This window comes from Pseudomonas sp. SC11 (assembly GCF_047039205.1).
In the GTDB taxonomy this organism is placed as follows: Bacteria; Pseudomonadota; Gammaproteobacteria; order Pseudomonadales; family Pseudomonadaceae; genus Aquipseudomonas; species Aquipseudomonas boreofloridensis.
The window spans coordinates 3,988,031-4,044,767 of record NZ_CP178183.1; the positions used below are offsets into that span (position 1 = coordinate 3,988,031).

Consider the following 56,737-nt stretch of genomic DNA (forward strand, 5'->3'; position numbering starts at 1 on the left):
GGTCGGTGATGGCCTTGAGCAAGACATTGAGTTGACTGACGCCCAGGCACTGACCAATGAAGGGCTTGGTCAGACGCTCGCGGTCGGCGGCGCTGAGGCTGTCGGCCCCCTTGATTTCGAGGGTGCGGATGGTGAAGCAGCGGGTGTCTTCGGGCAGCGGCTGGCTGCTGGGCGTCGCCGTGTTACCAGGCAGGTCGCGCAGCTCATCGAGGCGCCGCTGCTGTTCTTGCAGCAGGCGGTCCTGACGATCGCGGATGAGGTCTTGCTCCAGCGGCGTGGCGGCCAGGGCGTCGGCGCCGGAGAAACCAACAGTCAGCAGCAGGAGCGCGTGAGCGGCGCGCGTGCGAAACCATGTCGCCATGTTCCAGTCCCTGGACGGTAAAAAACGGGGGCGAAGCATAACCTCATGGCTTTTTGACGTCAATTTGCCATCATCTGTACAACCAAGCCCTCTGGGTCATTGACCTGAACCTTTGCCGCCGGGCGCTACTCCACCCTGTGACTGCACAAGGAGGAAACGACGATGAACGTTCTGTGCCGCATGACCCTGTTCGCCAGCCTGTCCTGCGCCCTGCCCGCCTGGGCCTGCACGCCCGACGAGGCGACGCAAAAACGAGAGGAACTGGCAGGGCTGGTGACGCACTTGACCGAGCAGAACCCGCAGAAGGCCAAGGAAATCAACGAAGAACTCCAAGGCATGGAGCTGGGCACGGCGAGCAAGGACCTGCCGGATAAATGCCAACTGATCGACAAGCGGATTCAGGAGTTGAAGGAAGCGGAGCGCAAGGCAGGATAATCACTGGCCATGCCTGTGCAGGAGCGACCTCGCGCCGCTCCTGCACCGTTATGCAATTACTCGGCCTTCGGCGCGCGCTTTTTCAGCGGTGCCAGGCCATCAGCGCTGGTCAGCGGGGCATTCGGACGCGGCTTGGCGCTCGGCTTGCGCTTGGCCACTGCCTTCTTGTCAGCGGCCTTCTTGTCGGTCTTTTTCTTCTTCACGCCCGCCGCCTTGCCCGACGCCTTGACCTTCTTAGGCCCACTGTAGGTGCCCTTGACTTCCTTGATCACCCGGCGCTCGAACTGCTGCTTGAGGTAGCGTTCGATACTCGACATCAGGTTCCAGTCGTTGTGGGTGATCAGCGAGATCGCCAGACCTTCGCCACCGGCACGCCCGGTGCGGCCGACGCGGTGCACGTACTCGTCGCCGCTGCGCGGCATGTCGAAGTTGATCACCAGGTCCAGGCCATCGATGTCCAGGCCGCGCGCGGCCACGTCGGTGGCCACCAGCACCTTGGAGCTGCCCTGCTTGAAGCGCTCGATGGCCAGCTTGCGGTCCTTCTGGTCCTTCTCGCCATGCAGCACGAAGGCCTTGACGTCCTTGGCCACCAGGTGACCGTAGATGCGGTCGGCCAGGGCCCGGGTGTTGGTGAAGATGATCGCCTTGTCGAAGGTCTCGTTGGCCAGCAGCCACTGCACGATCTGCTCTTTGTGCTGGTCGTGGTCGGCGGTGATGATCTGCTGGCGGGTGCCTTCGGCCAGTTGGGAGACGCTGTTGAGCATCAGGTGCTCAGGGTCCTTCAGCACCTTGCCGATGATGTCGCGCAGCGCCGCGCCGCCAGTGGTGGCGGAGAACAGCAGGGTCTGCTCGCGCTGCTCGCACTCCTTGCACAGGCGCTCCATGTCGTCGGCGAAGCCCATGTCGAGCATGCGGTCGGCTTCGTCGAGGATCAGCACCTGCACGTGGGACAGGTCGAGGTTGCCGGCGTTGAGGTGCTCGAGCAGGCGGCCCGGCGTGCCGATCAGCACGTCCGGCACCTTGCGCAGCATCGCCGCTTGTTCCTTGAAGTCTTCACCGCCAGTGATCAGGCCAGACTTGATGTAGGTGAACTGCGAGAACAGTTGCACCTGCTTGAGGGTCTGCTGGGCCAGCTCACGGGTCGGCAGCAGGATCAAGGCACGGATTTCCACGCGCGGACCGCTGAGGTCGACCAGACGGTTGAGCAGCGGCAGCACGAAGGCGGCGGTCTTGCCGCTGCCAGTCTGCGCCGTCACGCGCAGGTCGCGCCCTTGCAGGGCCAGGGGGATGGCCGCCGCCTGCACCGGGGTCGGCTCGACAAATTTCAGCTCGGCCACGGCTTTGAGCAGGCGTTCGTGCAGGGCGAATTGGGAAAACACGGGTGTACCTCAGGTAGATGCGGACAATTCGGCTGCATAGGTTAACGTTTTCCGCTGCCGACGCCGAATTTCTTTTGGCACCCGGCCCCGCTTCCGCGCTCTAATGGCGCCTCGTCAGGTAACTGCAGACCGCTTTTCGCTATGGATATCCAACGACTCTGGGTCGACGCCCTGGACCTCTGGGGCACCCTCGACCAGCACCCTTTGTTGCACGCGGCCCTGGGCCTGGGCGTGCTGCTGCTGATCTCGCTGGTGCTGGGACGCATCGCGCGCTTTCTGGTGCTGCACGCCAGCCGCCTGCTGGCGCGGCAACCGGCGCTGCGCTGGATCGAAGACCTGCGCCATAACAAGGTGCTGCAGCGCCTGGCACAAACCACCCCGTCGCTGGTGATGCAATTCGGTCTGCGTCTGGTGCCGGAACTGTCCGACACGGCGCAGCATTTCCTCGGCAACCTGGCCCTGGCCTTCACCCTACTGTTCCTGAGCATGGCCCTGTCGTGCCTGCTCGACGCACTGCTGGACATCTACGCCCGCACCGAGCACGCCCGCACCCGCTCGATCAAGGGCTACGTGCAGTTGGCGAAGATGGTGCTGTGGGTGTTCAGCGCCATCGTCATCGTCGCCACCCTCATCGACCGCTCGCCGCTGCTGCTGCTCTCGGGCCTGGGTGCGATGTCGGCGGTGCTGCTGTTGGTGTACAAGGACACTCTGCTGTCGTTCGTGGCCAGCGTGCAGCTCACCAGCAACGACATGCTGCACGTCGGCGACTGGATCGAGATGCCCCAGGTGGGCGCTGATGGCGATGTGATCGATATCACCCTGCACACGGTGAAGGTGCAGAACTTCGACAAGACCATCGTCTCCATCCCCACCTGGCGCCTGATGAGCGAGTCGTTCCGCAACTACCGCGGCATGCAGCAGTCGGGCGGGCGCCGCATCAAGCGCAGCCTGTTCATCGACGCCACCGGCGTGCGCTTTCTCACCGTGCAGGAAGAACAGCGCCTGTCCGGCGTGCGCCTGCTGGGCGACTACCTCGCCACCAAGCGCAAGGAGTTGCACGACTGGAACGAGGCCCAGGGCCTGGTCGAAGAGCTGGCCGCCAACCGCCGCAAGCTCACCAACATCGGCACCTTCCGCGCCTTCGCCCTCGCCTACCTGAAGAATCACCCCGACGTGCACCCGAACATGACCTGCATGGTCCGCCAGATGCAGACCAGCGCCGAAGGTGTGCCGCTGGAGGTGTACTGCTTTACCCGCACCACCGCCTGGGCCGACTACGAACGGATTCAGGGGGATATCTTCGATTACCTGCTGGCGGTGTTGCCGGAGTTTGGGTTGAGCGTGTATCAGCAGCCGAGTGGGAGTGATATGCGCATGGGGCTGGCCGCGCGGATCGAGCGGATGAGCGAGGCCTGAAAGTGGCGCTGCGGGTCGGCGTCCCGACTTATGCCGCGCAAGGGCCGCAGAGCGGCCCCTGCAATGAAAAGCCAAGCATCACTCGCCAGGATGCCCCGCCAATTCAATTGCCCTCCCACACTCCTCCGCCGTCAACCGACTGATGATGCGGATCGCCTGATGAATCCCCGCTGCACCTCGAACTCCCATGTGCGGGTTGTGCTCGCATTCCAGCAGCGCATCCTGCTGAGCCAGGGCCTCGCCCAGTAACTCCAGGGTCCACGCGTAAGATTGGATTGAGGAAAGCCGTTCATGGTCAGTCATGGGACACCTGCTTCGGTTTGCGGGTGAACGGGCTGTGAGGGCGGTAGAAACGCTGGGCTCGCGGTACCGGAACCGGGAAACGGGGGCGGAGCGCGAATGCGAGGATCCTCGACGGATGTGCAGTGGTCATGCATGAGTTCCTTTCGTTGTGGAACTGCCACCGCTTGCGGCCAAGCAAGTTGAGGTGGCAGCAGTACGCGGGTTGGCCGACCGGGACGAAAGGAGCCCGGCACACCCGAAGGTGTCCCGCGCACCACTGCCATGACTCGACATCACGGGCACAAAAAAGCGCCTGCGATGACGATTTGGCGCTGATGCGCCTTTCGATTCCGACCGGCCAAGGTCGTATCGCCGATGCATCGGCGACTGGGAGAATTTAGCTGGGTGCGGGGGATGGCGCAAGTTGGGAAAGGTGAGGGTGAGATGCGTATCGATACGAAAGTGATTGTGTAGTGGTCTACTAACCCCGGACACCTTTGTAGGCGAGAATGCTCGCAATACAGAGGTGTTCGATGTTAGTAGACAACGACGTACCTTCACCCCAACTTTCAAGCGTGAGGCTGCCAGCCTAGGGAAGCGCAGTGTACTGGAGTACATGAGCACTCCGACCGGGCTGGCGCTTCAGGCTGTTTTCAACGCAGCATCAACGAGTCTCAAGGCTCTTCAGGCAGAGCCTAAGGGATAGTGTTCAACACGGCACTCATGGGGATGGCCATCGCCTTTACAGGTCCCATCCAGATATCGATAGTTGATGTGTATCGTCTGGCCTTTTTTGGGCCACTGCCGGCGCGGGAGCGTGCTTTGATAATCAGCGGCTTCCGGTACGAATGTTAGAGTCGCCCCCTTTTCCGGGCATTCTGCCGTGGTCGATGCCGGGCTTACCTTCACGACTTGGGCCTGTAGTGCTGGGTGGGGATGCTTCAACACATCAGTGATATGTAGCTCCATACGGCAAATTTGCCACGTCGATGCTTGTACTGGTTGGCACATTATGAAAACGGAAAAGACAAATAAGGCGTAGCGAGTTGCACGGGAGTCCATGTTTGGCCCTGCCTTGAATAGTGGTATCCGAGGCATTATCAGATGTGGACTCACCGAATCATAGGGCGATCCTGCCTCGCCCACCTTCAGCCAAGTCGATGGGCGCCCAAGCCCTGCAAAGTGACTTCAACGAACGCTTACGGTCATCGTGGAATTCTTGATGAGCGCGTACTAAAGCCGTACACCTTGGCAAGTACGCGGCGGCCTTCTTCAAAATGTCTCGCTCTTGCGTCACCCGCTTGAGTGCTGCTCGCAGTGTATGCCGTTCGGCCCTTATCATCGTCTTGCTAACGCTGCACTTGGGGTTTGCTGTAGACCTTGATCCGGGATACAGGCCGTACTCGGACGTCGCCAGGCACTGGGCGACATCGGCAGCAGGTTTGCTTTTTTGATCACTTGCTTGACCGCTTCGATCTTGAATTCTTCGAGGTGACGCTGACAACTCATGGCCCCTCCTGTTTGGGCCTCGTGAGAGTGTCAGATTTTTTGTGTGCGGGCCGATAACGGCCTGCCCTCAGGCTGGCCATGCTTTTACCAGGTCGGCCTGATAAATCGATCTCCGTACAGAATCGCGAATTGATTCATCGCATTTTTCCAATCATGGGCCGCTGAGCCCCAGTTTGCCGTGATGTTCCGCAGCCCCAGCCAGATCAGCTTGGTGGCGGCCTCATCCGTTGGGAAGTGACCGCGCGTTTTGATGATCTTGCGTAGCCGGGCATTGATGCTTTCGATCGCGTTGGTCGTATAGATCACTTTTCGAATGCCTGACGGGAAGACAAAGAATGGAATTACTCGATCCCAGGCTCTTCTCCATGCCGCAACTACCGTTGGGTACTGTTTGCCCCAAGGGCCGTTTTCAAAGGCATCCAGTGCCTGCTCAGCCGCCTCGGCGTTGATGGCCTGATAGATCGGCTTGAGCGCTTTGGCCAGATCACGACGCTTATCCCACGCCGCATAATCGAGACTGTTGCGGATCAAGTGGACGATGCATGTTTGCAGCGTGGTGGCCGGAAACACGGCGCTTAGCGCCTCTGGCATCCCTTTGAGGCCGTCGGTGACGGCGATCAGCACATCCTCAACGCCGCGCGTCTTGAGGTCATTGAAGACCTTCATCCAGAACTTCGCACCTTCGGTATTTTCGATCCAGATCCCGAGAATATCGCGCGTTCCATCGGGTAGAACGCCCAGCGCCAAGTAAATCGCTTTATTGCGCACAAGGCCTTCTTCGCGAATCTTGACTCGCAGTGCATCAAAGAAAATAACCGGGTACATCGGCTCCAGCGGCCGCTGTTGCCACGCGCCGATTTCCTCCATCACCTCGGCCGTGACCGAACTGATGAAGTCATGCGAAACATCCGTTCCGTATTGCTCGGAGAGGAATGCGCGAATTTCCCGAACGGTCATGCCTCGGGCATACATGGCGATGATCTTGTCATCGAAACCGGTGTAACGGCGCTCATGTTTGGGAATCAGAATGGGCGCAAAACTACCGTCTCGATCACGGGGGATATCCAGCCGCAGCGGCCCCTCTCCAGTCAGAACCGTCTTGCCAGTCCTGCCATTGCGCTGATTGGTTTCATCCTCTGGGCGCTGCGCGCCCGGCAGATACCCCAGATGGTGACTGAGCTCGGCGTTCAAGGCCCGTTCGATCAGCGCCTTCTTGAACGCCGCAGAGGCATCTTCGATAGCCTCCGCAGTCATCAGGCCCTCACCGAACTGCTCAAGCAGCTCCTTGGGGATTTTTGGTAGGTCACGCACGGGTTTTTTCTTGGTTGGCATACATGCACCTCTTGCTCATGTTATGCCCGAACACAAAATTTCTGACATACCCGGCCTCGTTATGAGGCTTGGAGGTGTCCAGGCTCTGTCTGAAAAGCCTTGATACCCTCGCACTGACGCCTCACTCAAGCCCCTCAGCAACCACCCTAACCCGATGACAATCCCCCGGCCCAAGCACCTCTCCGCTCACCGAGCGCACCGCCATCGTCATCACCGGCTCGCCCGATGCGTTATCCAGCAACACCGAGCGTGTCTCATGCGGCTCGAACGCGAACCGCTCGCCCCACTGCCGCAGGGCGACCACAATCGGAAAGATCTCTCGCCCTTTCTCCGTCAGCACGTACTCCTTGTAGGCACTGCCATCCGAGGCTGGACGCACGTCGAACACGCCCACTTCCACCAATGCCTTGAGCCGCGATGCCAGGATGTTCTTGGCAACGCCCAGGCTTTTCTGGAATTCGCTGAACCGACGCACATCGTCGAACGCATCACGAACGATCATCAGCGACCAGCGATCTCCGATCGCCTCGAGCGACCGGGCGACAGGGCATTCCCGAGGATCGGGCGAAGATATCTCAGCCATTTCTCACCTTCTGAAATAGGGGACTTTTCAGGTCAAGTGACTTCGTCCCACAAAAATCTGGTTGCAATTTGAAACAGGAATAAATCATGATTCCAAATGGTTTCAGTTTGCAACCAGACTACCCGGATGGAATGCGTTATGACAGCCGAATTTAAGCCCTCACAGGGTCGCCTACCGCAACCCCAACGATCACGGATGCCATCAAGCACCGATCAACGTCATGACAAGCACCTCCCTGGCCTGCACCCTTCCCTCACGCTGCTGCTATCGGTGACCTGCGGTTTGGCCGTCGCCAACGTCTACTTCGCCCAACCCCTGCTCGCCTCGATGGCTCGAAGCCTGGACGTCGCACCGGGGCTGATCGGTAGCGTGGTCACGATGACGCAAGTCGGCTATGCGCTGGGGCTGCTGCTGCTCGTTCCTTTGGGCGATCGGGTTGATCGCAAGCGGCTCGTACTCACCCAGACAGCACTCTGCGCCCTCGCGCTCGCGGCGGTCGGCGCGTCGCAGGCCTGGCTGATGCTGCTGGGCGCCATGGTGGTCGTCGGTCTGATGGCAGTGGTCGCTCAAGTGCTGGTGGCCTACACCGCGGTGCTGGCGACGCCGTCAGAACGCGGACAGGCGGTCGGCACCGTCACCAGCGGCATCGTGCTGGGGATTCTCCTGGCGCGCTTTACCTCAGGGCTGATCGCTGACCTGGCCGACTGGCGGGCAGTTTACGGCCTCTCCTCGGGGTTGATGCTGATACTCACCCTGGTGCTGTCCAAGTGCTTGCCCGACGCCCCGCCGCAGCGACGCGGGAGCACCTATGGTGCGCTGCTCCGCTCCGTGTTCACGCTGCTACTGACCGAACCGGTATTGCAGATTCGGGGATTGCTGGCGCTGCTCGTCTTCGCCGCCTTCTCCGTGTTGTGGACGGCGATGGTGCTACCGCTGAGCGCCCCGCCGCTGTCGTTGTCCCACACATCCATCGGCCTGTTCGGCTTGGCAGGTGTTGCTGGCGCATTGGCCGCCAGGCGGGCCGGTATCTGGGCAGATCGGGGCCTGGGCCAACGGGTCAGCGCTATCGCCCTGGTCTTGCTGACGCTTTCCTGGCTGCCCATCGGCTTCGCCCAGCATTCGCTGATCGCCCTGGTATGCGGTGTGGTGGTGCTCGACTTCGCCGTCCAGGCCGTCCACGTCACCAACCAGAGCCTGATTTTCGCCGCACGACCGGATGCCCAGAGCCGCATGGTCGGCGCCTACATGCTGTTCTACGCCATCGGCAGCGCACTCGGCGCGGCCGTGGCGACCCAGGTCTACGTGCACTGGGGATGGCCTGCCGTATGCCTGCTGGGCGCCACGATCAGCGCTGCCGCGTTGATCCTGTGGTGCTTGACCGTCCGCAGCTCAACCGCCCGCCCAGGAAGCTCGCAATGAAATTCCGACACCTGCTGCTCGCCATCTCCATCACCGCCATCTGGGGTCTGAATTTCTCGGTGATCAAGCTGGGACTTGCCAGCGTCGATCCCTTCATCCTGGCCGGCCTTCGCTTCACCCTCTGCGCGCTTCCCGCCATCCTGTTCATCCCCAAGCCCGATGTGCCCTGGCGCTACCTGGTGGGGTATGGACTAGCGTTCGGCGTTGGCTTGTGGGGGATGGTCAATCTAAGCATCCAGTCGGGACTGTCGGCGGGCATCGCGTCGCTGGTACTGCAGTTCAGCGCGTTTTTCACCCTTGTGCTGGGCGCCAAGGTCTTCAACGAACAGGTGTCGCGCTACCAGGTGGCCGGAATGATCATCGCCCTGTGCGGGTTGCTCAGCATTGCCTCCATCGTCGACGGCAGCGTGACGATGACGGGCCTGGCGCTGGTGCTGCTGGGCGCATTGGCGTGGAGCGTGGCGAATGTCATCAACAAGAAAGCGCAGACCACCCAAGTGTTTGCGTTTCTGGTGTGGTCCAGCGCGTTCTCTCCCCTTGCGCTGTTCGCGCTCGACTATGCCGTGAACGGCACCCGCGGGTATCGCGCCCTGCTCACCCACCTGGACTCGAGCGCCGTGCTATCCATTCTGTTTCAGGTCTACCCCAATACCCTGTTCGGCTACTGGGTGTGGAATTCGCTCATGAAACGCTACCCCGTCTCGACCATCGCACCGTTATCACTGCTGGTACCGGTGTTCGGTATGGTGGGTTCGGTGATGGTCTTTGGTGAGGCGCTTTCATTCAGCAAGATCGTTGCGGTGGTGCTGATCGTATCGGGGCTGGCGGTTGGGCTTTATGGGAAGCGGATCGTGGGCGGGGTCATCGACCGACTGACACCGCCGCAACGATGAAACGATGAAACGATTAGGTTCGGCAGCTCGGGTCTATCCTCATTCAAGCTCGAAAGCCCACCCAGCCATTCAGGGTTGGACTTGAATGAAATGCGCAAATCACCCCTCACGAAGCGGCTACCTCGCAAGGTGATCCGAGCCATTACGATCGCCGTCTCGACCTCTATACCCCGTCATAATGCTGGATGTTCTGCCGCAACGCCGCGAGGAAAGAAAAGGCATTTTCCACTCGGTCCCCCACGAAACCGACGTAATAGTTGTCTGCCGTGAGCACCGTGCCAGCACCTCGTTTGTTATCGGGGTGAAGACAATAGGGAATCGATAGAAACCCACTGTCGAATGCGCTGAGTATCGCTTCGGACAAGTGGGTGTCGCGCGCCAGCGTGCCTTCGATCAATTGCCTGGATGCGTCCAAGATGCGGACATACTCCTGCGCGTCGAACGGCACTTGCGGCAACACGCCCTCCGTATGCAGGCAATAGCTGGCGTACTCCAAGGCGGCGATGTTCTCTTCGATGCGAGGAATACGCCGAGACTCCACAGGCGTTTTGATAATCACACGCTGCACACCGGTGGATCGAATCATGCCGAGTGCATCACCGGTGATCCGGCAAAACCCGCCCAGCGTCCGTGGGAAAAAGCCCATGAACACGTAGCCGACGACGTGATAGCTGCCGGCTGCGAAATACTCGCTGGCAAGTTGTTGCAATGCAGTTACGGCGGCGCGGTCTTGCACCGGTGAGGTGCCCTGGGCGTAGGAAAACGACAATGTCCTGATGCCATGCGCGCGCAAAAACAGCCCTTCCAGAATGTTGAGCGCCACAAGGATGACCGGGTCGCACATCTGCCCCATCATGCAGCCGGCAAAACTCTCGACGTGGCTATGCTCGCCCCCTGCGCTGAGCACCCGGCAAGCTTTTTCCCAATGGCCGAACGCTTCACGCAGCGGCGTACGGCTGTAAGGCAGGCAATAGGAAATAGGCCCACCTTCGGTGGCGGCCAGGCCGATTTCGACCATGCGCTCGAAGATGTGCAACGGATCGGGCGAGCCATGGCGAATCTGCACCGGCAGGTGATAGCGCGTACTGATCTGGTCGAGCATCGCGCAGGTTTTCGCCGGCGGATGGTTCACGATCGGGTAGCCGTTGAGCATGGATGCACTGTCGATCGCCCGTTGCGCCGCCTCCAGGTTGTTCACGCGGGTGAATGCATCGAGGGTAATGGTGCAGACGGTGTTGGCGCGACTGGCCGCAGTGGCCTCGAGCCCGGCCTGCATCAGGCCGGGGTCGCTGAAGCCCATGCGCGGCTGGAGCACTGGCCCATGTTGGTCGAACTGCTCAAGCACGTGAGCGTTGAAGTCGATCATGCTGGCAAGCCTCTGCCGATCCCTGTGTCAGATGGCGCCGCATACGCGCTCATAGGGCGACCTGCTGTTGCGGGTAGAGCTGTTCGGTGACCAGCGCCTGGAAGGCATCGAAGCTATTCGCCACGCTGTCGTCGAAAACCTCGTCAAACCCTGCAGTACGCAGCGTATCGCTGTGCCGGGCGATCGTGCGGGCGTCGTTTTCAGTGCAGATCTTCCCGCCGATATAGAGTCCATCGCGGTGATGGGTCTCGCTGCGAATGCGTCGTGCGAGTTCGGCGCCTTCCAGGTAGCCGTGGCCATTAACCGTACTGATCACAACGATCGCGCAGCCATTGCGCTTGAGTCGCGCGATGACGTCGTCCATCGGCGTATTGGGACCGAGGTTTTCCACCTTGTAGCCCAAGTCGTTGAGCAAGAACTCCATGAACACCAGATTCCAGCTATGCGAGTCTGAGGGCACGGTGCTGAGCAGTGCAGTTTTTTTGAACGTCATCGTTAAAATCCTTTTTAAGGTGCTGTTCGGCTTGCGTAATACGGAAGTGCATTCTGGAAGTTGCGAAAGTTGACGGTGACAGCGTTCACATAGCCCCAATGGTCGGCGTAGTTGGTCGGAAACGGTTTCGACCCGTCGAGCCGATCGCGCTCACGCGCGGTGATGTAATTAGGCCAATCTTTAGAGCGCGGACGGCGGTGGTGGAAGTCATGGCACGGTGTGTCCCCGACCATCACGAACACGCGGATGAACAAATGAAAACCCAGCATCTTGACCAGCCATAGGCTGATGTAGGCCGTGCGCTGAATAGCGCTCGCCGACTGCGGTATGCGCAACGCTTCACCGATGAATACGCCAGTGGTGCTTTCGCAGATGAAGTCGATACCGCGCCGCTGCAGGACCTCCACACTGGGCCAGGTATGCTCGGCCGCCAGGCGGAAAGTGGTGCTGATGTGGTAGCCGGCGAACACCGGCACCACCCAGGCCATGATGAACAGATCGAAATGACCCAAGGCTGCCGCCAGCACACTGGCCGAGACCCAGAACATCAGTGTCAGGCCCGCGACAACGCGGTTCGACGCGGTCGCGGTGCCCTTCACTCGGCTCCAGAACGAGCGCAGGATCGCCAGCGGTGACAGCGCCGCGCAGACCAGCTTGGTCCACATGGTGGCGACGCTGTCGGACGGTCTTAACCCCACCACTTCCTGCAGGTACGACAGGGGGTCGTCATCGTCGGTCAGCAGGGTTTTTGAACTGTGATGCAGCGCGTGCTCACGTTTATAGGTATCGAAGGGCTTGAGCATCAATACCCCAGAGATGATGCGACCCACGGCCACGTTTGTTTCACGCTCTTCAAACACCATGTCGTGGGCGCAGTTGTGACAGATCATCACCTGCATCTGTTTTATACCGCCGGTGGCCAGTACGAAGCCGAGTGCCCACACGACGACGCTACCGTGCAAGTAGCCAACCCCGGCCAAGACCACGCCCGATGCAATTAAGACTGTTGATACAAGAACATGGTGAATGGGCTTCAGCACACGTACCTGATGAAGATCTTCAGGCAGGGGCTTGGCGGTCAGCCAGCTCAAAAATGGCTGCATGAACCCTGGAGGGGTGCGCATCGAGTTACGTATCATCCTTGTTTCCTCTACGAGTTCGCTCCATCGAAAAAAACTGTACCGTGGCCTCTCGCTATTTCGAATAGAAATACGTGGAGATCGATTTTTCATTTTTGAGTGAGCAGGGACGTGAACTGGGATGACCTGAAAGTTTTTATCTTCGTGGCCAAGTCCAACAATGTGACCGAGGCAGGAAACTCGCTGAAAATGTCGGCGTCGACGGTCTCGCGCAAGATCGCCGCACTTGAGGAATCGCTGGGCACCGTACTGTTTCTGAAAAGGCCCAACGGCTATTTCCTGACCGAAGCCGGCCGAGCGTTGCTTCCGTTGGCGCTGGAAACGCAGGAGCGTTTCAAGCTCATGGAACGTCAGATGTCGCAGCCCAATGACCGCATGGCTGGCCCGGTGCGCATCGATTGCCCGGAACTGATGGGCACGCACCTGATCATTCCCGGGCTGGCGGACTTTCGTGATCGATACCCCGAGATCAGTTTCGACTTCATCAATACGGCGGTGTCGTCAAAACTCACGCAAAGCCACAGCGACATCATCCTCCGACTGCGCAGGCCGGAAAACGGCAACTTCACCATGCGCCGGGTCGGTACGTTGATACAGGGACTGTTTTGTTCCGACCGGTATGCAGCGGCCAATGCCCTGCCCGCAACGCCGGATGACCTGAAAGATCACCGACTGATTGGTTGGACCGAGGAGATGTCGTACATGCCGCTGGCGCAATGGCTCAATGGCTTGAGCGGCGAACAGAAACCGTGGATGCGCGTGTCCAATCTCAACGCGCAGCTCAAGGCGGTCGAAGCTGGTCTGGGCATCGCCGCGCTGCCAACCTACGTGGCACACCAGTCCGGGTTGCGCCAGGTCTTGGCCGACTGCTCACTGCGCAGCTCCGACATATGGCTGCTGCGCAATCAGGCGACCCAAGGCGTGGGTCGCGTCGATCTCGTGGTGGACTACCTCACGCAGCTGTTGCACAACAAAACCACAGAGATGCAGTCGCCGGTGGCCGAAGGTTCACGGCACCAGTATCAGTGAGCCCTGGGTTTGCCGGTCCTGCATGATGCGGTGGGCCTCGGCGGCCCTGGCCAGCGGCAAGCGCGTGATGAGCGGCGTTGCAATCAGATTGTCGGACAGCGCCGCGAGTACCCTCGCGGCACTGCTGGCGAGCTCGGCGTCCTGACCGATGTAGTGCTTCAAGGACGGCCGCGTGACGTGTAGCGAGCCCATGCTGCCCAGCCGCGACAGGTTGAACCCTGTCACGTCGCCCGATGAGTTGCCGAACAGCACCAGATGACCGCGCTGGCGCAGGCTGGCCAACGACAGCTCGAAGGTCGCGCGTCCAACCGAGTCGAATACAGCATGGGCGCCGTTGCCGTCGGTCACGTTGCGAATGAAGGACAACGCGCCGGGCGCCTCGGGATCGAGCGCCGCGTAGCAGCCGGCATCCAGCACCTGGCGGCGCTTGGCTTCGCTGGAGGCGAGTCCGATGACTCGAATGCCCCTGGCCGACAGCCAGCCCGTGGCAATGCTTCCCACGCCACCGGCTGCCGCATGCCAGACCACCCAGTCGCCCGGCGCAAGCGGTATGCAGCGATGGGTCAGGTATTCGGCGGTCAATCCCTTGAACATCACCGCAGCGGCAGTTTCACTCGAAACGTGATCGGGCAGGCGAATGGCTCGTGTGGCCGGCAGCACGGCGTGACTGGCGTAGCTGCCCGTGGAACTGTCAACGAAAGCGACTCGGTCGCCGATACTGACACCGCGCACCTGCGGTCCACAGTCGACCACCCTGCCCGCACCCTCCATGCCCAGGCTCCGTGGAAAAGCGGAGCCGTCCTCAAGCGCCCCGGAGCGCCGGTGCACGTCGATGAAGTTGACCCCGGCTGCCTCGATGGCGACGGTGATCTCCCCAGGCCCGGCAGCCCGCAAGGGGTGTTGTTGGAGTTCGAGGACCTGAGGCTCTCCGGGCATGGCAAACACAACAGCGTGGGCGTGGGTCATGCAGCCTCCTTACAGCGGGCCGGTGCGCAGGAAAATCCAGACCGCCACCGCGATCAGCATCAACCCGAACAACGCGTTCTGGACCACCAGCAGTTTGGGTCGCGCCTGGATGAGCCGTTGCACCGACGAGCCCATCGATACCCAGACCACATGGGAGAAGAAGTTCAGCGAGATCAGTGCAGCGCTCAAGATCAGCACTGCGGTGCTGCTGGTCTCTCCAGAAGGCATGAACGTGGAAAACATCACCAGCAGCATCACGATGCCCTGCACATTGCCCAACTGCACGACGATGCCGTCCCGAAACTGCAGATGCATGGTCTTGTCCCCAGGCGCCTTGAGCGGACGACGCAGCAGGCGCACGCCCAGCCAGAGAATGTAGAAACTGCCGAGCACCTGCAGCACCCACACCAGCCGCGGGCTGTTCATCAGCGTATGGTAAAGCCCCAGCCCCACCAGCACTGCCAACAGGAAATAGGTAATGTCCAGGCCGAAGATGAAACGCACCGAGCGACGCACGCCACTTTGTGCGCCCGATGTTGCGACCATCAAGTTTCCAGGCCCTGCACTCAAGGTGAGCGGCGCCATGGTCGACAGCCAAAGCAGCCAGTTGATGCTGAATATCTCTTGCACATTGTTATCCTCGGTCACGGCATGGACTGCACGTGACCCAGTCTAATCGGCAGTCACTTATAAGGTTATAGCGACGCGTGCAAAGCGATATCCCATAAATGGGGCAAACGAATTCCGGTATCTACGACCGGCACCTGTGCCCTCTTCCACCACTACCACTGGCTGTTCCTTGATACCCGCTGATGCCGCGCTGAAATCCGCAGAACACGCAAGCGCCGCACACTGGACGTGCGCGGCGCTCGATGATGCGCGGCCGCGTGCCTAGTTCGCGGGCAGGAGAATCACGAAGTTCTTTTTCATGTCTTCCAGCACGGTCCACTTACCCTTGGCGCCCGGCTCGATGATGAACGTGTCGCCAGCGGTCAGTGTGACGGGGGCGCCACCCTCGAGTTCGATGACGCAGCGTCCACTCAGGACATGGCAGAACTCCCAGACTTTATAGTCGATGCGCCACGCACCGGTGCTGGCTTCCCACTCCCCGGAAATGCGACCTTGCTGTTCGTCGTGATAGTACTTGGACGTCAGTGTATGAGGATCGCCTTCCACGACTTCTTCAAAAAAAGGAAGGTCGCGCACCGGCTGGATATCGAGTTCGCGGAACACGGTCAGTGTCTTGTTCATGGTTTGTTCTCGATCAGGTTGTGGTTGGGGCGATACATCAAATAGGCCTCACCGGTTACGTCCAGCATCGGGTGCGGCACGATCTGGCAGGTTTTAACGATCTGAAAACCGTGGCGCTCGTAGAAGCGGCGTGCACCGTGGTTTTCTGCATAGTCGATCAGGCACAGCCCCTTCAGGCCAGTGTCCTCGGCACGCTGCTGGGCGTGGCGAAGAAACTCAACGCCCAACCCCTGGCTGCGCCAGGCCTCATCCAAGGCCAAGCTGGATATATACAACGTGTCGGGTATTTCCATGTCGGCATAGGGCGCCAGAACCGGGTCTGTCTCGACAGGCCTGTCAGGAATTTCATGCAGGGCGTAGCTATGCATCATGCCGATGACGCGCCCTTCGGAAGTGGCCATCAAGCAGTTTTTATAGGAGAAGTCGCCTTGCTTCCTGGCATAGCGCGACGCACCCACACTCAGCAGTGTTTCTCCAGGCGCGGCGAGCTTGCTCCAGATGTAGTCGGCCATGCCCTCCGATGTCAGTTGAAAGAAACGCGCGATATCGGGTGCGTCCGAGGCTTGAGCGGGTCTGAATTCGATGGGCATGTGCAGTGCTCGCAGGGATCGGATGGGAGTTTTCGGGAGTTACGCCTGTGATGGGGTGGCAGGATAGGTGGGCTCAACGGCTTGCATCATGCTCGGGGCGAACACTGTCGGTATGGCGTGCGACGTTGGTCGATGGTCGAAGGTAAGTGATCGACTGATGGCTCAGGTTTTGGGGGGTGCGGAAGGTGGTGAGGATAAAAGCCTGCGGACGGAACTTCGATGGCGGCATAGCCGGAATAAGACTGAGGCCTCCGTATGGAGATGAGTATTAAGAGCGGCGGGTAATGACCCCAAGCGGTCATTCAGCGTCTGAAAGACAATGCCTATCTACGTATACCTTAGCGAGGGAGAAACTCTTGGACCTTCATGAACAGTTGGCCGAGGTCATGGACGCGACGACCTTCTTGGCTTTCGTCCACGCCCTAGCGGCTGATAAGCGCGCAAACAACGATTGGGAGAATACCAGCGTTGAAGCCTTCCTGGATGCCGCAATATCTTGGGCAGAAGACAGTGAATTTGGTATTCGCCAAGGGCTTCCACCTTCCAACCTGTGGGCGCAGTTCGCGACATTTCTTTACTGCGGAAAAATTTACGAGTAACTGAAGAGCAATTCGGCTTCTGTTGTGGGTTTGCGAGTGGCCTGGCGCCAGAACGCCTTGAAAGCTCTCACGTAGGCTTCAAAGCTTTGATTAAAGGAGCCATATGCGTATCACCCAAGATTTACGTGCAAACGAAATCCTCAGGCTTGAGCATCTCTTGGAGGGTTTTAACTATTCGGTCTGGATCAACACCTATGGGCCCTTTGACCTGGATAGAACGCTTGAAGAGCAACTCGCTTTTTCCACCGGTAACGAAGTGATCATCGGCGGGCAGTCCTGCGTGACCGCAAGCGGGGCTCGCATTGAGGTTACCGAGCAACTGCTGCACGCGGGGGATGGCGGTTACGGCCCACTGGATCTGGATGCAAAACGCTCCGAAATCCTGAGTCTTCTCGAGGACCTATTCACGCATTTGCGCCTAGACCAGGCCAGCACCCTAACTTCATTTTGGCTAACCAAGGGCCATCCGGCATACCCAGTGTTCTGGGACTTCGCTTTCGATATTCAGCAGGGTGGTAAAAGATGGATTTTGATGGGCAGTAGCAGCGATTAGGCTGGGATGGCTAAGCTTTCTGAAGACTTGGCAAAGCCTGCAGCTATGACCGCTTTGGGTCGAAAGCAGCCGGACGCGAATAAACGCTTCCGCTCCTCAGAGAGTGAGGGTGCCTCTCATGGCACAGATTACGACCGGGATAGCAGTCAATGTCGGGTCAAACACATCTTGCATTCCCACAGGAACCGTCCCACTATCGATAACAATTCCCATTAGCAAAGTATCGCCCGCACGTGACGCCCTCTTCGCCCAGACTGCAATCTCCCGCAGCCAAATCCCCGCAGATACTTCGAACATCTACCATCAGAACCACCAAATGCATCACGCCGTCTGCAGCATTCGGGGACAAATAAAAAGTTAAGGCTAGTAGCGATCGACCAGAAGGTCGCAAAGTCGTCTACGTCGCTCTGGCTTTTCGGCCCGCCCAGGTCCTGGTCGTCCATCACCGCGCCGATGGCGATGCGCTCGATGCGCGAGAAGCGCTGCATCAGCGACAGCGCACCAGCACGCCTGCGATGTTCGTGGCCTATATCAGGCCGGCGGCGCGGGCGCAGCCGCCCACATGCACGGCCAACTTCGACGCCAGCTCGGTGAACTGAGTGGCGATGCTGATGTACGGGATACGGTGGCGCATCGCGTACTTCGCCGGATGTGTCGACAGATCGGTGTGTCAGCACGGCAATCTTGCTGATCTGCTGATCGGGCGGCAGGCTCAGGTCACCCTATATGGCTACAGCACCCCAGCGCGTCTCAATAGTTGTTGAGACTCAGGCCAGCAACCGGTCGATCAACGCCTGCTCGTAATCGTTGAGAGGCTGATCCTCGTAGAGCTTGTCGGAGGCCGCGATCAGCGCCTGGCCCTCGACCTCACGCCCACTGTCGCCATAAACATGCCCAAGATTCTCCAGCGACTGCAGGTTGCCGTGCAGAGAGAAGGAGATCAGGTACCAGCGCTCGGCCTCCTCGAGCTCGCCCAGGCGGTGATAGGCCACAGCCAGGTTGTGCTGGGCGTAGACGTGGTCGGATTGTAGGGCCTGCAATAACGCCTGCTTGGCCTGCTGATAGTCTTCGAGCTGCAAGTAAAGAAGGCCAAGATTGTTGTAGCCATCGACATTGCCCAACTCGGCCGCGCGCCGGTAGGCCTGCTCAGCCTGCGGATAGCGCTCGGCATGCAGATGGACGTCGCCAAGCAGGTTCAGCGCCTCAGGATGATCGTGGCGCACGGCGTTGTTGAGGTGCTCGACGGCGGCATCGTGATCGCCATCCTGGTGGGCCATGCTGCCAAGGTAGAAGTGGCTGCGGGGACAATCGTACTCGGCGGCTTGCTGGAAGTATTGGCGAGCGGTGTCGTGATCACCTTCCTGGAAGGCCATGCTGCCGAGGTTGTAGTGGCTGCCCGGATAATTGTGCTCGGCAGCCCTCTGGAAGTGTCGGCGGGCGACGTCGTGATCACCGTCCTGGTAGGCCATGATGCCGAGGTTGTAGTGGCTGCCGGGATAATCACGATCGGCGGCCATCTGGAAGTGTCGATGGGCATCGGCGCGATCGTCACGTGCCAGGCTCACCGCGCCAACGCCATTCATCCAGCGTGCGTCGGCGGGACACGCCTTGGCAAGGATCTGGAAGCACTCCTGCGCGGTGTCCAGATCCTGCTCGCGAAACGCCGCCCAGGCCTGCTCATGGAGCGCAGTCGCTTGCTCGTCACTGAGCGTTTTTTTACTCATGAACCACATGGTATTTCCTGCCTTGCGAGGGCCGACCATTCTAAAGGCGTGTATGGAAGCCAACAAGGCAATGGCTCTGCTGGGCAGGTTCGAGCCTTACTAGCCGCACCCAGGTAGCAGCGGCATGACGCACTGGCGCGTGCCCTGAGCATCAGCGGTGTGGCTGCGCAGCGGACGCAGCAGCATCGCGGGTGGATGAAAAGAGCGCCAGCCACGCCACCCGCGACACCACCACCCGATACCCATCCCCATCGGCAAAGGTCGCCCCATTCTCCCGCCAATACGGATTGAACGGCGCCACGCGCTCGAACCCACTCCCGGTCAATCGCAGGCAAAACGCTTCGAACGCCTCCAGCCCGTCGACGTAGATCACCAGCAGATCTTCCACCGTGTGCCGGGGCTCGACCTTCTGCCGCCGACAATGGGTGAACTCCAGGTGCCAATGCCGCGCGGGATCGCCCAGCATCACGCCATCGAACCCGGCGTGATCCTCGAAACCGCCCAGCACTTCGAGCCCCAGCCCGTCGCGGTACATCGCGACCGCGCGCTGCAGATCGGACACCGGGCGGGCGATGCGTAGATGGCTGATGGATACCGACATGACTGCCTCCTGATCGCTACGGCGCGAAGCACTCCGACTCGGAGCGCAGCGAACGCCAGTTGATTTTCACATCCTCCCCCACCGCCTCGGCCGTCACCAGGCGCAACCCTGCCGGTGCCGTTAGCGAGCTGGCGAAATCGCCCACCAGCAATGGCCGCGCCCCACTGCCGAGCAGCTTCGGCGCCACGTACAGCACCAGGTCGTCCACCAGGCCTTCCTGGATCAACGCACCGGCCAGCGTGGCGCCCGCCTCCACCAGCACGCTGTGCACGCCGCGGTCGTTCAGGGCGGTGAGGCAATCGAGCAGGTCCAGCCGGCCACCTTGGCTGGCGACCTGGATACCTTCAGCGCCCCGGGGCGCCTGGCCACCGGTCACACCATGAAGAATAAACGTGGGCACGGCGCCATCGACCAGCTGGGCCGTATGCGGCGTGCGCAGGGCACTGTCCAGCACCACGCGCCACGGCGGCACGAAGGCTTGCGGGTCATCGAGCCGTACCGTGAGGGCGGGGTCGTCCGCCAGCACCGTGCCGATGCCGGTCAGGATCGCGCAGTGCTCGCGCCGCAGCCGATGCACATCGGCGCGGGCGGCCGCGCCGGTGATCCATTGCGATTGGCCATCGGCCAGGGCGGTTCGGCCATCCAGGCTCATGCCCAGCTTGAGCGTCACCCATGGCCTGCCGCGCCGTGCACTGCTGATGAAGCCTTTGTTCAGGGCCTGCGCTTGGCTGCGCAGCACACCGACGTGCACGTCGATGCCCGCCTCGCGCAGGCCGGCGATGCCTCGGCCCGCGACCTTGTGGAACGGGTCTTCGCACGCCACCACCACCCGCGCCACGCCGGCGCCGATGAGCGCCTGGTAGCACGGCGGGGTGCGGCCATGGTGGGCGCAGGGTTCCAGGGTCACGTAGGCCGTCGCGCCCTGTGCCTTGGCGCCGGCATGGCGCAGGGCATGGACTTCGGCATGCGCCTGGCCGGCGTGCACATGCCAGCCCTCGCCCACCACCCCGTCGTCCTTGACGATGACGCAGCCGACCATGGGGTTGGGACGGGAGGTGAAGCTGCCGCGCCGCGCCAGGTCCAGCGCCTGCTGCATGTAACGGTGATCCGCGTGTTCGGTCATGAAGCCCCCAGACGGAAAAACCCGCGCCGCCGTGCAGGCCGGCGCGGGTGCGCATCAAGCGCTGACGGAGATGGGGTACAACTGCCCATCGTAGGAACTGGCCAGGAACAGGCCGTCCTGCGGGGAGTAGGTGATGCAGGAAATGCCGCTGGTGGTGGGCTTGACCCGGTGCGTCCAGCGTCGCTGCTGAAGGTCGAACAGCGCCACGGTGCCGCCATAGCTGCCGGTGGCGATCACCTGCTGGTCGGCCGAAGCGGCGATGCACTTGACCGAGTGCACATGCGGTGTCTCGTACACCTGCGAGGCTTCACCGGACCAGATACGCAGCTTGAGGTCGCGACCGATGCTGGCGAAGCCGCCTTGCACCGTGGCGCAGCCGTTGGAAATGCGCTCGTGCGCCTGTTCCACATGCCGGGCCAGGGAGAAGTCGTCTACCCGGTGGAAGGCGGCAGCGGCCGTGGCGCATACGCTGAACAGGTATTCCTCGTCGGCGGAAATGCCTTTGATGGCGTTGTCATGCATCGACACTTCGCAGACGAACTCGGCCTGCCCCTGGGCATCGCGTTTGAAGATCAGCGCCTCGCCGGTGTAGGTTCCCACCGCCGCGTGGGCCACGCCGTGCCGGGTGAACGCCGTGGCGCAATTGAGCGGTGAGCGATGCTGGTGGATCAACCGGCCAGTCACTGCGTCGTAGACCTGCCCCATTTGCCCGCCGGTGAGCATTTCCTCGCCGAAGGGCAGCAGGAAATTGCACAGGCTGCCGATCAAGGTGCTGGGCTGACCATCGATCAGCAGCTTGCCGGCATCGCCGATGGCATAGGTGTGGCCGTTGTGAATGGAGACCGCGTTGAGGCTGATGGCGTGGTCGATGCCCTCCAGGTCCCAGGTGTCGGCCGTATGGTCCCAGACCGCATAGGTGGAGCCGAAGGTGACGAAGGCGATGCGCTCATCGCCCAGGAACGCGCAACTGCGCGGCCAGATGATGCTCGGCAGGGAACTGTGCGCCAGGCGCGTCAGGGTGCCAGCCTCGTAGCGCCACAGTACCACCGAGCGGTCGTAGCTCAGGCTGATCAGCCAACCCTTGCGCTGGTCCCACACCACACGTTTCACCCCGGCGGCATGGGCCTGCAGGCGGGTGGTGCCGCTGGCGTCGATGACAGTCAGGCGGCCTTCGTCGTCGCCGGCGAAGATGGTGCCGTCGCTGGCCAAGGCGACGGTGTCGGTTTCCACGCCGCCCAGGTCGATGCGCTCCACTTGCTCGCCGGTCTGCACGTTCCAGCGGCGAATGGTGCCGTCGTCGCTGCTGGATACCAGTTGCTGGCCGTCGGCACTCCAACTGATGGAAATCACGTCGGCGCTGTGGCCTTCGAGGGTGCGCAGGCAGGCACCGGTTTCAGCCTCGAACAGGCGAATGGTGTGATCCCGCGAGCACGTGGCGATGCGGTCGCCGGCCGGGTTGAAGGCGGCCATCTCGACGTCGTCGCGGTGACCGACGAGCGCCGCCTTCAGGCGCATCGACGGCACTTCCCAGACGCGCGCGGTGTAGTCGCTGCTGGCGGTGACCAGGCGCGTACCGCTGGCGTTGAAGGCACATTGATTGGCCAGGTGATCGTGAAACACCCGGTGCAAGGCTTGTTTACGCTGCGCATCCCAGAGGATGACCTGATTGTCGTAACCGGCAGTGGCAACGTATTGCTCGGCAAAACTGGCGATGCCGCTGATGGGGGCAAAATGTTTCATCGCAACTTTTCCTTAAGCTGAACGATCCAGACCCAAATTGATGTCGTGGTTCTTCTTGGCGATTTTCGCGGCCAGGTAATGGCGGTTGTGCTCGGTCAGGAACACGCCGGTGGAAATCACTTCGTCCACCTGGATGCCGTGCTTTCTGAGGGTGGAGACCTTGTCGGGGTTGTTGGTCATCAGCCGGCAACGGGTGATGCCCAGGCCGCGCAGCATGCCGGCGGCGATGGCGAAGTCGCGGCCATCCTCGGGCAGGTCGAGGCGGCGATTGGCCTCGAAGGTGTCCAGTCCGGTGTCCTGCAGGCGGTACGCATCGAGCTTGGCGTACAAGCCGATGCCGCGTCCTTCCTGGCGCAGGTACAGCAGCACGCCGCCTTCGTCGGCCATGCGCTCGAGCGCTTCGTTCAATTGCGCGCCGCAGTCGCAGCGGTGCGAACCGAAAATATCGCCGGTCAGGCACTCGGAGTGAATCCGCACCAGCGGCGCCTGCTGGGTGACGTCACCGACCACGATGGCGATGTGTTCTTCGCTGGGCGAAAACCCTTCGAAGGACACGAAATTACCGACCTTGCCCCCCTGGAGGATGGGGATGTCCACGGTATTTTTAACTTTATAGATTGGCATACGAGCAACCCTCTTCTGATCACACTGCATGACGGGCCCTTGTCACTACACGCTTTCAGCGAGACGAAAACCCATGACGTAGATATCCCTTGGAAACTTTCCATGGCGCCGGGTGGTGCGGGCCAGATCGCGAAACCGCGAGTAGCTGCCGCCGCGGGCGACTCGATGGGTGCCGACGGCCGTCACCAGGTCGTCTTCGATGGCCGCACCGCCGGGATAGGCGTGGTAGTCATCGGCGACGAACTCTTCGACGTTGCCTGCCATGTCCAGGCAGCCAAATGGCGAAGCGCCATTGGCGAACAGACCCACCGGGGTGGTGGTGAACACGCCGAGTTCAGCGGTGTTGGCGTGATCGGGCAGGAAGTCTTCGCCCCAGGGGTACTGAAGGCCCTGCGGCCCTGCTGCGGCGTACTCCCATTGCGCTTCGCTGGGCAGATGGAACGCGCGCCCGGTCTTGGCCGACAGCCACTCGATGTAGCACTGCGCGTCTTCGACGCTGATGCCGGACACCGGATGGTTGGCGCGTTCGAGCGGGTAGCGCCCGAGGAACCAGTCGGTCGGGATACGCGGCGCTTGGGAATCGAGCAGAAACGCTTTGTATTCCAGGTTGGTGACCGGGTAACGACCGATCTTGTAGGCGGGCAAGTCGACCGCGTGCCGAGGGGTTTCCTTGGCGATCCAGTCCGGGTCCAGGTTCAGGTCGGCCAACGACTGCATCACCGCCGGCAACCGTTCGCAGGCCAGGCCGATCTGCGCCGTGGCTTCAGGCACCAGCACCATGTTCGGGGCCAGCGGATTGAGGCGCGGATCGCCCACACTGGCGAGGATCTGTCCGGCCGTGTAGCGATAGGCGAGCGCGCAGTCCTGGCTTTCCAGCGAATCGACCCAGTGCGCCACCCCACCGGCAACCAGTGCGCCGAAACTGTCCGCCGAAAGGTTCAGCGTGCGGTTGGGGGTGAAGGACGCTGGCAGGCCAAGCAATTCGCGATCCGACAACTGTGGGTTGGCTCGACGCAACGTCTCGGGAGAATGAAAACTCATGAGTCCCATGGAGCTACTCCGTTTTTTGTTATAGGCGCGCGTTACAGCGTGCACACCAGCCCGGTCTGCAAACAGTTGTCTTTGAACACGTCCCAGAAGCCGGGCGTGTACTTTTGCTCGTCCGCCTTGAGCAACAGCGGCTTCTGCCACCGCAAGGAACTGAACCCGGCGTTCTTCGCCGCGCGTTCATAGTCGGCACGTCCCCAGCGATAAAAGGTGAATGGACTCGGCGGCTGGGTAACGAACTCGGCCTGGTGGCGATAACCGGGTCCCCAGGGTTCTTCGGTGCGGACATTCACGCCGTAGGACGTGAAGTTGCCAAGGCCCAGTTCGAAGTCGGGCTCCACGGTATAAGCCACTAAAGTGCCACCGGTCGAAAGATTGGCGGCGACGCACTTGAACATCTTCTCCAAGTCGTCGAGGGACGAGGCGTAGTTGAACAGCCACGCCGCCACCACCATGTCGAAGTTACCGAGCTTTTCCATCTTCGAGGCATCGCGAACATGGAATTCGAGGTCGTCACCAGTGCGCGCGGACTCTTCCCTGGCGAGGTCGATCATCTTTTGCGAGATGTCCACCCCGACCACCTTGCGCGCCCCGCGCTGGCGCAGTTGACGGCCGAAATAGCCGAAGCCGCAGGCCACGTCGAGGATCGACTTGCCGTGCACGTCCCCGACCATATGAAGAATCGTGCGAACTTCCACCTCGCGCTGGGCGGCAGTATCGGTAAAGCTCTCGAACAGCCCGCCAATCACATTGTATTCGGCGCTTTCCAATGTCATTTCACTCTCCTTAGTGGTTGGAAAACAGTGTTCTATGCACCCTGTTAGTTCCAGCACCTGTGCAAGACAATAAAAACCATAAGTGCCGCGAATAGGGTTATCCGCAGGCGGCACGAATGCCAATTCTTTGTTCGCATCCAGACTATTCGCGCGACGAATAACGCACTTGGAAAGTTCCTATACCTTTAGGATTATGAATAAAAAAAGGCGCACTTCGAACGAAGGCGCCAGGCGCATTGACGTGGGCAAAAAGCTGAATTTAGAGCGAGCCTGTCGGATTGGGTTAGTTGTAAAGATAAAAACCGCTGACGCTGAATTGATTCACGCTGAGTTCATTGCTCATTCGCCACACGCATGATCATCTGGCGCAACCACGTATGCGCCGTGTCGGATTCGCGGCGCGGGTGCCAGATCATCTTGAAGTCGAACTGGGGAATGTCGAACGGGGGTTCGAACAGGCGCAGCCGACCGTCGCGCTCGACACTGTCCAGGCTTCGCCGCGCCACGGTCAGAATCAGGTCGGTGCCGGCGATCAGGTCGCTGGCCACGCTCCAGTGCGGCAACGCCACGCTGATCTGGCGTTGCACGCCCAACTTGCTCAGGGCGCGGTCGACCTCGTTGTCGTTGCCGGCGCGCATGGCCACCAGCACATGGGGCCGTTTCAGCCAACCGTCGAGGTCGGCGATGCCCTTCTCGGGGATGCTGGAGGAGTCCGCCACGCAGACGAAGCTTTCGGAAAACAAGGTGTGCTGGCGCAATTCGTCCGACTGTTTGCCAGGGAATACCCCCAGCGCCAGATCCACTTCGCTCTCTCGCACATCGGCCAGCATCGACTCCCGACTGGCCTGACTGACCAGCAATTCCACGCCCGGCGCCATGGCCCTGAACGCCCGGGTCAGCCCCGGCAACAGTACACGCGAGCCGTAATCGGACATGGCCAGGCGGAACACGCGCTTGGCTTTGGTGGGGTCGAATTGCGGCGGCTCGAACAGCGTGCCGATCTGTCCCAGCGCGTCGTTCAGCGGATGCAGCAGTTCGGTCGCCCTGGCCGTCAACTCCAGGTGACCGCCGCGGCGGATCAGCAACGGGTCATCGAACAGTCGGCGCAAGTGCGCCAAGGCATGGCTCACGGCAGGTTGGCTTTTATGCAAACGGGAGGCAGCGCGGGTGATGTGCTTTTCGACCAACAGTGCCTGCAAGGTCACCAGAAGATTGAGGTCGATACTTCGAAGATTATTCATCCGTTGAATACCATCCGTTGGTTATACGAATTTCCATTCCCTCTATTCATATTTCAAAATCAAGTCCAAAACAACCACTGATGAAGCGATAGCCAATGACCACTCCTCTTTCGATGTCTACCGCGATGCTTGTCGGCGCAGCCATAGCCGCAGGCGCAGTCGTGCCGTTCCAGGCCGCAGCCAATGCGGCGTTGGGACGCGCCGTCGGTCATCCCTTATGGGCCACGGTGGTGTCGCTGATCATCAGTTTGATAGCCATTGCGCCGGTACTGCTGGCGCTGCGTGCACCCGCACCTCAACTCGGTGCCGCCACCAGCCTGCCGTTGTGGGCCTGGGTGGGGGGGATTGCCGGGGTGATCTACATCACCGCCGCATTGTTGTTATCCCCGCGCATGGGCACGACCAGTTTCATGGCCTGCGTCATTGGCGGCCAATTGCTCACCTCGCTCATCATCGACCATTTCGGTTTGATGGGGATGCCGACCAAACAGGTCACGCTGTACCGAATACTGGGTGTGGCAATGATTTTCATCGGGGTGTTGTTGATTCAATTGTCCAGCGAAAGTGTGATCAAGGAATGATCTGCCCATGCGCAAGAAACTTGCTCTATTCGTCAGCCTAGTGCTGGTCATCGTTATCGCGGTGTACGCCATGCCAAACACCACGACGGCGCAGCAGGCCAGCGGCGAAGCGCCGGCGCCCACCAAAGTGCAAACCGTCCAGGCAAAGACCCAGTCGCTACCCAGTTATTTCGACAGCATCGGCAGCCTGGAAGCGGGCGAACAAGTGCTGGTCAGCGCGGAAGTGGGCGGCAAAGTCGAGGCGCTGAGTTTCGATTCCGGCCAGAGGGTTCAGAAAGGCCAGCGGCTGGTGACCCTCAACAGCGCGCCGGAGCGGGCCGAAGCCGATCATCAGCGGGCACTGGCGGCCAGGGCGCAAAAGCGTCTGCAACGCATCCGCCAACTGATCCCGGCAGGTGCAGTGGCCAAGGAAGACCTGGACAACGCCCAGGCCGACCTGGACGCGGCCAAGGCCATGCTGGCCAAAGTCGAGGCGGTGATCGCGCAGAAGACCATCACCGCGCCCTTCGCCGGCCAGCTCGGCATTCGCAAAGTGCATGTGGGCCAGTACGTGAACCCGGGAGACACCCTCGCCAGCCTGATCGACCTCAGCGAACTGCGGGTGAATTTCTCCCTCGATGAACACGCCAGCGCCCAGGTCCATCAGGGCCAGGCGGTGCTGCTGAGTTTCAGCGCCCTGCCCGATCAGACCTACTCCGCGCGCATCACCACCCTCGATCCGTTGCTCGACAGCACACGCATGACCCGCGTGCAGGCGATCCTGACCGAGGCGCCCCCCGCGCTCAGGCCCGGCATGTCGGCGGATGTGCGCGTGGTGCGCGCCTCTGCCGCGCCCGCCCTGGTGGTGCCGACCACCGCCATCGTCAGCAGCGCCTACGGCGACGTGGTGTACCGCATTACCCGCCACGAGCAGCGCGCCCAAGTGCATCGGGTCGCCGTGAAGACCGGTGCCCGCAGCGAGGGTTGGCGGGTGATCGCCGAAGGCCTCGAGCCCGGGGACGAAGTGGTGGAGGTCGGGCAGAACCGCCTGAGCGACGGGCAGGAGGTCCAACCTGTGCCCAGCCCTGCCCCGGTTCAAGCAGCCCGGCAAGGAGCGGCCCATGCACTTCACTGATCTGTTTCTGCGCCGGCCGATCCTCGCCCTGGTGGTCAATGCCTTCCTGGTCCTCGCCGGCCTGCTGGCCCTCAACAACCTGCCGGTGCGTCAGTACCCGCTGCTCGACAGCGCCACGGTGACGGTGACCACCGAATACCCCGGCGCCTCCGCCGAGCTGATGCAAGGTTTCGTCACCCAGCCGATCGCCCAGGCCAGCGCCACCATCGAGGGCGCCGACTACATCAGCTCCTCCACCAAGCAGGGCCTGAGCACGGTGCAGGTGCGGCTCAAGCTCGGCGCGGACACCACCAAAGCGCTGTCCGACGTGATCGCCAAGGTCAGCCAGGTCAAGTACAAGCTGCCGGAGAAAGCCTATGACCCGGTCATCGAACAGTCGGCTGGCGACTCCACGGCGGTCGCCTACGTAGGCTTCTCCACCACAACACTGTCGCTGGCGCAGTTGACCGACTACCTGTCCCGGGAAGTGATTCCCAGCCTGTCCGGCATCGACGGCGTGGCCAAGATCCAGACCTTCGGCGGCCAGCAGTTGGCGATGCGCCTGTGGCTGGATCCGTCGCGCCTGGCCGCGCGCAACATCACCGCCGCAGAGGTGGCCCAGGCCCTGCGCGCGGAAAACGTGCAGACCGCCCCCGGCAACCTCAAGGATGACCTGACAGTCACCAACATCCAGGTCGACACCGACCTCAAGAGCATCGCGCAATTCCAGGACATGACCCTGCGCAGCGCCGGCAACGAACTGATCAAGGTCAAGGACATCGGCACCGTCGAGTTGGCCGCCGCCAGCCGCGAAACCAGCGCGCTGATGGACGGCAAACCGGCCGTGCACCTGGGCCTGTTCGCCGCGCCCGCCGGCAACCCGCTGACCATCGTCGAGCAGATCAACAACCTGCTGCCGGCGATCAAGAAGACCCTGCCGCCCGGCGTCGAGGCGGACATCGCCTTCGAGACCGCGTTGTTCATCAAGGCCTCGATCGACGAGGTCACCCGCACCCTGGTGGAAGCCTCGCTGATCGTCGCGGTGGTGATCTTCCTGTGCCTGGGCTCGCTGCGCACGGTGATCATCCCGCTGGTCACCATTCCGCTGTCGCTGCTGGGCGCGGCGGCGCTGATGTTCGCCTTCGGCTTCAGCCTCAACCTGCTGACATTGCTGGCCATGGTCCTGGCCATCGGCCTGGTGGTGGACGACGCCATCGTGGTGGTGGAGAACGTGCACCGGCACATCGACGATGGAGCCTCGCCCTGGCAGGCGGCGCTGCTCGGCGCCCGGGAAATCGCCGTGCCGGTGATCACCATGACCCTGACCCTGGCGGCGGTGTATTCGCCCATCGCCTTCATCGGTGGGCTCACCGGTGCGCTGTTCAAAGAGTTCGCGCTGAGCCTGGCGGGCGCGGTGATCATCTCCGGCGTGGTGGCGTTGACCCTGTCACCGGTGCTGGCCGCGACGCTGATGAAAGCCCATTCGCCCAGCCGCACCGCCGCCTTTTCCGACGCCCTGTTCAGCAAAGCGCAGCAGTACTACGCGCGGGTGCTGGTCCAGGTGCAGCGCCTGCGTTGGGCCGTGGTGCTGGGCAGTGTGCTGATTCTGCTGGCGTTGCCGCTGCTGTACCTGCACGCGCAGCACGAACTGGCGCCGTCCGAAGACCAGGCCTCGATCCTCACGGTGATCAAGGCGCCGCAGTACGCCAACCTGGCGTACAGCGAGCGCTACGCCGCCGAACTGGACGACGCATTCAAGGACATCCCCGAGGTGATCAGCCGCTGGATCATCAACGGCACCGACGGTCCGGCCAACGGCTTCGCCGGTGTCAACCTGAGCCGGTGGGATGAGCGTTCACGCACGGCGGCCACGATCCAGGGCGATCTGCAAGCGCGTGTCGGCGACATCCAGGGCACCAGCCTCTTCGCCTTTCAACTGCCCCCCCTGCCCGGCTCCACCGGCGGCCTGCCGGTGCAGATGATCCTGCGCGCCAGCGCCGATTTCGAGGATGTGTACAGCGCCATGGACAGCCTCAAGCGCAAGGCCCGGGACAGTGGGCTGTTCGCCACCCTGGACAGCGACATCGAGTTCGACAGCCCCAACGTCGATCTGCATGTCGACCGCGACCGGGCCAATGCCCTGGGCATCTCCATGCAGGCCATCGGCGATTCACTGGAAACCTTCCTGGCCGAGGGCTACACCACCCGCTTCGCGTTGCAGGGCCGCTCCTACGACGTGATTGCCCAGAGCACCCAGGGCGCCCGCTCGACGATCGAGGCGCTGGGCCAACAGTACGTGCGCAGCCGCAGTGGCGAGCTGGTGCCGCTGTCGGCCGTGGTGCGCGCCGAGACCACCACCAAACCGAACACCCTCAAGCAGTTCAACCAGCAGAATGCCATCACCCTGCAAGCCGTCCCGGCGGCCGGCGTGAGCCTGGGCGACTGCATCGCCTTCCTGCAACGCGAAGCGGCGAGCCTGCCGGACGGCTACAGCATCGACTGGTCCGGTGAAAGCCGCCAGTACGTGCAGGAAGGCAGTTCGCTGGCGCTGGCCTTCGTCATGGCGATCATCGTGATCTACCTGCTGCTGGCCGCGCAGTTCGAGAGCATGCTCGACCCGCTGATCATCCTGGTCACGGTGCCGCTGTCCTTGCTCGGCGCGCTGATCCCGCTGGCGATGGGCTTCGCCACGGTCAACATCTACACGCAGATCGGGCTGGTGACCTTGATCGGACTGATCAGCAAACACGGCATCCTGATGATCGAATTCGCCAACGAACTGCAGGTACGCGAGCGTCTGGACCGCATCAGCGCCATCGAAACCGCGGCGCAGATCCGCCTGCGGCCGATCATCATGACCACCGCCGCCATGGTCTTCGGTTCGCTGCCGCTGCTGCTGGCCAGCGGTGCCGGTGCCAACAGCCGGCATTCGCTGGGCATGGTGATGGTCTGGGGCATGCTCATCGGCACGCTGTTCACCCTGTTCGTGCTGCCGGCGCTCTATGCCTTGCTGCCAGCGCGCCGGGTGAAGGCTCAGCCCGCGCTCGCCGCGCCTAGCCCTTGCCCTTGCCCGCCAGCGACGGGGCACGGCGCTCGCCCAGGCGACTGAGCCACACCGACGCCAGGATCACCGCGCCGCCGATGAACAAGCGCCCCAGCGGTTCGTGCTGGTTCCAGATCAGCAGGTTCAGCAGCAGCCCCACCGGTACGTGCAGATTGTTCATCACCGCCAGGGTGCCGCCGGAGACCAGGCAGGCGCCCTTGTTCCACCAGTACAGCCCCAGCGCCGTGGGGCACAGGCCGAGGAACAGCAGCACCAGCCATTGCACGTCGGTGCTCGGCAGGCGCTGGGTATTGCCGAACGCCAGGAACGCCGGCAGCACCACCATCAGCGCACCCAGGTAGAAATAGCCGAAGCGCCGGTAGTGCGGCAGATCGCTCGGGTGCCGGGCGATCAGGTGACGGTACAGCACCTGGCCAGCGGCGTAGGTGAAGTTGGCCAGTTGCAGCAGCAGGAAGCCGCCGAAGAACTCGCCGCTGATGCGGTCGAAGCGGATCACCGCCGCACCGGCCACGGCCACCAGCGCCGCGAGCAGTGCCCAGGCATTGAAGCGACGGTTCAAAGCGTCTTCGATCAAGGTCACGTGCAGCGGCGTGAGGATGGTGAACAGCAGCACCTCCGGCACGCTCAGCACGCGGAAACTCAGGTACAGGCAGACGTAGGTGATGCCGTATTGCAGTGCGCCGATCAGCAGCATCGAACGCAGAAAACGCGGCTCGACCTGGCGCCAGCGGGTCAGTGGCAGGAACACAAGACCGGCCAGCAGCACGCGCGCCAGCACGGCGAAGTAGCTGTCGACATGCCCGGCCAGGTACTCGCCGATCAGGCTGAAGGAAAACGCCTGGATCAGCGCGACGATAATCAGGTAGCCCATGGTTGCCTCTCGTGAATCAAGGCGGCGACCTTAGCCGTTAGTGTCGGTACGGGCAACCGTCGCGCAGGGCCGCAGCGCATAGGAATCTAGCGCTTGCGCATAGGCGCCCCGATGCAAATGATTCTCGATAGCAAGCTACAATGCCGTCCGTCGCGCGCCCGTTCGGGGTGCGTCTTGCAGGCACGGGGAGCAGAGATGACGAGGGGATGGCTGGGGGGCGTGTTCGGCGGGCTGGTGGCCGCAGGCGGAGCGATGCCGGCAAGCGCGCTCGAACGGGTGATGCTGGAAGACACCGTGGTGGTCAGCGACAAACTGGAGCAGTCGCGCGAGCGCCTGCCGGCCAGCCTCTCGGTGATCGACGCCACGACGCTGCAGAGCACGCCGGTGCAGTCGCTCGAACAACTGGTGCGGCGCACGCCCGGCTTCACCTTCCAGCCGTTCGGCCAGTCCGGCACGCAGTTGCCGGTGGTGCGCGGCCTCACCTCGAACGCCACGGCCTTTTCCAACTCGCTGCTGATGCTGGTGGACGGCGTACCGGTGTTGCGCGGGCAAGGCTTCGACAACGACCTGGTCGGCGTCGAGCGCGTGGAGATCCTGCGCGGACCGCAGTCGGCGCTGTACGGACGCAACGCCGAAGCCGGGGTGCTCAGCGTGTTCACCCGCCAGCCGGACGCCGCCGACTACGCGCGGCTGGACACCACCCTGGGCAGCCGCGACAAGCGCACCGTCAGCGCCGACCTGAGCACGGCGCTGATCGAGGGCACGCTGTACGGCGGCGTGGCCGGCCAGTGGACGCGCCAGGACGGCTACCTGGACGACGATTTCGCCGGCGGCAAGGCCGACGACCGCGAGCGCCAGAGCGGGCGTCTGACCCTACGCTGGACGCCGGATGAATTCACCGACGCGACCCTGCGCTACAGCGCCCTGAAATACCGTGACGAGGCCTCGCAGTGGGGCAGCCGCCAGGGTCGCGACCGGGCGGTGAATGCCGGGCTGGCCGGACGCAACCACTCCAGCGGCGACACCTGGTCGCTGGACCTGCGCCGCGCCCTGTCCGACACGGTCGAGCTGCGTTCGATCACCGCGCGCAGCGTGTTCGACGACCGCCTGCGCCAGGACACCGACTTCCAGCCCCGCGACCTCATGCACCTGGCCCGCGACTACCACTTCGAGACCCTCAGCCAGGAACTGCGCCTGAGCGGCGAGCAAGGGCACAGCCGCTGGCTGCTGGGGCTGTATGCCGACCGCGAGGATCACAGCCTGGACTACGAGCAGAAACTGCCGATGGCGCTGACCCGCACCCAGGCCGACCTGGGCGGCAACACCGCCGCCGTCTTCGGGCAGTGGCTGCAGCCGCTGTCCGAGGCGTGGACGCTGACCTTGGGTGGGCGCTACGAATACGCCCGCGCCTGGATCGATCCGGCCAGCAACCGCAACCAGTCGGACAGCTGGCAACACTTCACGCCCAAGGTCGCGCTGCAATACGCCCTGAGCGACGACGCCCAGGTGTACCTGAGCTACACCCAGGGCATGCGCGCCGGCGGCTTCAACGCCTTCGCCAGCAACGCCGGCAACCCCGCCTACGACCCGGAGCGGGTGAACAGCTACGAAATCGGCGTCAAAGGCCTGAGCGTCGATCAGCGCCTGCGCTACTCGGCAGCGCTGTACCACATGCAGGTGCGCGACATGCAGGTGCAGCAGTTGGTGCAACAGGGGCTGGTGTACATCACCAACGCGGCGTCGGCCACCTCCACCGGGCTGGACCTGGACCTGGAATACCTGCTTGGCGAGCGCTGGACGCTGACCGCCGCGCTGGGCCTGAACCGCACGCGCTTCGAGCGTTTCAGCGAGGGGCTCAACGACTACAAGGACCACCGCAACCCCTTCGCCCCGGACCTCACCGTCCACTTGGGCCTGCGCTACGACGCCGATGGCGGCTGGTACGTGCAAGGTGGCCTGAGCGCCGTGGGCAAGATCTATCTGGATGCAGCCAATCGCTACCAGCGGCCCGGTTACGGGCTGGTGGACGTGAGCGGTGGGTATCGGTTTGGCCAGTACACGGTCAGCGCCTATGTCGACAACCTGATGGACAAGCGCTATGACGCGCAGGGCCTGCTCAACGGCGCGGTGACCGTCTACAGCCCGCCGCGCGAAGTGGGCGTGAGGCTCAGCTTCGAGTTGTAGAGCCCCGGACTCCCCCCGCACCGCGCCCACAAAAGCCTGAGCTGCGCCCCAAAAGTGGACGGGTGTCCAACATTTGGGGCGCAGCTCAAATCTCGGTGGGAGCAGCGTTGTGTCTCGATTGGACCGCACAGCGCTCCCGGCCAGGGCGGCGGCGAAGCTAAATAGCTCAGGCCGCTGCCCGCCGATCCCTCAGCGCTTCTTGCCGAAAATCGACTTTGGCGAGCGCCCGAAATAGCGGGTGAACGCCACGGTGAAATTGTTCGGGTACTTGTACCCCACCTGCCACGCCGCCTGCGCCACTTGCTGCCCGGCTTCCAGCAGGGTCATGGCCTTGCGCATGCGCAGTTCCAGCAGCATACGCGCCGGGGTGGTATCGAACAGGTAGCGGAAGCCCTCCTTGAGCTTGTGCTCGTTCATGCCAACCGCCGTGGCCAGGTAATCCACGGTCAGCGGCTTGTCCAGTTGCTCGCACAGCAGGTTGCGTGCGCGCTCGATGCGCTGGATGTCACACGTGCTCAGCGCCGACGTGCTGCTCTGCTGCGGCGCCAGCAGGTTGAACTGCTCGGCCAGCAGGCTGAGGGTGTGGATGTGCAGGTCCAGGCGATGGGCCGGGTCCAGCCCGCCCGGTTGCAGGTAGCGCACCAGCGCAGCGGCATGGGCCTGGGCGGCCTGGGAGCTGCGGCGAAAGTCCAGGCGATGCAGGCGACCGCTGCCCAGCACCTCGGTCGCCCGCGCCTCGCCGACGTACTTGCACAACGTGGCATGGTCGATCACCACGCGCAGTTGCGAAGCGGTCTCGTTGGCCTGGTAGCGCCGCTCGCCCGGCGTGGCCCGAAAGGCGGTGATGGTGGTGTGCCCGGCCTCGAAGGCCAGGGTGCTGCCGTCCTGGCCGATGAAGCCGGATTTTCCCTGCAAGCCCACGGTGACCACCATCACATGGCCGTCGTGCGGACCACAGGTCTCTTCTACCAGCGTGCGCGTGGGGTGGTAGTGCAGTCGGCCCAGGGACAGCCCCTGCTCCAGTTGCAGCAGGTCGGTGTGGCACTGCCCGTAGGTCTCGTCCAGTTGCAGGCGCAGACGCCCGTCGCTGCTCACCGAACGGTGGCGGGGTTGATCCAGGCCCAGGCGGGAAACGGCATTGGTCGTGTTCATCAAGACATCCCTGAGGGTCGGCGGCCATCGCGCCGCATAGAAACGGCTCCGGCTCGCATACTTTACGTGAATGATTCTCATTTAATATATATCACCCTTTTCGCCGATTCGGCCATGCCCCGTTTCGTTTCAGACCCGTGACCTGCCCAAAGGCGCGGGTCAGCCCACGACAGGACGTTAACGTGACCCGACACGCCCCCCGCCCTCACCCGGCGCCCCTGGACCTCACCACCGCTCATCCGCTGCAGCCCAGCTGGGACCTGCAACTGGGTGGCCTGGGCGCCGACGCCCTGCACCTGGCCCTGGAACACGGCCTGTTCGACCACCTGCAACAGTTCAAGCCCGCCACCCAGTTGGCGCAGCACCTGGACTGGCACGCCGACAGCACCGGCTACTTCCTCGAACTGCTGTGGAGCCAGGGCCTGCTTGAGCGCGATACCCAGCACCCAGCGCACTACCGCAACCGCCCGCTGGCCGACCGTCACCTGCGCAGCGACGGCGCCAGCTACTGCGGCGATGCGCTGATGTTCCGCCATCGCGTGCTGCGCGAGACCGGCGCGCAACTCGACGACTACCTGCGCAATGGCCTGCCCCGGCGCACGCCGACCAGCGTCCAGCTCGACCAGGCCTGGGCCAATGCCGCCCGCCTGCAGATCGCCCAGGAGCAGCGCGCGGTCACCTGCGACAGCGCCTGCGCGTTGCTGGCCAGCCTGCCGGAATACCCGCGCCTGCGCCGCTTGCTCGACCTCGGCGGCGGTCCCGGCCTGGTGGCCATCGCCCTGGCCCGGCAGTTGCCGGCGCTCAGCGGCACCGTGTTCGAGTACCCGCAAACGGCCGCGGTGGCCGCGCACAACATCGACGCAGCGGGCCTCAGCGCTCGCCTGCATGCGCAGGGCGGCGACCTCGACAGCGACGACATCGGCCGCGGCTACGACCTGATCTGGTGTTCCTCGGTGCTGCACTTCGTCCGCGACCTGCCGGCCACCTTGCAGCGCCTGCACGCCGCCCTGGCCCCCGGCGGGCTGCTGGTGTGCTGCCAGGCCGAAGTGCCCCAGGCCCGCGCGGCCGCCGCGCAGGTGCTGCCGTACTACCTGCACATGCGCCTGCAGGGCCGCCACGTGCTGGCCGAAGGCGAATTGGCGCGCCAGCTTCAGGACAACGGCTGGTGCGGCGTGGAGCAGATCGACGGGGTCCGCTACCCGGTCACGCCGGTCACCGCCGTGATCGCCCGCAAGGCCAAGGAGTGATGCCATGACCCGCGCCCGCCTCACTGCGCTGCAACTGCTGTTCGGCTGGCTCAACCTGGCCCTGGCGGTGCCGAGCATCTACCTGATGTTCGGCCTGCCACTGGTGATGCGCCAATACGGCTGGAGCGGCACCGAGATCGGGCTGTTCCAACTGGCCGGGCTGCCGGCGGTGTTCAAGTTCCTGCTGGCGGTGCCGGTACAGCGCGTGCGCCTGGGCCGTGCCCCCCTGCAACGCTGGCTGCTGGTGCTGAGCGTGGCGCTGATCGGGCTGTACGCGCTGATCGCCCGCGACAACCTCATCGACCAGCGCCTGGCACTGTTCGCCATGACGTTCGCCATCAGCCTCATCGCCACCTGGATGGACATCCCGCTCAATGCCCTGGCCGTGCACTGGCTGCCGCGCCGCGAGCAGGTGCGCGCCGGCAGCATTCGCGCCGCCGCGCTGTTCGTCGGTGCCATCGTCGGCGGCGGCGCGATGCTGCTGGTGCAGGCGCGCCTGGGCTGGCAGGCGCCGTTCGCGATCATGGGCACGGCGCTGGGGCTCGGCGTGCTGGTGCTGCTATGGGTCGGACGACGCTTGCCCAGCGCGCCCGCGCAGCCCTCGGCGGCGCCCGGGGTGATGGCCGACTGGGCGAGTTTCTTCAGCCAACCGGCCGCGCGCCAGTGGACCTGGCTGCTGCTCAGCGCATTTCCGTTCATCGGCGCGGCCTGGCTGTACCTCAAGCCACTGCTGCTCGACCAAGGCCTGGCCCTGGAGCAGGTGGCCTGGGTGGTCGGCATCGCCGGTGGCGCCCTCGGTGCGCTGGCCAGCCTACTCGGCGGTCGGCTGATCGGCGTGCTGGGCACCGCGCGGGCCATCGTCCTGTACCTGTCGAGCGCCCTGCTCGCCCTGCTGGTGCTGGGCCTGGCGGTATGGCTGCGGCTGGGTACGGCGTGGCTGATCGCCGGCGCACTGCTGCTGGCCGTGGGCATGGGCGCCGTGTCGGCCTTGATGTTCGGCCTGACCCTGTTCTTCAGCCGCCAGCAGCGCAGCGCCAGCGACTACGGCCTGCAATCGAGCCTGTTCGTCATCACCCGCCTGGCAGCGCCGGTGCTCGCCGGCCTGCTGCTCGACCGCCTGGGCTACGGCGGCCTGCTCGCCAGCCTGTGCGGCGGATTGCTGCTGGCCCTGCTGCTGGCCTGGCGGGTGCGCCACAGCATCGCCCGCCGCACCGACGCCTTGCTGCACACCCCCGATGACGCCGCCCCCGGTGTCACCGCCATCGCTCTGGAGGGCAAACCATGAAGCCACACCGCTACGGCATCTGCCTGATCAGCCGCGACCCCGCGCTGCGGGCCGATGTCAGCGCCGTGCTCGACCGGCTCAACCACTGGTTGGGCCATGAGACCCCGTTGGCCAGCCAGCATTGGCCGGACGCGCACCTGGACAGCCTGTACCGCCAGGTGGCGGGCCAGGCCGAGGCGTACCTGCGCCAGCAAGCCGGCGAAGGCGCCCTGGCGCTGGAACTGCTGGCCTTCGACGACCTCGCCCAGGCCCACGCCGCGCTGCCCTCGGCCTGCCCATGCGACCACGTGCTGCTCGACACCCGCCATCTGCCCCAGCAACCCGCACACGACCCGCTGCACGCGCTGCTCGACGCTCAACCCCAGGCCCGGCGCTCGCCCAGCAGCGCCGTGCTGTTGTGCGACCCGCAGCACCTGCAGCATTGGCTCGAACGGCTGGGTGGCAACCGCCTGCTGCGCGTGCCCCACCCCGACCCGGCCCTGCGCCGCGCCGACCTGCTGCGCCTGTTCGTCGACCACCTGGAACACGCCTACTGCAACCGCCTGCTGGCCCGTACCACACTGCAGACCAGCGAGCCGGTGGCGCTGGCCCGCGACATCCAGCAGCGCATGACCCAACGCTGGGGCCAGGCCTGGGACTGCCATTTTTTCACCGGCTCCATGGTCGCCGGCTTTCTCGACTCGCTCGGCGAGCTGCTGCGGCCCACCGCCTGCGGTTTCCACAGCGCCTGCAACGAGCACGCCCTGGCGGTCAGCGCCCTGGCCGGCTGGCAGTTGTACCAGCGCGCCTATGTGATCGTGATGACCTCGGGGATGCTCGACGAGATGCGCGGCACCCTGGCCAATCTCAAGCGCGCCGGTGCGCCGGGCCTGGTGATCTGCGCCGACTCGCCCGAATCGGTGTGGTTCGCCTTCCAGGGCAGCCTGGACGCGGACAACGACGGCCACCAGGTGATCGCCGCCCGTGGCCTGTGGCAGCGCTTCATACGCCGTCCCGACGAAGCCCCGGCCTGTGTCGAACAGGCCTTCGAGGCCCTGGCGCAGCGCCCGGCACCGACCTTCCTGTTCGCCACCCAAGCGGTGCTGGAGTCGCGCGCGGCGGTGGATCAGCCCGCGCCACCCGCGCCCACCGAACCCGCCGCCCATGGCCTGAGCGCGCAGCAGCAGGCCAGCCTCGAACAACTGCTGGAGGTGCTCAACCACGCCCCTTCGCGCGTGCTCTGGCAATGTGGCCGGCTCGACGCCCGCGAGCGCCAGCGCGTGGTCGAGCTGGCCCGGCGCAGCGGCATCGCCCTGGCCGACAGCCTCGTCGCCCCCGGCAGCGTGTGCGCCTATCAGGACCAGGAACCGGTGGCCAACTACCTCGGTCCGCTGTCGATGTACGGCTTCAGCCGCCGTGTGCATGCCTTTCTCGAGCAGCCCGAGGACACGCCGGACAAGCCCTGGCTGGTGTTCGTCAAAAGCAAGATCGACCAGTCGGCCACGCCCTACTCCGAAGGCCGTCTGCAACGCCTGTTCCACATCGTGCAGATCAACCGCCAAGCCGAGCACATCGCGCCGTTCTGCGAGTTGCCGGTCACCCTCGGCCTGGACACCGTGCTCGACTACCTCGAACCGCGCCTGGCCGTCCCGCCGACGCTGCTCAAGGCGCGCCGCGAACGCTTGCAGCGCCTGCAACGCACCCGCGAAGTGCTGCCCAGCGATCAGATCGAAACCCTGCCGATGACGCCCAACTTCTTCTTTCACCGCCTCGGCCAACTGCTCGGCGAGATGATCGAGCGCGACGGCTACCGTTATACCGGCGTCTTCGACGTTGGCCGCTGCAGCCTCTCAGCGCTGCGCAACCTGCCGCGCACCGACGCCGGTTTTTCCGGCTGGTACGGCCGGGCACTGATGGGCGATGCGCTGGTGTCGCTGCCGTACATCGCCCGCAACGACGGCCGGCATGTGCTGGCCTTCATCGGCGACGGCGCCCGCGCGCTGGTGCCGGACATCGAGCAGCGCCTGGCCATGAGCTTGGCCAGCGCCGCCGATGGCGCCCAGCGCAACGTCACGGTGATGTACCTGGCCAACGGTGTGCTGTCGATGATCCAGACCTACCTGGACAAGCGCTACGCCTGCCACGGCGCCAGCCAGGTCAACGTGCCCCTGGCCGACGGGCCGCTGTGGCAGGAGCGCGCCTTCGGCCCGATCAGCATCTGCCGCGCACGCCTGCTGCACTTCTGCCCCGACACCCTGCGCCAGGCGCTGAGCGCGCCGGGACGCCTGAACTTCTTCGACGTCTGGCTCGGCCACAACTCCGAGGGCGATGGCTTGAGCCTGGTCTCGGAAACGGCCTGGAGCCGCCTGAACATGGAAAACTGCTGATGAAATTCGGATTCATTGCCCACCCCACCTCCACCGGCCTGCTGCATCAGGTCAAGCTGGTCGACCTGCTCGACCGCACCTTGGAAGAACAGGCCTGGGGCTACCAGCGCGAACGCTGGCAGCGCCGCAACCTGGTGCCGTTCATCGACTTCGGCCGCATCGTCAGCGCCTGTGGCGCCGAGTGCTCGGGGATGCTGCAGTTCATGCCGCTGACCGCCGAGCAGATGCTGCGCCAGCCACGGGCCATCGCCGAGCGCGTGCTCCAGGGCGTGGCCGCGCTCAAGGCCGAAGGCGCCGAGCTGGTGGGCCTGGGCGGCTTCACCGCGATCGTCGGCAACCGTGGCGTGGCCACCCTGGAGCAGGCTGACGTGGCCGTGACCACCGGCAACTCGCTGACCGCCTTCGCCGCCTATGCCAACCTGATGGACAGCCTCAGGTTGCTGGGCATCGCCGCCCAGGACGCTGAAGTGGCCGTGCTCGGCTATCCCGGCTCCATCGCCCTGGCCGTGGCGCGCTTGCTGGTCGAACAGGGCTGCCGCTTGCGCCTGGTGCACCGGGGCAATGCCCAGCAAGCCCAGGCGAATCTCGAATATCTGCCCAGCCAGTACCACGCTCTGGTCAGCCTGCACGACAACCTCGAAGACTGTTACGCCCAGGTGCGCTTCTACGTCGCCGCCACCTCCAGCGGCGGCCTGATCGACCCGCGTCGCTTGCTGCCGGGCTCGGTGGTGCTGGACGCCGCGTTGCCCAAGGACGTGATGGCCGTGGACCACCAGCGCCGCGACATCCTGCTGGTGGACGCCGGCCTGGTCTCGGCCAGCCCCGCCGTGCACCTGGGCCTGCGCAGCCTGGGCCTGGAGCCCAAGCGCAGCCTCAATGGCTGCCTGGCCGAAACCATGATCCTGGCCCTGGAAGGCCGCGCCGAGCCGTTCTCCCTGGGCCGCGAGCTGCCGGTGGACAAGGTGCTGGAGATCGGCCGCATCGCCGAGCGCCATGGTTTCAGCCCCTCGCCGATGACCTGCGAAGGCGAGGTGCTCGGCAGCGAGGCGTTCGACCGCCTGCACCGCCACCACCACCCGCGTCGCACCTTGCAAGCCCGCGATGCGCACGAGGAACCGCTGGCCCTGCGCCGCGAAGTGCTGAACAGCTTCGCCGATCACATCAACCCGGTGCTGCGCGAGTTCTACCAGTTCAACCATATCGAGCGGGTGTTCAGCCATGGCGAGGGCTGCTGGCTCACCGACCTGGACGGGCGACGTTTCCTGGATTTCGTCGCTGGCTACGGCTGCCTCAACACCGGGCACAACCACCCGGTCATCAGCCAGGCCCTGCAAGGCTACCTGCAGGCGCAGTTCCCCACCTTCATCCAGTACCTGTCGGCGCCGCTGCACGCCAGCCTGTTGGCCAAGCGCCTCGCGGCCCTGGCGCCGGGCGAGCTGAACCGGGTGTTCTTCAGCAACTCCGGCACCGAAGCGGTAGAGGCCGCGCTCAAGCTGGCGCTGGCGGCCAGCGACAAACGCTGCGTGCTGTACTGCGACAACGGCTACCACGGCAAGACCCTCGGCGCGCTGTCGGTGACCGGCCGGGCCAAGCACCGTACGCCGTTCGAGCCGCTGCTGCCACGCTGTGAAAGCCTGCCATTCGGCGACCTCCAGGCGCTGCGCACACGCCTGGAACGCGGCGATGTGGCCGCCTTCATCGTCGAGCCAATCCAGGGCGAAGGCGGTGTGATCCTGCCCCCGCCGGGCTACCTGGCCGGGGTCCGCGCGCTGTGCGACGAATTCGACTGCCTGTGGATCCTCGACGAGATCCAGACCGGCCTGGGCCGTACCGGCAAGCTGTTCGCCTGCCAGTGGGACGACACCGCGCCGGACATCCTGGTGCTGTCCAAGTCGCTGTCCGGCGGGCTGGTGCCGATTGGCGCCACGCTGTCGCGCGAGGCGGTGTGGCAGCGGGCCTACGGCGACATCGACCGCTTCGCCCTGCATACCTCGACCTTCGGCGGCGGAAACTTCGCCGCCGCCGCCGCCCTGGCCGCGCTGGACGTGCTGGAGCAGGACGACCTGACCGCCAATGCCGCCGAGATCGGCGCGCACCTGCAGGCCGGCTTGCAGCACCTGGTGGAGCGCTATCCGTTCCTGGTGGCGGTGCGTGGCCGCGGGCTGATGCTGGCCATCGAGTTCCAGCAGGATCTGCAGGGCGGCGTGCAGGCGTTGGTCAAGGAACTGGCCGGGCGCATCCCCGGCCAGGCCATGGCCACCTACCGCATGCTCTCCGGCGCTGCCCGCGCGCATCTCGAAGCGGCCGCCGAGGCGGTGGAGCAGAGCCTGGAGGACATGTTCGTGCTGCGCTTCATGACCAAGCTGTCCCAGGAGCATGGCGTGCTCACCTTCGTCACCGCCAACAACAACCGGGTGATGCGCATCCAGCCCCCACTGGTGCTCAGCCGCGAGGAGGCCGACCACTTCCTCGCCGCGTTCGCCGCCGTGTGCGAGGACTTGGCGACGTTCCAGTCGTAAGACCTTGGGTGAGGCATTCGGGGCTGCGCAGCAGCCCCCAACACGACCCAGCAGCACCGCCCACCGAACCCCATAGTTTTCCCGCGCTTTGCCATACGAATCGGCCCCACCAACGGATTGAATCGACGGTCACCGCAATTGAAAATGGTTCCAGTTCGTATCTACTGAATGGAAGAAAGCGATATGACCCTACCGCCTCTGGTCGAGCCCGCTGCCGAGCTCAGCCGCGAAGAAGTGAACCGCTACAGCCGCCACCTGCTGATTCCCGACATCGGCGTCATCGGCCAGCGTCGTCTGAAGAACGCCAAGGTGCTGGTCATCGGTGCCGGCGGCCTGGGCTCGCCGACCCTGCTCTACCTCGCCGCTGCTGGCATTGGCACGTTGGGCGTGATCGACTTCGACCGGGTCGATGTGTCCAACCTGCAACGCCAGGTGATCCACACCGTCGACAACCTGGGCGAGCTCAAGGTGGAAAGCGCACGCCAGGCCATCGCCCGCCTCAACCCACTGGTGAAGGTGCGCACCCACACCGAGCGCCTGGAAGCGGACATGGCCGTGGAGCTGTTCAGCGGCTACGACCTGATCCTCGACGGCACCGACAACTTCGCCACCCGCTACCTGGTCAACGACGCCTGCATCCTGGCCGACAAGCCCTACGTCTGGGGCTCGATCTTCCGCTTCGAAGGCCAGGCCTCGGTGTTCTGGGAAAACGCACCCGACGGTCGCGGCCTCAACTACCGCGACCTGTACCCCGAGCCGCCACCGCCGGAACTGGCGCCCTCGTGCGCCGAAGGCGGCGTGCTCGGCGTGCTCTGCGCGGCCATCGCCTCGATCATGGCCACCGAGGCGATCAAGCTGCTGACCGGCATCGGCGAGCCGCTGCTGGGCCGCCTGATGGTCTACGACGCGCTGCAGATGAGCTATCGCCAACTGCCCCTGCGGCGCCTGCCGCAACGCCAGGCGGTCACCGCCCTGGGCGACTACCAGGCGCTGTGCGGCCTGAACCGGCCGGCGGCCAGCGACGCACCGCGGGTGCCGGCGATCAGCGCGGTGCAGCTCAAGTCGCTGCAGGACGCCGGGCGCGCGCCGGTGATCATCGATGTCCGCGAGCCGACCGAATGGGACATCGTGCGCATCGACGGCGCCGTGCTCATGCCCAAGTCCGAGCAGGTGGCGGCGCAGATCGTCGAGCGCTACGGCCACGACACCGACCTGGTGATCACCTGCAAGTCAGGCATGCGCTCGCGCGCGGTGGCCGGCGACTTGCAACGCCTGGGCCACGGCAAGGTGCGCGACCTGGAGGGCGGCGTGCTGGCCTGGGTGCGTGACGTCGAGCCGGCCCTGCCGAGCTATTGAGGACAGCCACATGGTTCTGCGCATCAGCGCCCAGGCGCTGGCCGAGATTCAGCGCCTGGCCCGCGCCGCGCATCCGATCGAAGCCTGCGGCCTGATCGCCGCCGCCAGCGGCCAGGCCTTGGCCCAGCGCGTGGTGCCGCTGCGCAACCAGGCGGCCAGCCCGACCTGGTTCAGCTTCGATCCGCGCGAGCAACTGCAGGTCTGGCGCGAGCTGGACCAGCGCGACGAGGACTGCCGGGTGATCTACCACTCGCACACCGCCAGCGAAGCCTGGCCCAGCCGCGAGGACATCGCCCATGCCAGCGACGGCCAGGTGCATTACCTGATCGTCTCGACCTGGGCCGAGGCCCGGCATGCGGCGCGCAGCTTTCGCATCATCGACGGGCGGGTGTTCGAGGAACCTCTGTCCGTCCAGCCATGAACCGGCCGCCACGGCGGCCCCACACGCAAAGAAGGAGATTCGCATGTCGGTTTCAGTGATGGTTCCCACCCTGCTGCGCCCGCTCACCGAAGGGCAGAAACAGGTTCAGGCCGAGGGCGACACGGTGCGCCACATCATCGAGCACCTGGACAGCCGCTTCCCCGGCATCAAGGCGCGGCTGGTCAACGATGACCAGGTGCACCGCTTCGTCAACATCTACGTCAACGATGACGACATCCGCTTCGCCGACGGGCTGGCCACGGCGACCCGTCCGGGCGACCAGCTGACCGTGCTGCCGGCCGTCGCTGGCGGCTGAAGCCCCTCCAGCCCTTCGCGGGTACGCCCGCGAAGCCTGCTCGCCCGTCCCCTGTCCGCGAGATCCGCCCATGCCCCGTATCCTCGATGACGCCAGCCTGCGCTGGCGCAGCGGCCCCTCCCTGCCTGCCTGGCAGGGCCTGAGCCGCGCCCTGCAGCAGCACGGCGAGTGCCTTGGCCTGCGTTCGCTCGACGGCTTGGCCGAAGGGCCGGCACTGCACCTGCTGCACCCCGACCTGCAACCGCTGCACACGCACTTGGCGATGCCGACTGCACTGCCCTTGGAACTGACCAGCGAATTCACCCTGCAAGCCGCCTGCGGCCTGATGTCGGTGCATGGTCGCGCCAGTGGCCGAGCGCAGGCACTGGGGGTGAACTACCTGGCCAGCCTGAACGCAGCGCTGGCCTGGCAGGCCACGCTGGCCGCCGCCGTCGGCCAACTGCGCGGCGGCCGCTTCCACAGCGTCACCCTGGACCCTGCGCGCGGCGCGCTGTTGAGCATCGGCCAGTACCTGGCGGGCGCCACCGCGCCGGAGGACGCCGAGCGCTTGCAGCCCGGCCAGGACGATGCCTTCGCCCGGCCGCCGTTCGTGTCGCTGGAGGGCGCGGCCTTCGAACTGGAAACCCTCGACAGCCAACCGTGGCGGCACTTCTGGCGCGCGCTCGGTATCAGCGACAGCCTTGCAGGCAAAGCCTGGCAGCACTTTCTGCTGCGCTATGCCAGGGCCGTGGCAGCGATGCCCGCCGAGTGCCTGGACGCACTGGCCGCCCTGCCGTTGGCGCGGATCCAGGCCCAGGCGCAGGCCAGCGGTGTGGCACTGGTGCCCCTGCGCAGCCCGGCGCAGCGCCAAGCCGACGCCGACTACCGTGCCAGCCTGTCCAGCCCCTGGCGCCTGACGCCCGGGCCGCAAGCGCTGGCACGGTCCACCACCGTGCCCGGCGCGCTGCCGTTGCAGGGCATTCGCGTGCTGGAGTCGTGCCGGCGCATCCAGGGTCCACTGGCCGGCCACCTGCTGGCGCTGCTCGGCGCCGAGGTCATTCGCCTGGAGCCGCCTGGCGGGGATCCGCTACGCAATATGCCGCCGTGCGCCGACGGCTGCTCGGTGCGCTTCGATGCGCTCAATCACTTGAAGTCGGTGCGCGAGGTGGACATCAAGTCCGCCGCCGGCCGCGCCGAAATCGACGCGCTGTGCGCCGAGGCCGACGTGTTCCTGCACAACTGGGCGCCGGGCAAGGCCGCCGAGCTGGGCCTGGACGCCGCCGACCTGCACGCGCGGCACCCGTCGCTGGTGCATGCCTATGCCGGCGGCTGGGGCGACGCTGGCGTGCAGGCGCCGGGCACCGACTTCACCGTACAGGCCTGGTCTGGCGTGGCCGAACGCATCGCCCGCGCCAGTGGCACGCGCGGCGGCACCTTGTTCACCGCACTCGATGTGCTGGGCGGGGTGATCAGCGCCCAAGGCGTCTGCGCCGCCCTGCTCGACCGCTGCCTGCACGCACGCGGCAGCCAGGTGCAGAGCACCCTGCTCGGCGCCGCCGACCTGCTGCTGGCCAGCGACAGCGCCAACCCGCCGAGCCTGCTGCAAGGCGTGTTCGAAACCGGCCACGGCCTGCTGGCGGTGGACTGCCAGACCCGCGCCCAGCGACGCGCCCTCGACCAGTTGCTCGGCGCCCCCTGCGAGGCCCAGGACCTGCCACGACGCCTGGCCAGCGCCGATGCCGAACACTGGCAACGACGCTGCCAACAGGCCGGGATTCCCGCCAGCCGCGTGCGTCAAGATTTGGCCGCACTGGCCAACGACTCTTGCCTGGCCGACTGCTTCGGCCAGCGCACCTACCGATCCGTTCAATCACCGTGGAGTTTCACATGAACACCGCCGGCATCATTGACCTGGTACCCCAGAACGCCCGTCGTCGTTGGCGCGAAGACGGCAGCTACCCGAACCGCGATGTGTTCGACCTGTTCCGCGAGCGCGCCGGCGAGACGCCGGACAAACCCGCGGTGCTGTCGCCGGAGGGCCACGTCAGCTACGCCGAACTGCTCGGCGCGGCCCTGCGCCTGGCCGGCAGTCTGCGCCAGTCGGGAATCGTCGCGGGCGACGTGGTGGCCTATCAGTTGAGCAACAGTTGGCGCTGCTGCGCCATCGACCTGGCGGTGGCCGCGCTGGGCGCCATCGTCGCGCCCTTCCCGCCGGGGCGCGGCAAGCTGGACATCCAGGCCCTGGTGCGCCGCTGCGATGCGCGCGCGGTGATCGTGCCGGCGCAGTACGCCGACATCGACCTGTGCGAGGTGATCGAGTCGCTGCGCCCGACCCTGTTGTCGCTGCGCTTTCTGATCGTCGACGGCGCGCCACGCGCGGGCTGGTCGACCCTCGACGCGCTGTTCGAGCACACGCCCATCGACAGCACCAGCCTGCCTCGGGTGTGCCCGGATTCGCCGGTGCGCCTGCTGGTGTCCTCGGGCACCGAGTCGGAGCCGAAACTGGTGGCCTACTCGCACAACGCGCTGATCGGCGGACGCGGTCGCTTCCTGCAACGCATCAGCGACGACGGCGCCGAGTTCCGGGGCCTGTACCTGGTGCCGCTGGGCTCTTCGTTCGGCTCCACGGCCACCTTCGGCGTGCTCAGCTGGCTGGGCGGCTCGCTAGTGGTGCTGCCGCGCTTCGAGGTGAGCGAGGCGATCAAGGCCATCGAACGCCTGCGCCCGAGCTTCATCCTCGGCGTGCCGACCATGCTCCAGCGCATCGCCGCCGACCCGGCCCTGGCCGAGATCGACAGGTCCAGCCTGCGCGGGCTGATCTGCGGCGGTTCGGTGATCGACGAGGCCACCGTGCTGCGCTGCACCGAGGCCTTCGGCTGCGGCTTCATCAGCCTCTACGGCTCGGCCGACGGGGTGAACTGCCACAACACCCTGGACGACCCGCTGGAAGTAGTGCTGGGCAGCGTTGGCAAACCCAATCCGGCGGTGTGCGAGATCCGCATCGTCGATGACCTGGGCCGCGAGGTGCCGCCTGGCAGCGTCGGCGAGATCACCGCGCGCGGGCCACTGAGCCCCATGCAGTACGTCAACGCGCCGGAGCTGGACGAGCGCTACCGCGACGCCGAGGGCTGGGTACGCACCGGAGATTTGGGCTTCATCGATCCGGCGGGCTACCTGAAACTGGCCGGGCGCAAGAAAGACATCATCATTCGCGGCGGCGCCAACATCAGCCCGGTGCAGATCGAAGGGCTGACCATGGCGCACCCGGACGTGGTCAGCGTGGCCTGCGTGCCGGTGCCCGACCCGGACCTGGGCCAGCGCGTGTGCCTGTGCGTGACCCTGCGCGAAGGCGCGCAGCGCTTCGCCTTGCAGGACATCACCGGGTTCCTGCGCGAACAGGGCCTGGAGGTGAACAAGCTGCCGGAGTACCTGCGCTTCTACCGCCACCTGCCGCTGACGCCGGCCGGCAAGGTCGACAAACGCGCCCTGGCCGCCGACGCTGCCGGCCTGGCCGAGCCCGTGCGGCAGGTGGGCTGAGCCATGGCCTGCGAGAATGTCTCCCACCTGGCGCAGCGGGTGCGCCACTTCGTCGAGCAGCAGGTGCTGCCGCGCGAGGCCGAGCTGGGCCGCTGCGATGCGGCGGCGGCGCGGTTGACGGCCCAGTTGCAGGCTCAGGCCAAGGCCGAGGGCGTGTTCGGCAATTTCTATCCCGTGGCCGACGGCGGCCGGGTCGCCAGCCTGGTGGACTACCTGACCGTGGCCGCCGAGGAAGGACGCAGCGAATTCGCCCCGGCGCTGCTGGGCTGCGACGCCACGCTGGACTGCCACATGCTCGCCCGCCACGCCAACCCGAGCCTGCGCGAGCGCTTCTACCTGCCGCTGGTGCGCGGCGAACAAGTGCCGTGCTATGCGATGTCCGAGCCAGACAGCATCGGCTCGATCCCGGCCACGCTGAACAGCCAGGCGCGCTGGCAAGGCGACCACTGGCAACTGACGGCGCGCAAGTGGTTCATCTGCCGCGCCGAGCGCGCCGACTTCGCCACTGTGATCGCCCGCACCGACGACGGTCCGTTGCAGTCGGCGCTGTCGATGCTGGTGGTGCCCTGTGACAGTCCAGGGTTTCGCTTCGTCCGGCCGCTGGCGCTGCTCGGTCGCCAGCAGGGTCAGGGCGAGCTGCACCTGGAAGCGGTGCGGGTGCAGCCCGACCAGGTGCTTGGCGCACCGGGCCAGGGCCTGGCGCTGATGCAGCAGCGCTTGGGGTTGGGCCGCCTGCTGCGCGCGGCGCACTGGCTGGGCCTGGCCCAGCGCTGCTTCGACGCGCTGTGCGCACGGGTACACTCGCCGCGCGGCGCCCAGGCACGGCTGGCCGACAAGCAACTGGTGCGCGCCCGGGTGTACCGCAGCTTTCGTGAAATCGCCAGCGCACGCGGCCTGCTGCAGGATGCGGCGGCCAAGTTCGACCGCGGCCAGGCCAACGCCATCGAGGTGAACCTGGCCAAGCTGGCGGCCAGCGAAGCGCTGTCGCTGGCGGTGGACTCGGCGATCCAGGTGATGGGCGCCGAGGGCCTGAGCGAGCTGTCGCCGCTGTCGGGCATCTATCGCGGCGCGCGCACCACGCACATCCTCGACGGCACCGACGATGCACTGATCAGCACCCTGGGCCGCGATCTGCTGGAGGCCACGCAACCCGGTGTGGCCTTCGATGCCTTAACGCCCTCCGTGCACCTGCACGGCAAGGGGGCGCCATGAACCGGCACGTGCCGCTGGCGGCCCTGCTCACCTGCGCCATGGGCCTGCCGATGATGGTGTTCTATGCCCTCGGCGTGCTCGGCCCGCAACTGATCGCCGACCTGGGCATCGACCGCCAGCAACTGGGCTGGCTGACCACCAGCGCCTTCGGCCTGGCCGCGCTGCTGTCGCCGTGGGCCGGGGCGCTGGTGCAGCGCATCGGCTCGCGCAACGGGCTGCGCGCGCTGTTCGTGCTGGTGGCGTTGTCGTTCAGTCTGGTGCTGGTGCTACCGGGCTTCGTCGGCCTGGTGGTGGCCCTGCTGTTCTGTGGCGCGGCGCAGGCCTTGGCCAACCCGGCTACCAATCAGGCCATCGCGCAGACCGCCGATGCGCCACGGGCCAGCCTGGTCGGTATCAAGCAGGCCGGGGTGCAGGCGTCGGCGCTGCTGGCAGGCATTGCCTTGCCGGCGCTCAGCGAAGCGCTGGGCTGGCGCCTGGCGCTGGCCTGCTGGGCGCCGCTGGCCCTGCTGCTGGCGCTGGGGGTGGCCCGGCAGATCGCCGCACCGGCCACACCGGCCAAGACCGCGCTGCGCGTGCAGCGGCCCAACGGCTGGCTGCTGCGGCTGATGGCGATCCAGGGCTGCGCGGGGCTGTGCCTGTCGGCGTTCATCACCTTCTTTGGCGTGTATGCGAGCAGTCTTGGCGTCGCCCCGGCCACCATTGGCCTGATGATCAGCGGCTTCGGCGTCACCGGCATCCTCTCGCGCCTGCTGTTGACCCCGTTGGGCGCGGCGCTGCGCGATGAAACCGCGCTGCTCGGCGGGTTGTTCCTGTTCGCCCTGGTCACCGTGCTGCTGTTGCAGCAGGCGGCGCCGGGGCGGCTCTGGCCGCTGTGGGGCGCCGTGCTGGGCATGGGGTTGAGCCTGGTGGCAAGCAATGCGGTGGCGATGAGCATGCTGCTGCGCGAGCCGCGCTTCGGGGGCGTGGCCGGCAGCGCCGGGCTGCTGTCGCTGGGTTTTTTCGGCGGCATCGCGCTCGGACCGCCGCTGTTCGCCGCGCTGCTGCGCCAGCCCGGTGGTTTCACGGCAGGCTGGACACTGCTGATGGCGGCGCTGTGCGTGGGCGCCGGACTGTGCCGCAGCCTGTACCGGGCGCGGCGCACGCAGGAGGGCTGCAGCGATGCCGGAACAGCGTAAGCGTCAGGCGATCATCGAGGCCTTGCTGGCGCCGCTGGGGCGGGTATCGCAGCAGTGCGACGGGCAGTTCCCGCTGTATCGCCTGGCCCCGGACACGCCGTGGAAGCTATCGCGGCGTGGCTCCTGGCTGGGCGGTTTCTGGGCTGCCCTGTGGTGGCGCCGCGCCGGGCTCAGCGGGCAGGCCACTGACCTGGCCGAAGCCCAGGCCTGGAGCGAACGGCTGCACGGGCAACTGGCCGAACCCAGCCTCAACCGCAGCTTCGTGTTCTGGTACGGCGCCGGCCTGGCCGCCCGCCATCCAGACGGCGCGCAAGCGCGGCAATTGGCCGAGCGCGCCGCCGCTGCCTTGGCCGTCGACTTCGATCCTGGCTTGGGCGGTTGGTGGTTGGGCACCGGCCTGGGCGCAGGCGAGCCAGGGGCGGCCACCCTCGATGTCGATGCCCTGGCCCCGACCCTGGCGCTGCTGCATAGCAGCCCCGTGGCGAGCCACGCAGAGCTGGCGCGCCGCCATCTACAACGCTGCCTGCACAGCCTGGCCGAGCCCTCAGGCGCCTGGGCCGCCCAGGCCGTGCGCCACGCCGACGGTCACTGGCAGCGCAGCGCGCCCGGACACTGGGCGCGCGGTCAGGCCTGGGCGATGCTGGGCCTGGCCGAGGCCGTGGGTCGGTACGGCGGCGAATACGCCGAGGCCGCCGCGCGGGCGTGCGAGTACTGGACCCAGCGCTGGGGCGCCCAGGCCGCCGCCGGGCGCCTGCGCGCCAACGAGGCGGACCCCTGCGCCATCGCCATCGCCTCGCTGGCGCTGCTGCGCCTGTGGCAATGCCTGCCAGGGCGCAATGCCTGGTGCGAACTGGCCTGTCGGCAGATCGGCGGGTTGCTGTCGCCCGAGGTCAAGCGCGGCCGTTTCGTGGGCCACAGCTACCGCATCGGCCCACAGCAGACCCACTTGGTGGAGACGCCCTGCGCGACGTTCTTCCTGATCGAGGCGCTTCGTGCCCAGGGCCAGGTGCTGGCGGGCGACGGCGGCGTGGCCGGTTGGTAGGTGCGCGCGGCGATTCAGTAAGCGCTATAAAAAAAGCCCGGCCATGTGCATGGCCGGGCTGACACACCCAAAGGAGCAACAGGTGTCAGGGGTTGGGAATGGATTCGCCCCAGCGTCTCAGGCAACCGCCGCCAGTTTCGCCTTGGCCTGGTTCAGGCCCTGCTCGTGGAAATCGCCGCTCATGTTCAGGCCTTCGGCATGGATGAAGGTCACGTCGTGGATGCCGATGAACGCCATCACCTGGCGCAGGTAGGGCTCCTGGTGGTCGCTGCTGGCGCCGGCATGAATGCCGCCGCGAGCGGTCAGCACGATGGCGCGCTTGCCGCTGAGCAAGCCTTGCGGCCCGGTGGGGGTGTACTTGAAGGTGATGCCGGCGCGCAGCACATGGTCGAGCCAGGCCTTCAACGTGCTGGGGATGGTGAAGTTGTACATGGGCGCGGCCAGCACCAGCACGTCGGCAGCCAGCAACTCGTCGGTCAGTTCGTTGGAGCGCAGCAGCGCCTGCACCTCGGCGGCGCTGCGTTGCGCCTCGGGTTTCATCCAGCCGCCGAGCAGGTCGGCGTCCAGGTGCGGCACCGGGTTCAGCGCCAGGTCGCGCAGGGCCAGGGTGTCAGCCGGGTGCGCGGCCTGCCACTGCTGGGTGAATTCGCGGGTCAACTGGCGAGACACGGAATCCTGCTGGCGGGCGCTGCTTTCGATGATCAGTACGCGGGACATGGCTGCCTCCATCGGCAAATACGGTTGCGATTCGATGGAGGTGAGACTAATGCTTGACCTATCGATAAAAAAGCGTAAAAAATCGCTGCAATCTATCGACTAATCCGTTCATTCCGCCTGGCAGTTGACGTCGATGCGCAGCTTGATGATCTGCCGGTTGAATTTCGCCGTCACGTCCACGCTTCGCCCGGCGGGCACGTTGATCCGGCGCACACGGGGCGCTTCGGGGCCGTTCCTGAAGGTCACCTTGCAGGCGGCAGGCACCTGGCCATAGTTGTTCAGGGCGATGCTGCCGATGTCAGGGGCGGTGTCGTAGGCGGTGTAGTCCAGCTTCACGCCGTCCACCTGCTTCTGCACCTCGATCGGATAGGCCAGCGCCGTGATCGGCAGCAACGACATCAGTATCGCCAGGCATTTTTTCATCGTGCGCGCTCCTTGAGAGTGCGCAGCTTAGGACAACAGGAGCCGAACATGAAAGCGCCGCGCGTGACCCTGGATCAGTGGCGAACCCTGCAGGCGGTGGTCGACCACGGCGGCTTCGCCCAGGCCGCCGAGGCCCTGCACCGCTCGCAGTCGTCGGTGAGCTACACCGTGGCGCGCATGCAGGAGCAACTTGGCGTGCCGCTGCTGCGCATCGACGGGCGCAAGGCAGTGCTCACCGAGGCCGGCGACGTGCTGTTGCGCCGCTCGCGGCAACTGGTCAAGCAGGCCAGCCAACTCGAGGACCTGGCCCACCACATGGAGCAGGGCTGGGAGGCCGAAGTGCGCCTGGTGGTCGATGCCGCCTACCCCAGCGCCCGCCTGGTGCGTGCCCTGAGCGCCTTCATGCCGCAGAGCCGCGGCTGCCGTGTACGGCTGCGCGAAGAAGTGCTGTCGGGCGTCGAGGAGGTGCTGCACGACGGCATCGCCGACCTGGCCATCAGCAGCTTCAACATTCCTGGCTACCTGGGCGCCGAGTTGAGCACGGTGGAGTTCATCGCCGTCGCCCACCCCGAGCACAGCCTGCACCGGCTCAATCGCCAACTCACCTTCCAGGACTTGGAAAGCCAGTTGCAGGTGGTGATCCGCGATTCCGGGCGCAGCCAGCCGCGCGACGTCGGCTGGCTGGGCGCCGAGCAGCGCTGGACGGTGGGCAGCCTGGGCACGGCGGCGACCTTCGTCGGCAGCGGTCTGGGCTTTGCCTGGCTGCCGCGGCACATGATCGAGCGCGAACTCGAGGACGGTCTGCTCAAGCCGCTGCCGCTGGATCAGGGTGGCAGTCGTCATCCGCTGTTCTACCTTTACGCGAGCAAGGAAAAGGCCCTGGGCCCGGCTACGCAGATCCTCATCGAGTTGCTGCGCAACTTCGACACCGCGCCGCTGGACGTGCCCTTCGCCGCCCCCGCACAAGCCTGAGAGGACCTCGGCCATGGCCCGTTTCGAACACGCTGGATGCCGTCTGCACTACGAGGTGCACGGCCAGGGCGAACCGCTGGTGCTGCTGCACGGGCTCGGTTCGAGCAGCCAGGATTGGGAGCGGCAGGTGCCGGTGCTGAGCCGGCACTACCAGGTGATCCTGATGGACCTGCGCGGCCACGGGCAGTCGGCCAAACCCCGCAGCGGCTACCGCATCGCCACCTTCAGCGACGACCTGCTGGCCCTGCTCCAGCACCTGGGCTGTGGACCGGTGCATGTCGTCGGCCTGTCGATGGGCGGCATGGTCGGCTTCCAGTTCGCCGTCGATCATCGGCAATGGCTGCGCAGCCTGTGCATCGTCAACAGCGCGCCCGAGGTCAAGCGGCGCAGCCTGGAACACTGGCTGTGGTGGGCCAAGCGCTGGAGCCTGGCGCGCCTGCTCAGTGTCGAGACGGTCGGCCAGGGCCTGGCCGCGCGCCTGTTTCCCAAGCCTGAACAGGCCGCGCTGCGCCGCAGCATGGCCCAGCGCTGGGCGCGCAACGACAAGCGCGCCTACCTCAAGAGTTTCGACGCCATCGTCGGCTGGGGCGTGCAGGAACGCATCGGCGCCATCGAGTGTCCGACCCTGGTGATCGCCGCCGACCACGACTACACCCCGGTGCAACACAAGCAACGCTACGTCGCCCTGATGCCCCATGCGACGCTGGCGGTCATCGAGGATTCGCGGCACGCTACGCCGCTGGATCAACCCGAGGTCTTCAACCAGACCCTGCTGCGCTTTCTCGCAGCCCATTTTCCCCCTCAAGGAACATCGCGCCCATGCTGAAGAAACTCCTGCTCACTGCCTGCTCGGTCGCCTTCGCCACCAGCGTCATGGCGTCCGACAAAACCCCTCACGTGCTCCTGGACACCAGCCTCGGCCAGGTCACCATAGAATTGAACGCGGAAAAAGCGCCCGTCAGTACCAAGAACTTCCTGAGCTACGTGGACAGCGGTTTCTACAACAACACGATCTTCCACCGCGTGATTCCGGGCTTCATGGTCCAAGGCGGCGGCTTCACCGAACAGATGGTGCAGAAAGACACCCAGGATCCGATCAAGAACGAAGCCAGCAACGGCCTGCAGAACACCCGCGGCACCCTGTCGATGGCGCGCACCTCGAATCCGAACTCGGCCACCAGCCAATTCTTCATCAACGTCGCCGACAATGACTTCCTCAACCCAGGCCGCGATGCGGGCTATGCCGTATTCGGCAAGGTCACCCAGGGCATGCAAGTGGTCGACCAGATCGTCAACTCGCCGACCACCGTGAAGAAAGGCATGCGCGACGTGCCTGCCAATCCGGTCTTCATCAAGTCGGCCAAACGTATCGATTGATCGCAGGTCTCACGGGAAGTGACGCCCTCTGTGCGCGAGACCGACAGGAGTACCCATGCTGTACCGCCGTTTCGAGCAACTGATCGACATCTTCCGTGAGGCGCCCAGCGAGGCGCCGCCAAGCACGGTCTGGCCGTTCTACCTGTACTACCTGCGTCAGGTATGGCCGAGCTTCCTCGCCCTGCTGGTGGTCGGCCTCATCGCCTCGCTGATCGAGGTGGCGCTGTTCAGCTACCTGAGCCGCATCATCGACCTGGCCCAGGGCACGCCCAACGTCCACTTCTTCAGTGACCACAGCGGCGAGCTGATCTGGATGCTGGTGGTGGTGCTGGTGCTGCGGCCGGTGTTCTTCGGCCTGCACGACCTGCTGGTGCACCAGACCATCAACCCGGGGATGACCAGCCTGATCCGCTGGCAGAACCACAGCTACGTGCTCAAGCAGAGCCTGAACTTCTTCCAGAGCGACTTCGCCGGGCGCATCGCCCAGCGCATCATGCAGACCGGCAACTCGCTGCGCGATTCAGCGGTGCAGGCGGTGGATGCGCTGTGGCACGTGCTGATCTACGCGGTCAGTTCGCTGGTGCTGTTCGCCGAGGCCGATTGGCGGCTGATGATTCCTCTGCTGGCGTGGATCTTCGGCTACATCGCCGCACTGTGGTACTACGTGCCGCGGGTCAAAGAGCGCTCGGTGGTGTCCTCCGACGCGCGCTCCAAGCTGATGGGGCGCATCGTCGATGGCTACACCAACATCGCCACCCTCAAGCTGTTCGCCCACACCGACCACGAACAGCAGTACGCCCGCGAGGCGATCTCCGAGCAGACCGAGAAGACCCAACTGGCGTCGCGGGTGATCACCAGCATGGATGTGGTGATCACCACGCTGAACGGCCTGCTGGTGGTGGCCACCACCGGCCTGGCGCTGTGGCTGTGGAGCCAGTCGCTGATCAGCGTCGGCGCCATCGCCCTGGCCACCGGCCTGGTGATCCGCATCGTCAACATGTCCGGCTGGATCATGTGGGTGGTCAACGGCATCTTCGAGAACATCGGCATGGTTCAGGACGGTCTGCAGACCATCGCCCAGCCGGTGACCGTCACCGACGCGCCGAACGCTCCAGCGCTGAAGGTCGAGCGCGGCGCCGTACGCTTCGACCACGTGGACTTCCATTACGGCAAGGGCAGCAAGGTGCTCGAAGGGCTGACCCTGGACATTCGTCCGGGCGAGAAGATCGGTCTGATCGGGCCGTCCGGGGCGGGCAAATCCACCTTGGTGAACTTGCTGCTGCGCCTGTACGACGTGCAGGGCGGACGCATTCTGATCGACGGCCAGGACATCGCCCAGGTCAACCAGGCCAGCCTGCGGGCGCAGATCGGCATGAT

General features: G+C 64.8%; 51 protein-coding genes and 1 pseudogene (2 of these 52 cut by a window edge). 27 read left to right on the forward strand and 25 right to left on the reverse strand.

Annotated features, from left to right (window positions below):
• Positions 1-361 carry the beginning of a ShlB/FhaC/HecB family hemolysin secretion/activation protein gene (locus tag ACK2SD_RS17765; RefSeq protein WP_412460464.1) on the reverse strand. The gene continues 1,349 nt to the left of window position 1, outside the view, so only the first 361 of its 1,710 coding nucleotides appear in the window; the start codon lies at positions 359-361; the stop codon falls past the left edge of the window.
• 162 nt (positions 362-523) lie between these two features.
• Between ACK2SD_RS17765 and ACK2SD_RS17770 the strand changes: the two genes are divergently transcribed.
• Positions 524-796 carry a hypothetical protein gene (locus ACK2SD_RS17770; RefSeq protein WP_317871804.1) on the forward strand — a complete coding sequence of 91 codons (273 nt, stop codon included), beginning with the start codon at positions 524-526 and terminating at the stop codon, positions 794-796.
• A gap of 56 nt (positions 797-852) precedes the next feature.
• Here the strand turns inward: ACK2SD_RS17770 and ACK2SD_RS17775 are convergent, their stop codons facing one another.
• A complete protein-coding gene (locus ACK2SD_RS17775; protein ID WP_412460465.1) occupies positions 853-2,175 on the reverse strand; it encodes a DEAD/DEAH box helicase in 1,323 nt (440 codons plus the stop codon).
• Positions 2,176-2,316: 141 nt separating this feature from the next.
• Between ACK2SD_RS17775 and ACK2SD_RS17780 the strand changes: the two genes are divergently transcribed.
• Entirely contained in the window at positions 2,317-3,591 is a 1,275-nt protein-coding gene (locus tag ACK2SD_RS17780; protein WP_412460466.1) for a mechanosensitive ion channel family protein, read from the forward strand.
• A gap of 78 nt (positions 3,592-3,669) precedes the next feature.
• On the opposite strand, the gene ACK2SD_RS17785 is transcribed toward ACK2SD_RS17780, so the two are convergent.
• The 4 genes and pseudogenes from ACK2SD_RS17785 to ACK2SD_RS17800 all read right to left on the reverse strand — a co-directional run bounded on the left by ACK2SD_RS17785 (position 3,670) and on the right by ACK2SD_RS17800 (position 7,297).
• Complete coding sequence (locus tag ACK2SD_RS17785) at positions 3,670-3,894, reverse strand: hypothetical protein (RefSeq protein WP_342649387.1); 225 nt, start codon at positions 3,892-3,894, stop codon at positions 3,670-3,672.
• A 1,215-nt stretch (positions 3,895-5,109) separates the two neighbouring features.
• A pseudogene (locus ACK2SD_RS17790) lies at positions 5,110-5,382 on the reverse strand (IS3 family transposase); the annotation flags it as partial.
• A gap of 84 nt (positions 5,383-5,466) precedes the next feature.
• Positions 5,467-6,714 carry an IS256 family transposase gene (locus ACK2SD_RS17795; RefSeq protein WP_412460071.1) on the reverse strand — a complete coding sequence of 416 codons (1,248 nt, stop codon included), beginning with the start codon at positions 6,712-6,714 and terminating at the stop codon, positions 5,467-5,469.
• A gap of 121 nt (positions 6,715-6,835) precedes the next feature.
• The gene (locus ACK2SD_RS17800) at positions 6,836-7,297 is read right to left on the reverse strand and encodes a winged helix-turn-helix transcriptional regulator (RefSeq protein ID WP_412460467.1); all 462 of its coding nucleotides are present in this window, start codon (positions 7,295-7,297) and stop codon (positions 6,836-6,838) included.
• A gap of 195 nt (positions 7,298-7,492) precedes the next feature.
• On the opposite strand from ACK2SD_RS17800, the gene ACK2SD_RS17805 reads away from it, so the two are divergent.
• Positions 7,493-8,716 (forward strand): MFS transporter, encoded by a 1,224-nt coding sequence (locus tag ACK2SD_RS17805; RefSeq protein ID WP_412460468.1) that lies wholly within the window; start codon positions 7,493-7,495, stop codon positions 8,714-8,716.
• Positions 8,713-9,609, forward strand: coding sequence for an EamA family transporter (locus tag ACK2SD_RS17810; RefSeq protein WP_412460469.1), 897 nt, complete (start codon positions 8,713-8,715; stop codon positions 9,607-9,609). The genes ACK2SD_RS17805 and ACK2SD_RS17810 overlap by 4 nt, the downstream gene beginning before the upstream one ends.
• Positions 9,610-9,772: 163 nt before the next feature.
• Here ACK2SD_RS17810 and ACK2SD_RS17815 read toward each other — a convergent pair whose 3' ends face one another.
• From ACK2SD_RS17815 to ACK2SD_RS17825, 3 genes are read right to left on the reverse strand one after another with little or no spacing between them, the layout of a single operon-like run.
• Positions 9,773-10,975, reverse strand: a complete 1,203-nt coding sequence (locus ACK2SD_RS17815) for a methylaspartate mutase (RefSeq protein WP_412460470.1) — start codon at positions 10,973-10,975, stop codon at positions 9,773-9,775.
• A 49-nt stretch (positions 10,976-11,024) separates the two neighbouring features.
• Positions 11,025-11,468, reverse strand: a complete 444-nt coding sequence (locus tag ACK2SD_RS17820) for a cobalamin B12-binding domain-containing protein (protein WP_295484814.1) — start codon at positions 11,466-11,468, stop codon at positions 11,025-11,027.
• 14 nt (positions 11,469-11,482) lie between these two features.
• Positions 11,483-12,607 carry a fatty acid desaturase gene (locus tag ACK2SD_RS17825; RefSeq protein ID WP_412460471.1) on the reverse strand — a complete coding sequence of 375 codons (1,125 nt, stop codon included), beginning with the start codon at positions 12,605-12,607 and terminating at the stop codon, positions 11,483-11,485.
• A gap of 111 nt (positions 12,608-12,718) precedes the next feature.
• On the opposite strand from ACK2SD_RS17825, the gene ACK2SD_RS17830 reads away from it, so the two are divergent.
• The gene (locus ACK2SD_RS17830; RefSeq protein ID WP_412460472.1) at positions 12,719-13,636 is read left to right on the forward strand and encodes a LysR family transcriptional regulator; all 918 of its coding nucleotides are present in this window, start codon (positions 12,719-12,721) and stop codon (positions 13,634-13,636) included.
• Here ACK2SD_RS17830 and ACK2SD_RS17835 read toward each other — a convergent pair.
• The 4 genes from ACK2SD_RS17835 to ACK2SD_RS17850 form a co-directional block, all read right to left on the reverse strand.
• Positions 13,616-14,602, reverse strand: coding sequence for a quinone oxidoreductase family protein (locus tag ACK2SD_RS17835; RefSeq protein WP_412460473.1), 987 nt, complete (start codon positions 14,600-14,602; stop codon positions 13,616-13,618). The genes ACK2SD_RS17830 and ACK2SD_RS17835 overlap by 21 nt on opposite strands.
• 9 nt (positions 14,603-14,611) lie before the next feature.
• Positions 14,612-15,232 carry a LysE family translocator gene (locus tag ACK2SD_RS17840; protein WP_295484822.1) on the reverse strand — a complete coding sequence of 207 codons (621 nt, stop codon included), beginning with the start codon at positions 15,230-15,232 and terminating at the stop codon, positions 14,612-14,614.
• Between the two features lie 261 nt (positions 15,233-15,493).
• Complete coding sequence (locus ACK2SD_RS17845; RefSeq protein ID WP_412460474.1) at positions 15,494-15,853, reverse strand: cupin domain-containing protein; 360 nt, start codon at positions 15,851-15,853, stop codon at positions 15,494-15,496.
• Positions 15,850-16,443: an N-acetyltransferase family protein gene (locus ACK2SD_RS17850; RefSeq protein ID WP_412460475.1), complete on the reverse strand. Its 594-nt coding sequence runs from the start codon at positions 16,441-16,443 to the stop codon at positions 15,850-15,852. The genes ACK2SD_RS17845 and ACK2SD_RS17850 overlap by 4 nt, the downstream gene beginning before the upstream one ends.
• A 356-nt stretch (positions 16,444-16,799) precedes the next feature.
• Here ACK2SD_RS17850 and ACK2SD_RS17855 point away from each other — a divergent pair, with 356 nt between their 5' ends.
• On the forward strand, positions 16,800-17,042 hold the full coding sequence (locus ACK2SD_RS17855; protein WP_412460476.1) for a hypothetical protein: 243 nt from the start codon (positions 16,800-16,802) through the stop codon (positions 17,040-17,042).
• Positions 17,043-17,145: 103 nt separating this feature from the next.
• Positions 17,146-17,595, forward strand: a complete 450-nt coding sequence (locus ACK2SD_RS17860; RefSeq protein WP_039576210.1) for a hypothetical protein — start codon at positions 17,146-17,148, stop codon at positions 17,593-17,595.
• 767 nt (positions 17,596-18,362) lie between these two features.
• Here the strand turns inward: ACK2SD_RS17860 and ACK2SD_RS17865 are convergent.
• From ACK2SD_RS17865 to ACK2SD_RS17900, 8 genes are all read right to left on the reverse strand, one after another.
• Positions 18,363-19,328: a tetratricopeptide repeat protein gene (locus ACK2SD_RS17865; protein WP_412460477.1), complete on the reverse strand. Its 966-nt coding sequence runs from the start codon at positions 19,326-19,328 to the stop codon at positions 18,363-18,365.
• Positions 19,329-19,470: 142 nt separating this feature from the next.
• Complete coding sequence (locus ACK2SD_RS17870) at positions 19,471-19,920, reverse strand: VOC family protein (RefSeq protein ID WP_304484684.1); 450 nt, start codon at positions 19,918-19,920, stop codon at positions 19,471-19,473.
• 16 nt (positions 19,921-19,936) lie between these two features.
• Complete coding sequence (gene ribD, locus ACK2SD_RS17875; RefSeq protein WP_412460478.1) at positions 19,937-21,043, reverse strand: bifunctional diaminohydroxyphosphoribosylaminopyrimidine deaminase/5-amino-6-(5-phosphoribosylamino)uracil reductase RibD; 1,107 nt, start codon at positions 21,041-21,043, stop codon at positions 19,937-19,939.
• A 54-nt stretch (positions 21,044-21,097) separates the two neighbouring features.
• Positions 21,098-22,783: a WD40 repeat domain-containing protein gene (locus ACK2SD_RS17880; RefSeq protein ID WP_412460479.1), complete on the reverse strand. Its 1,686-nt coding sequence runs from the start codon at positions 22,781-22,783 to the stop codon at positions 21,098-21,100.
• Between the two features lie 12 nt (positions 22,784-22,795).
• Positions 22,796-23,407: a GTP cyclohydrolase II gene (locus ACK2SD_RS17885; RefSeq protein ID WP_029612361.1), complete on the reverse strand. Its 612-nt coding sequence runs from the start codon at positions 23,405-23,407 to the stop codon at positions 22,796-22,798.
• Between the two features lie 45 nt (positions 23,408-23,452).
• Entirely contained in the window at positions 23,453-24,457 is a 1,005-nt protein-coding gene (locus ACK2SD_RS17890) for a formylglycine-generating enzyme family protein (RefSeq protein WP_116887785.1), read from the reverse strand.
• A gap of 32 nt (positions 24,458-24,489) precedes the next feature.
• The gene (locus ACK2SD_RS17895) at positions 24,490-25,230 is read right to left on the reverse strand and encodes a class I SAM-dependent DNA methyltransferase (protein WP_295484841.1); all 741 of its coding nucleotides are present in this window, start codon (positions 25,228-25,230) and stop codon (positions 24,490-24,492) included.
• Between the two features lie 332 nt (positions 25,231-25,562).
• On the reverse strand, positions 25,563-26,471 hold the full coding sequence (locus ACK2SD_RS17900) for a LysR family transcriptional regulator (protein WP_029612363.1): 909 nt from the start codon (positions 26,469-26,471) through the stop codon (positions 25,563-25,565).
• A gap of 95 nt (positions 26,472-26,566) precedes the next feature.
• On the opposite strand from ACK2SD_RS17900, the gene ACK2SD_RS17905 reads away from it, so the two are divergent.
• The 3 genes from ACK2SD_RS17905 to ACK2SD_RS17915 are packed head-to-tail and all read left to right on the forward strand — an operon-like array spanning position 26,567 to position 31,254.
• The gene (locus ACK2SD_RS17905) at positions 26,567-27,052 is read left to right on the forward strand and encodes a DMT family transporter (RefSeq protein ID WP_029612364.1); all 486 of its coding nucleotides are present in this window, start codon (positions 26,567-26,569) and stop codon (positions 27,050-27,052) included.
• Positions 27,053-27,059: 7 nt separating this feature from the next.
• On the forward strand, positions 27,060-28,166 hold the full coding sequence (locus tag ACK2SD_RS17910) for an efflux RND transporter periplasmic adaptor subunit (protein WP_412460480.1): 1,107 nt from the start codon (positions 27,060-27,062) through the stop codon (positions 28,164-28,166).
• Positions 28,153-31,254, forward strand: coding sequence for an efflux RND transporter permease subunit (locus tag ACK2SD_RS17915; RefSeq protein WP_412460481.1), 3,102 nt, complete (start codon positions 28,153-28,155; stop codon positions 31,252-31,254). The genes ACK2SD_RS17910 and ACK2SD_RS17915 overlap by 14 nt, the downstream gene beginning before the upstream one ends.
• Here the strand turns inward: ACK2SD_RS17915 and ACK2SD_RS17920 are convergent.
• Complete coding sequence (locus ACK2SD_RS17920; protein WP_116887782.1) at positions 31,199-32,080, reverse strand: carboxylate/amino acid/amine transporter; 882 nt, start codon at positions 32,078-32,080, stop codon at positions 31,199-31,201. The genes ACK2SD_RS17915 and ACK2SD_RS17920 overlap by 56 nt on opposite strands.
• A 195-nt stretch (positions 32,081-32,275) precedes the next feature.
• On the opposite strand from ACK2SD_RS17920, the gene ACK2SD_RS17925 reads away from it, so the two are divergent.
• Positions 32,276-34,264, forward strand: a complete 1,989-nt coding sequence (locus ACK2SD_RS17925) for a TonB-dependent receptor (protein WP_412460482.1) — start codon at positions 32,276-32,278, stop codon at positions 34,262-34,264.
• A gap of 189 nt (positions 34,265-34,453) precedes the next feature.
• On the opposite strand, the gene ACK2SD_RS17930 is transcribed toward ACK2SD_RS17925, so the two are convergent.
• Positions 34,454-35,416, reverse strand: coding sequence for a helix-turn-helix domain-containing protein (locus ACK2SD_RS17930; protein WP_116887780.1), 963 nt, complete (start codon positions 35,414-35,416; stop codon positions 34,454-34,456).
• 182 nt (positions 35,417-35,598) lie between these two features.
• Here ACK2SD_RS17930 and ACK2SD_RS17935 point away from each other — a divergent pair, with 182 nt between their 5' ends.
• The 12 genes from ACK2SD_RS17935 (at position 35,599) to ACK2SD_RS17990 (ending at position 51,871) form a co-directional block, all read left to right on the forward strand.
• On the forward strand, positions 35,599-36,663 hold the full coding sequence (locus tag ACK2SD_RS17935; protein ID WP_412460483.1) for a methyltransferase domain-containing protein: 1,065 nt from the start codon (positions 35,599-35,601) through the stop codon (positions 36,661-36,663).
• Between the two features lie 4 nt (positions 36,664-36,667).
• Entirely contained in the window at positions 36,668-37,948 is a 1,281-nt protein-coding gene (locus ACK2SD_RS17940) for an MFS transporter (RefSeq protein WP_295484853.1), read from the forward strand.
• The gene (locus tag ACK2SD_RS17945) at positions 37,945-40,314 is read left to right on the forward strand and encodes a decarboxylase (protein ID WP_412460484.1); all 2,370 of its coding nucleotides are present in this window, start codon (positions 37,945-37,947) and stop codon (positions 40,312-40,314) included. Before ACK2SD_RS17940 ends, ACK2SD_RS17945 begins: the two co-directional genes overlap by 4 nt.
• The gene (locus ACK2SD_RS17950; RefSeq protein WP_412460485.1) at positions 40,314-42,833 is read left to right on the forward strand and encodes an aminotransferase class III-fold pyridoxal phosphate-dependent enzyme; all 2,520 of its coding nucleotides are present in this window, start codon (positions 40,314-40,316) and stop codon (positions 42,831-42,833) included. Before ACK2SD_RS17945 ends, ACK2SD_RS17950 begins: the two co-directional genes overlap by 1 nt.
• A 183-nt stretch (positions 42,834-43,016) precedes the next feature.
• Complete coding sequence (gene moeB / locus ACK2SD_RS17955; RefSeq protein WP_029613679.1) at positions 43,017-44,189, forward strand: molybdopterin-synthase adenylyltransferase MoeB; 1,173 nt, start codon at positions 43,017-43,019, stop codon at positions 44,187-44,189.
• A gap of 10 nt (positions 44,190-44,199) precedes the next feature.
• Positions 44,200-44,610 (forward strand): Mov34/MPN/PAD-1 family protein, encoded by a 411-nt coding sequence (locus tag ACK2SD_RS17960; protein WP_412460486.1) that lies wholly within the window; start codon positions 44,200-44,202, stop codon positions 44,608-44,610.
• 43 nt (positions 44,611-44,653) lie between these two features.
• On the forward strand, positions 44,654-44,926 hold the full coding sequence (locus ACK2SD_RS17965) for a MoaD/ThiS family protein (protein ID WP_116887774.1): 273 nt from the start codon (positions 44,654-44,656) through the stop codon (positions 44,924-44,926).
• A gap of 70 nt (positions 44,927-44,996) precedes the next feature.
• Positions 44,997-46,796, forward strand: coding sequence for a CoA transferase (locus ACK2SD_RS17970; RefSeq protein ID WP_412460487.1), 1,800 nt, complete (start codon positions 44,997-44,999; stop codon positions 46,794-46,796).
• Complete coding sequence (locus ACK2SD_RS17975; protein WP_412460488.1) at positions 46,793-48,442, forward strand: class I adenylate-forming enzyme family protein; 1,650 nt, start codon at positions 46,793-46,795, stop codon at positions 48,440-48,442. The genes ACK2SD_RS17970 and ACK2SD_RS17975 overlap by 4 nt, the downstream gene beginning before the upstream one ends.
• 3 nt (positions 48,443-48,445) lie before the next feature.
• Positions 48,446-49,654 carry an acyl-CoA dehydrogenase family protein gene (locus tag ACK2SD_RS17980; RefSeq protein ID WP_412460489.1) on the forward strand — a complete coding sequence of 403 codons (1,209 nt, stop codon included), beginning with the start codon at positions 48,446-48,448 and terminating at the stop codon, positions 49,652-49,654.
• Entirely contained in the window at positions 49,651-50,829 is a 1,179-nt protein-coding gene (locus tag ACK2SD_RS17985; protein ID WP_412460490.1) for a CynX/NimT family MFS transporter, read from the forward strand. Before ACK2SD_RS17980 ends, ACK2SD_RS17985 begins: the two co-directional genes overlap by 4 nt.
• Positions 50,813-51,871 (forward strand): glucuronyl hydrolase, encoded by a 1,059-nt coding sequence (locus ACK2SD_RS17990; RefSeq protein ID WP_412460491.1) that lies wholly within the window; start codon positions 50,813-50,815, stop codon positions 51,869-51,871. The genes ACK2SD_RS17985 and ACK2SD_RS17990 overlap by 17 nt, the downstream gene beginning before the upstream one ends.
• A gap of 117 nt (positions 51,872-51,988) precedes the next feature.
• On the opposite strand, the gene ACK2SD_RS17995 is transcribed toward ACK2SD_RS17990, so the two are convergent.
• Entirely contained in the window at positions 51,989-52,588 is a 600-nt protein-coding gene (locus ACK2SD_RS17995; protein WP_039576164.1) for an FMN-dependent NADH-azoreductase, read from the reverse strand.
• A gap of 108 nt (positions 52,589-52,696) precedes the next feature.
• Positions 52,697-53,011, reverse strand: a complete 315-nt coding sequence (locus ACK2SD_RS18000; protein ID WP_029613683.1) for a hypothetical protein — start codon at positions 53,009-53,011, stop codon at positions 52,697-52,699.
• Positions 53,012-53,059: 48 nt separating this feature from the next.
• On the opposite strand from ACK2SD_RS18000, the gene ACK2SD_RS18005 reads away from it, so the two are divergent.
• The 4 genes in view from ACK2SD_RS18005 to ACK2SD_RS18020 are tightly spaced (at most 55 nt apart) and all read left to right on the forward strand, a layout consistent with a single transcriptional unit that may run on beyond the window.
• Complete coding sequence (locus ACK2SD_RS18005) at positions 53,060-53,983, forward strand: LysR family transcriptional regulator (RefSeq protein WP_295484874.1); 924 nt, start codon at positions 53,060-53,062, stop codon at positions 53,981-53,983.
• A gap of 13 nt (positions 53,984-53,996) precedes the next feature.
• A complete protein-coding gene (locus tag ACK2SD_RS18010) occupies positions 53,997-54,809 on the forward strand; it encodes an alpha/beta fold hydrolase (protein ID WP_412460492.1) in 813 nt (270 codons plus the stop codon).
• Positions 54,803-55,360 carry a peptidylprolyl isomerase gene (locus ACK2SD_RS18015; RefSeq protein ID WP_412460493.1) on the forward strand — a complete coding sequence of 186 codons (558 nt, stop codon included), beginning with the start codon at positions 54,803-54,805 and terminating at the stop codon, positions 55,358-55,360. The genes ACK2SD_RS18010 and ACK2SD_RS18015 overlap by 7 nt, the downstream gene beginning before the upstream one ends.
• 55 nt (positions 55,361-55,415) lie before the next feature.
• A protein-coding gene (locus ACK2SD_RS18020; RefSeq protein WP_295484877.1) for an ABC transporter ATP-binding protein crosses the window boundary here: on the forward strand, positions 55,416-56,737 show its 5' portion. The gene runs 511 nt beyond the window's last position; the window shows 1,322 of its 1,833 coding nt (coding positions 1-1,322); its start codon is at positions 55,416-55,418; its stop codon lies beyond the right edge, outside the window.

Coding starts and splice junctions, on each gene's coding strand:
- ACK2SD_RS17770 (WP_317871804.1), top strand. CDS start 524: ATGAACGTTCTGTGCCGCATGACCCTGTTCGCCAGCCTGTCCTGCGCC.
- ACK2SD_RS17780 (WP_412460466.1), top strand. CDS start 2,317: ATGGATATCCAACGACTCTGGGTCGACGCCCTGGACCTCTGGGGCACC.
- ACK2SD_RS17785 (WP_342649387.1), bottom strand. CDS start 3,894: ATGACTGACCATGAACGGCTTTCCTCAATCCAATCTTACGCGTGGACC.
- ACK2SD_RS17795 (WP_412460071.1), bottom strand. CDS start 6,714: ATGCCAACCAAGAAAAAACCCGTGCGTGACCTACCAAAAATCCCCAAG.
- ACK2SD_RS17800 (WP_412460467.1), bottom strand. CDS start 7,297: ATGGCTGAGATATCTTCGCCCGATCCTCGGGAATGCCCTGTCGCCCGG.
- ACK2SD_RS17805 (WP_412460468.1), top strand. CDS start 7,493: ATGCCATCAAGCACCGATCAACGTCATGACAAGCACCTCCCTGGCCTG.
- ACK2SD_RS17810 (WP_412460469.1), top strand. CDS start 8,713: ATGAAATTCCGACACCTGCTGCTCGCCATCTCCATCACCGCCATCTGG.
- ACK2SD_RS17815 (WP_412460470.1), bottom strand. CDS start 10,975: ATGATCGACTTCAACGCTCACGTGCTTGAGCAGTTCGACCAACATGGG.
- ACK2SD_RS17820 (WP_295484814.1), bottom strand. CDS start 11,468: ATGACGTTCAAAAAAACTGCACTGCTCAGCACCGTGCCCTCAGACTCG.
- ACK2SD_RS17825 (WP_412460471.1), bottom strand. CDS start 12,607: ATGATACGTAACTCGATGCGCACCCCTCCAGGGTTCATGCAGCCATTT.
- ACK2SD_RS17835 (WP_412460473.1), bottom strand. CDS start 14,602: ATGACCCACGCCCACGCTGTTGTGTTTGCCATGCCCGGAGAGCCTCAG.
- ACK2SD_RS17845 (WP_412460474.1), bottom strand. CDS start 15,853: ATGAACAAGACACTGACCGTGTTCCGCGAACTCGATATCCAGCCGGTG.
- ACK2SD_RS17850 (WP_412460475.1), bottom strand. CDS start 16,443: ATGCCCATCGAATTCAGACCCGCTCAAGCCTCGGACGCACCCGATATC.
- ACK2SD_RS17860 (WP_039576210.1), top strand. CDS start 17,146: ATGCGTATCACCCAAGATTTACGTGCAAACGAAATCCTCAGGCTTGAG.
- ACK2SD_RS17865 (WP_412460477.1), bottom strand. CDS start 19,328: ATGTGGTTCATGAGTAAAAAAACGCTCAGTGACGAGCAAGCGACTGCG.
- ACK2SD_RS17870 (WP_304484684.1), bottom strand. CDS start 19,920: ATGTCGGTATCCATCAGCCATCTACGCATCGCCCGCCCGGTGTCCGAT.
- ribD (WP_412460478.1), bottom strand. CDS start 21,043: ATGACCGAACACGCGGATCACCGTTACATGCAGCAGGCGCTGGACCTG.
- ACK2SD_RS17880 (WP_412460479.1), bottom strand. CDS start 22,783: ATGAAACATTTTGCCCCCATCAGCGGCATCGCCAGTTTTGCCGAGCAA.
- ACK2SD_RS17885 (WP_029612361.1), bottom strand. CDS start 23,407: ATGCCAATCTATAAAGTTAAAAATACCGTGGACATCCCCATCCTCCAG.
- ACK2SD_RS17890 (WP_116887785.1), bottom strand. CDS start 24,457: ATGGGACTCATGAGTTTTCATTCTCCCGAGACGTTGCGTCGAGCCAAC.
- ACK2SD_RS17895 (WP_295484841.1), bottom strand. CDS start 25,230: ATGACATTGGAAAGCGCCGAATACAATGTGATTGGCGGGCTGTTCGAG.
- ACK2SD_RS17900 (WP_029612363.1), bottom strand. CDS start 26,471: ATGAATAATCTTCGAAGTATCGACCTCAATCTTCTGGTGACCTTGCAG.
- ACK2SD_RS17905 (WP_029612364.1), top strand. CDS start 26,567: ATGACCACTCCTCTTTCGATGTCTACCGCGATGCTTGTCGGCGCAGCC.
- ACK2SD_RS17910 (WP_412460480.1), top strand. CDS start 27,060: ATGCGCAAGAAACTTGCTCTATTCGTCAGCCTAGTGCTGGTCATCGTT.
- ACK2SD_RS17915 (WP_412460481.1), top strand. CDS start 28,153: ATGCACTTCACTGATCTGTTTCTGCGCCGGCCGATCCTCGCCCTGGTG.
- ACK2SD_RS17920 (WP_116887782.1), bottom strand. CDS start 32,080: ATGGGCTACCTGATTATCGTCGCGCTGATCCAGGCGTTTTCCTTCAGC.
- ACK2SD_RS17925 (WP_412460482.1), top strand. CDS start 32,276: ATGACGAGGGGATGGCTGGGGGGCGTGTTCGGCGGGCTGGTGGCCGCA.
- ACK2SD_RS17930 (WP_116887780.1), bottom strand. CDS start 35,416: ATGAACACGACCAATGCCGTTTCCCGCCTGGGCCTGGATCAACCCCGC.
- ACK2SD_RS17940 (WP_295484853.1), top strand. CDS start 36,668: ATGACCCGCGCCCGCCTCACTGCGCTGCAACTGCTGTTCGGCTGGCTC.
- ACK2SD_RS17945 (WP_412460484.1), top strand. CDS start 37,945: ATGAAGCCACACCGCTACGGCATCTGCCTGATCAGCCGCGACCCCGCG.
- ACK2SD_RS17950 (WP_412460485.1), top strand. CDS start 40,314: ATGAAATTCGGATTCATTGCCCACCCCACCTCCACCGGCCTGCTGCAT.
- moeB (WP_029613679.1), top strand. CDS start 43,017: ATGACCCTACCGCCTCTGGTCGAGCCCGCTGCCGAGCTCAGCCGCGAA.
- ACK2SD_RS17960 (WP_412460486.1), top strand. CDS start 44,200: ATGGTTCTGCGCATCAGCGCCCAGGCGCTGGCCGAGATTCAGCGCCTG.
- ACK2SD_RS17965 (WP_116887774.1), top strand. CDS start 44,654: ATGTCGGTTTCAGTGATGGTTCCCACCCTGCTGCGCCCGCTCACCGAA.
- ACK2SD_RS17970 (WP_412460487.1), top strand. CDS start 44,997: ATGCCCCGTATCCTCGATGACGCCAGCCTGCGCTGGCGCAGCGGCCCC.
- ACK2SD_RS17975 (WP_412460488.1), top strand. CDS start 46,793: ATGAACACCGCCGGCATCATTGACCTGGTACCCCAGAACGCCCGTCGT.
- ACK2SD_RS17980 (WP_412460489.1), top strand. CDS start 48,446: ATGGCCTGCGAGAATGTCTCCCACCTGGCGCAGCGGGTGCGCCACTTC.
- ACK2SD_RS17985 (WP_412460490.1), top strand. CDS start 49,651: ATGAACCGGCACGTGCCGCTGGCGGCCCTGCTCACCTGCGCCATGGGC.
- ACK2SD_RS17990 (WP_412460491.1), top strand. CDS start 50,813: ATGCCGGAACAGCGTAAGCGTCAGGCGATCATCGAGGCCTTGCTGGCG.
- ACK2SD_RS17995 (WP_039576164.1), bottom strand. CDS start 52,588: ATGTCCCGCGTACTGATCATCGAAAGCAGCGCCCGCCAGCAGGATTCC.
- ACK2SD_RS18000 (WP_029613683.1), bottom strand. CDS start 53,011: ATGAAAAAATGCCTGGCGATACTGATGTCGTTGCTGCCGATCACGGCG.
- ACK2SD_RS18005 (WP_295484874.1), top strand. CDS start 53,060: ATGAAAGCGCCGCGCGTGACCCTGGATCAGTGGCGAACCCTGCAGGCG.
- ACK2SD_RS18010 (WP_412460492.1), top strand. CDS start 53,997: ATGGCCCGTTTCGAACACGCTGGATGCCGTCTGCACTACGAGGTGCAC.
- ACK2SD_RS18015 (WP_412460493.1), top strand. CDS start 54,803: ATGCTGAAGAAACTCCTGCTCACTGCCTGCTCGGTCGCCTTCGCCACC.